General features: G+C 51.3%; 66 protein-coding genes, 1 tRNA gene and 1 riboswitch. Of the genes, 53 read left to right on the forward strand and 14 right to left on the reverse strand.

Translation table 11 applies throughout. The annotated features are described in order from the left end of the window. The first annotated feature begins 69 nt into the window (after positions 1–69). From rpsJ to PsW64_RS15070, 38 genes are all read left to right on the forward strand, one after another. The gene (gene rpsJ, locus PsW64_RS14885) at positions 70–378 is read left to right on the forward strand and encodes a 30S ribosomal protein S10 (protein WP_008547405.1); all 309 of its coding nucleotides are present in this window, start codon (positions 70–72) and stop codon (positions 376–378) included. Positions 379–399: 21 nt separating this feature from the next. Then, entirely contained in the window at positions 400–1,116 is a 717-nt protein-coding gene (gene rplC / locus PsW64_RS14890; protein ID WP_063304106.1) for a 50S ribosomal protein L3, read from the forward strand. Next, a complete protein-coding gene (gene rplD, locus PsW64_RS14895) occupies positions 1,116–1,733 on the forward strand; it encodes a 50S ribosomal protein L4 (protein WP_057463438.1) in 618 nt (205 codons plus the stop codon). The genes rplC and rplD overlap by 1 nt, the downstream gene beginning before the upstream one ends. After that, the gene (locus PsW64_RS14900; protein WP_057463437.1) at positions 1,733–2,026 is read left to right on the forward strand and encodes a 50S ribosomal protein L23; all 294 of its coding nucleotides are present in this window, start codon (positions 1,733–1,735) and stop codon (positions 2,024–2,026) included. The genes rplD and PsW64_RS14900 overlap by 1 nt, the downstream gene beginning before the upstream one ends. Positions 2,027–2,039: 13 nt before the next feature. Then, positions 2,040–2,873 (forward strand): 50S ribosomal protein L2, encoded by an 834-nt coding sequence (gene rplB / locus PsW64_RS14905; RefSeq protein ID WP_057463436.1) that lies wholly within the window; start codon positions 2,040–2,042, stop codon positions 2,871–2,873. A 12-nt stretch (positions 2,874–2,885) separates the two neighbouring features. Further along, the gene (rpsS, locus tag PsW64_RS14910) at positions 2,886–3,164 is read left to right on the forward strand and encodes a 30S ribosomal protein S19 (RefSeq protein WP_057463435.1); all 279 of its coding nucleotides are present in this window, start codon (positions 2,886–2,888) and stop codon (positions 3,162–3,164) included. Positions 3,165–3,166: 2 nt separating this feature from the next. Further along, entirely contained in the window at positions 3,167–3,547 is a 381-nt protein-coding gene (gene rplV / locus PsW64_RS14915) for a 50S ribosomal protein L22 (protein ID WP_057463434.1), read from the forward strand. Beyond that, positions 3,547–4,263, forward strand: coding sequence for a 30S ribosomal protein S3 (rpsC, locus tag PsW64_RS14920; RefSeq protein ID WP_057463433.1), 717 nt, complete (start codon positions 3,547–3,549; stop codon positions 4,261–4,263). Before rplV ends, rpsC begins: the two co-directional genes overlap by 1 nt. Positions 4,264–4,306: 43 nt before the next feature. Next, positions 4,307–4,720 carry a 50S ribosomal protein L16 gene (rplP, locus tag PsW64_RS14925; protein ID WP_057463432.1) on the forward strand — a complete coding sequence of 138 codons (414 nt, stop codon included), beginning with the start codon at positions 4,307–4,309 and terminating at the stop codon, positions 4,718–4,720. 23 nt (positions 4,721–4,743) lie between these two features. Continuing rightward, positions 4,744–4,944: a 50S ribosomal protein L29 gene (gene rpmC / locus PsW64_RS14930; RefSeq protein WP_063289479.1), complete on the forward strand. Its 201-nt coding sequence runs from the start codon at positions 4,744–4,746 to the stop codon at positions 4,942–4,944. Between the two features lie 10 nt (positions 4,945–4,954). Continuing rightward, positions 4,955–5,197 (forward strand): 30S ribosomal protein S17, encoded by a 243-nt coding sequence (gene rpsQ / locus PsW64_RS14935; protein WP_057463454.1) that lies wholly within the window; start codon positions 4,955–4,957, stop codon positions 5,195–5,197. A gap of 58 nt (positions 5,198–5,255) precedes the next feature. Then, positions 5,256–5,624 (forward strand): 50S ribosomal protein L14, encoded by a 369-nt coding sequence (gene rplN / locus PsW64_RS14940; RefSeq protein ID WP_057463430.1) that lies wholly within the window; start codon positions 5,256–5,258, stop codon positions 5,622–5,624. Beyond that, on the forward strand, positions 5,624–5,941 hold the full coding sequence (gene rplX / locus PsW64_RS14945; RefSeq protein ID WP_057463429.1) for a 50S ribosomal protein L24: 318 nt from the start codon (positions 5,624–5,626) through the stop codon (positions 5,939–5,941). The genes rplN and rplX overlap by 1 nt, the downstream gene beginning before the upstream one ends. Further along, a complete protein-coding gene (rplE, locus tag PsW64_RS14950; RefSeq protein ID WP_057463428.1) occupies positions 5,934–6,491 on the forward strand; it encodes a 50S ribosomal protein L5 in 558 nt (185 codons plus the stop codon). The genes rplX and rplE overlap by 8 nt, the downstream gene beginning before the upstream one ends. Before the next feature lie 33 nt (positions 6,492–6,524). Next, positions 6,525–6,830, forward strand: a complete 306-nt coding sequence (gene rpsN, locus PsW64_RS14955) for a 30S ribosomal protein S14 (RefSeq protein ID WP_057463427.1) — start codon at positions 6,525–6,527, stop codon at positions 6,828–6,830. A gap of 12 nt (positions 6,831–6,842) precedes the next feature. Further along, positions 6,843–7,241: a 30S ribosomal protein S8 gene (rpsH, locus tag PsW64_RS14960; protein WP_057463426.1), complete on the forward strand. Its 399-nt coding sequence runs from the start codon at positions 6,843–6,845 to the stop codon at positions 7,239–7,241. A 44-nt stretch (positions 7,242–7,285) separates the two neighbouring features. Further along, positions 7,286–7,819 (forward strand): 50S ribosomal protein L6, encoded by a 534-nt coding sequence (rplF, locus tag PsW64_RS14965; RefSeq protein ID WP_063289478.1) that lies wholly within the window; start codon positions 7,286–7,288, stop codon positions 7,817–7,819. 11 nt (positions 7,820–7,830) lie between these two features. After that, a complete protein-coding gene (gene rplR, locus PsW64_RS14970) occupies positions 7,831–8,184 on the forward strand; it encodes a 50S ribosomal protein L18 (RefSeq protein ID WP_057463424.1) in 354 nt (117 codons plus the stop codon). Between the two features lie 41 nt (positions 8,185–8,225). Next, positions 8,226–8,789: a 30S ribosomal protein S5 gene (gene rpsE, locus PsW64_RS14975; RefSeq protein ID WP_063292674.1), complete on the forward strand. Its 564-nt coding sequence runs from the start codon at positions 8,226–8,228 to the stop codon at positions 8,787–8,789. Positions 8,790–8,826: 37 nt separating this feature from the next. Further along, entirely contained in the window at positions 8,827–9,021 is a 195-nt protein-coding gene (gene rpmD, locus PsW64_RS14980) for a 50S ribosomal protein L30 (protein WP_057463423.1), read from the forward strand. Positions 9,022–9,040: 19 nt separating this feature from the next. Then, positions 9,041–9,508, forward strand: coding sequence for a 50S ribosomal protein L15 (gene rplO / locus PsW64_RS14985; protein ID WP_057463422.1), 468 nt, complete (start codon positions 9,041–9,043; stop codon positions 9,506–9,508). A gap of 47 nt (positions 9,509–9,555) precedes the next feature. After that, positions 9,556–10,896, forward strand: coding sequence for a preprotein translocase subunit SecY (gene secY / locus PsW64_RS14990; RefSeq protein WP_057463421.1), 1,341 nt, complete (start codon positions 9,556–9,558; stop codon positions 10,894–10,896). Then, positions 10,893–11,465, forward strand: a complete 573-nt coding sequence (locus PsW64_RS14995; protein ID WP_057463420.1) for an adenylate kinase — start codon at positions 10,893–10,895, stop codon at positions 11,463–11,465. Before secY ends, PsW64_RS14995 begins: the two co-directional genes overlap by 4 nt. A 221-nt stretch (positions 11,466–11,686) precedes the next feature. After that, positions 11,687–12,055: a 30S ribosomal protein S13 gene (gene rpsM, locus PsW64_RS15000; RefSeq protein ID WP_063289475.1), complete on the forward strand. Its 369-nt coding sequence runs from the start codon at positions 11,687–11,689 to the stop codon at positions 12,053–12,055. Positions 12,056–12,120: 65 nt separating this feature from the next. Then, a complete protein-coding gene (rpsK, locus tag PsW64_RS15005; RefSeq protein WP_054664941.1) occupies positions 12,121–12,510 on the forward strand; it encodes a 30S ribosomal protein S11 in 390 nt (129 codons plus the stop codon). Positions 12,511–12,584: 74 nt separating this feature from the next. Then, positions 12,585–13,613 (forward strand): DNA-directed RNA polymerase subunit alpha, encoded by a 1,029-nt coding sequence (locus PsW64_RS15010; RefSeq protein WP_057463419.1) that lies wholly within the window; start codon positions 12,585–12,587, stop codon positions 13,611–13,613. An 82-nt stretch (positions 13,614–13,695) separates the two neighbouring features. Then, positions 13,696–14,130, forward strand: a complete 435-nt coding sequence (rplQ, locus tag PsW64_RS15015) for a 50S ribosomal protein L17 (RefSeq protein WP_057463418.1) — start codon at positions 13,696–13,698, stop codon at positions 14,128–14,130. Between the two features lie 336 nt (positions 14,131–14,466). Next, positions 14,467–16,665, forward strand: a complete 2,199-nt coding sequence (locus PsW64_RS15020) for a methyl-accepting chemotaxis protein (protein WP_063304107.1) — start codon at positions 14,467–14,469, stop codon at positions 16,663–16,665. Positions 16,666–16,930: 265 nt separating this feature from the next. After that, complete coding sequence (locus tag PsW64_RS15025) at positions 16,931–18,376, forward strand: Do family serine endopeptidase (RefSeq protein ID WP_063292671.1); 1,446 nt, start codon at positions 16,931–16,933, stop codon at positions 18,374–18,376. A gap of 54 nt (positions 18,377–18,430) precedes the next feature. Then, positions 18,431–19,741 carry a replication-associated recombination protein A gene (locus PsW64_RS15030; protein ID WP_057463415.1) on the forward strand — a complete coding sequence of 437 codons (1,311 nt, stop codon included), beginning with the start codon at positions 18,431–18,433 and terminating at the stop codon, positions 19,739–19,741. Positions 19,742–19,974: 233 nt separating this feature from the next. After that, a complete protein-coding gene (locus tag PsW64_RS15035) occupies positions 19,975–22,371 on the forward strand; it encodes a patatin-like protein (protein ID WP_063292670.1) in 2,397 nt (798 codons plus the stop codon). 53 nt (positions 22,372–22,424) lie between these two features. Then, complete coding sequence (crcB, locus tag PsW64_RS15040) at positions 22,425–22,805, forward strand: fluoride efflux transporter CrcB (protein ID WP_063289470.1); 381 nt, start codon at positions 22,425–22,427, stop codon at positions 22,803–22,805. A 180-nt stretch (positions 22,806–22,985) separates the two neighbouring features. Then, entirely contained in the window at positions 22,986–24,035 is a 1,050-nt protein-coding gene (locus PsW64_RS15045) for an RluA family pseudouridine synthase (protein ID WP_063292669.1), read from the forward strand. Positions 24,036–24,063: 28 nt separating this feature from the next. Further along, entirely contained in the window at positions 24,064–24,744 is a 681-nt protein-coding gene (locus PsW64_RS15050) for an HAD-IA family hydrolase (RefSeq protein WP_057463411.1), read from the forward strand. Continuing rightward, the gene (locus PsW64_RS15055; RefSeq protein ID WP_063304108.1) at positions 24,744–25,538 is read left to right on the forward strand and encodes an ATP12 family chaperone protein; all 795 of its coding nucleotides are present in this window, start codon (positions 24,744–24,746) and stop codon (positions 25,536–25,538) included. The genes PsW64_RS15050 and PsW64_RS15055 overlap by 1 nt, the downstream gene beginning before the upstream one ends. Before the next feature lie 252 nt (positions 25,539–25,790). Continuing rightward, positions 25,791–26,276, forward strand: coding sequence for a bacterioferritin (gene bfr / locus PsW64_RS15060; protein ID WP_057463409.1), 486 nt, complete (start codon positions 25,791–25,793; stop codon positions 26,274–26,276). A gap of 235 nt (positions 26,277–26,511) precedes the next feature. Beyond that, positions 26,512–26,997: a bacterioferritin gene (bfr, locus tag PsW64_RS15065; RefSeq protein WP_063304109.1), complete on the forward strand. Its 486-nt coding sequence runs from the start codon at positions 26,512–26,514 to the stop codon at positions 26,995–26,997. Between the two features lie 174 nt (positions 26,998–27,171). Further along, the gene (locus PsW64_RS15070; protein ID WP_057463407.1) at positions 27,172–28,704 is read left to right on the forward strand and encodes an acyl-CoA carboxylase subunit beta; all 1,533 of its coding nucleotides are present in this window, start codon (positions 27,172–27,174) and stop codon (positions 28,702–28,704) included. Positions 28,705–28,803: 99 nt separating this feature from the next. Here PsW64_RS15070 and PsW64_RS15075 read toward each other — a convergent pair whose 3' ends face one another. The 6 genes from PsW64_RS15075 to folB all read right to left on the reverse strand — a co-directional run bounded on the left by PsW64_RS15075 (position 28,804) and on the right by folB (position 31,628). Next, entirely contained in the window at positions 28,804–29,103 is a 300-nt protein-coding gene (locus PsW64_RS15075; RefSeq protein WP_063292666.1) for a hypothetical protein, read from the reverse strand. Positions 29,104–29,224: 121 nt separating this feature from the next. Then, positions 29,225–29,515 carry a hypothetical protein gene (locus PsW64_RS15080; protein ID WP_057463405.1) on the reverse strand — a complete coding sequence of 97 codons (291 nt, stop codon included), beginning with the start codon at positions 29,513–29,515 and terminating at the stop codon, positions 29,225–29,227. 115 nt (positions 29,516–29,630) lie between these two features. Beyond that, positions 29,631–29,921, reverse strand: a complete 291-nt coding sequence (locus tag PsW64_RS15085) for a hypothetical protein (RefSeq protein ID WP_057463404.1) — start codon at positions 29,919–29,921, stop codon at positions 29,631–29,633. A 551-nt stretch (positions 29,922–30,472) separates the two neighbouring features. After that, on the reverse strand, positions 30,473–30,793 hold the full coding sequence (locus PsW64_RS15090) for a hypothetical protein (RefSeq protein ID WP_152986707.1): 321 nt from the start codon (positions 30,791–30,793) through the stop codon (positions 30,473–30,475). A 14-nt stretch (positions 30,794–30,807) separates the two neighbouring features. Then, positions 30,808–31,110 (reverse strand): hypothetical protein, encoded by a 303-nt coding sequence (locus PsW64_RS15095; protein ID WP_057463453.1) that lies wholly within the window; start codon positions 31,108–31,110, stop codon positions 30,808–30,810. Positions 31,111–31,247: 137 nt separating this feature from the next. Continuing rightward, on the reverse strand, positions 31,248–31,628 hold the full coding sequence (folB, locus tag PsW64_RS15100) for a dihydroneopterin aldolase (RefSeq protein ID WP_063304110.1): 381 nt from the start codon (positions 31,626–31,628) through the stop codon (positions 31,248–31,250). 248 nt (positions 31,629–31,876) lie between these two features. On the opposite strand from folB, the gene PsW64_RS15105 reads away from it, so the two are divergent. The 4 genes from PsW64_RS15105 (at position 31,877) to PsW64_RS15120 (ending at position 36,350) form a co-directional block, all read left to right on the forward strand. Further along, on the forward strand, positions 31,877–33,889 hold the full coding sequence (locus tag PsW64_RS15105; RefSeq protein ID WP_057463452.1) for an acetyl-CoA carboxylase biotin carboxylase subunit: 2,013 nt from the start codon (positions 31,877–31,879) through the stop codon (positions 33,887–33,889). A 41-nt stretch (positions 33,890–33,930) separates the two neighbouring features. Then, complete coding sequence (locus tag PsW64_RS15110; protein ID WP_063304111.1) at positions 33,931–34,587, forward strand: HAD hydrolase-like protein; 657 nt, start codon at positions 33,931–33,933, stop codon at positions 34,585–34,587. A 24-nt stretch (positions 34,588–34,611) separates the two neighbouring features. Then, positions 34,612–35,034 (forward strand): gamma-glutamylcyclotransferase family protein, encoded by a 423-nt coding sequence (locus PsW64_RS15115; protein ID WP_057463400.1) that lies wholly within the window; start codon positions 34,612–34,614, stop codon positions 35,032–35,034. A 133-nt stretch (positions 35,035–35,167) separates the two neighbouring features. Next, positions 35,168–35,317, forward strand: a riboswitch (FMN riboswitch). 133 nt (positions 35,318–35,450) lie between these two features. Continuing rightward, positions 35,451–36,350 carry a DMT family transporter gene (locus tag PsW64_RS15120; protein WP_063304112.1) on the forward strand — a complete coding sequence of 300 codons (900 nt, stop codon included), beginning with the start codon at positions 35,451–35,453 and terminating at the stop codon, positions 36,348–36,350. 46 nt (positions 36,351–36,396) lie between these two features. Here the strand turns inward: PsW64_RS15120 and PsW64_RS15125 are convergent, their stop codons facing one another. Further along, positions 36,397–37,662 carry a hypothetical protein gene (locus PsW64_RS15125; protein WP_063304113.1) on the reverse strand — a complete coding sequence of 422 codons (1,266 nt, stop codon included), beginning with the start codon at positions 37,660–37,662 and terminating at the stop codon, positions 36,397–36,399. 161 nt (positions 37,663–37,823) lie between these two features. Here PsW64_RS15125 and PsW64_RS15130 point away from each other — a divergent pair, with 161 nt between their 5' ends. Then, a complete protein-coding gene (locus PsW64_RS15130; RefSeq protein ID WP_057463397.1) occupies positions 37,824–38,093 on the forward strand; it encodes an acylphosphatase in 270 nt (89 codons plus the stop codon). An 18-nt stretch (positions 38,094–38,111) separates the two neighbouring features. Here PsW64_RS15130 and lipB read toward each other — a convergent pair whose 3' ends face one another. Beyond that, positions 38,112–38,831 carry a lipoyl(octanoyl) transferase LipB gene (lipB, locus tag PsW64_RS15135; RefSeq protein WP_063304114.1) on the reverse strand — a complete coding sequence of 240 codons (720 nt, stop codon included), beginning with the start codon at positions 38,829–38,831 and terminating at the stop codon, positions 38,112–38,114. Positions 38,832–38,974: 143 nt separating this feature from the next. On the opposite strand from lipB, the gene PsW64_RS15140 reads away from it, so the two are divergent. From PsW64_RS15140 to PsW64_RS15165, 6 genes are all read left to right on the forward strand, one after another. Beyond that, complete coding sequence (locus PsW64_RS15140) at positions 38,975–39,241, forward strand: FliM/FliN family flagellar motor switch protein (RefSeq protein ID WP_063289457.1); 267 nt, start codon at positions 38,975–38,977, stop codon at positions 39,239–39,241. A 180-nt stretch (positions 39,242–39,421) separates the two neighbouring features. Beyond that, a tRNA-Leu gene (locus tag PsW64_RS15145) sits at positions 39,422–39,508 on the forward strand. 488 nt (positions 39,509–39,996) lie between these two features. Continuing rightward, the gene (mgtE, locus tag PsW64_RS15150; protein WP_063291738.1) at positions 39,997–41,412 is read left to right on the forward strand and encodes a magnesium transporter; all 1,416 of its coding nucleotides are present in this window, start codon (positions 39,997–39,999) and stop codon (positions 41,410–41,412) included. A gap of 18 nt (positions 41,413–41,430) precedes the next feature. Then, positions 41,431–41,856 carry a VOC family protein gene (locus tag PsW64_RS15155; protein ID WP_057463394.1) on the forward strand — a complete coding sequence of 142 codons (426 nt, stop codon included), beginning with the start codon at positions 41,431–41,433 and terminating at the stop codon, positions 41,854–41,856. A gap of 87 nt (positions 41,857–41,943) precedes the next feature. Next, positions 41,944–42,663: a hypothetical protein gene (locus PsW64_RS15160; RefSeq protein WP_057463393.1), complete on the forward strand. Its 720-nt coding sequence runs from the start codon at positions 41,944–41,946 to the stop codon at positions 42,661–42,663. 129 nt (positions 42,664–42,792) lie between these two features. Then, positions 42,793–43,218: an ACT domain-containing protein gene (locus PsW64_RS15165; RefSeq protein WP_057463392.1), complete on the forward strand. Its 426-nt coding sequence runs from the start codon at positions 42,793–42,795 to the stop codon at positions 43,216–43,218. Here the strand turns inward: PsW64_RS15165 and PsW64_RS15170 are convergent. Beyond that, a complete protein-coding gene (locus tag PsW64_RS15170) occupies positions 43,210–45,291 on the reverse strand; it encodes a putative bifunctional diguanylate cyclase/phosphodiesterase (protein WP_208980804.1) in 2,082 nt (693 codons plus the stop codon). The two genes, PsW64_RS15165 and PsW64_RS15170, sit on opposite strands and share 9 nt — an antisense overlap. A gap of 366 nt (positions 45,292–45,657) precedes the next feature. Here PsW64_RS15170 and PsW64_RS15175 point away from each other — a divergent pair, with 366 nt between their 5' ends. Then, a complete protein-coding gene (locus PsW64_RS15175) occupies positions 45,658–46,272 on the forward strand; it encodes an ATP-dependent Clp protease proteolytic subunit (RefSeq protein WP_057463390.1) in 615 nt (204 codons plus the stop codon). 126 nt (positions 46,273–46,398) lie between these two features. On the opposite strand, the gene PsW64_RS15180 is transcribed toward PsW64_RS15175, so the two are convergent. Next, entirely contained in the window at positions 46,399–47,001 is a 603-nt protein-coding gene (locus PsW64_RS15180) for a thiamine phosphate synthase (RefSeq protein ID WP_063304116.1), read from the reverse strand. Positions 47,002–47,380: 379 nt separating this feature from the next. Between PsW64_RS15180 and PsW64_RS15185 the strand changes: the two genes are divergently transcribed. Then, positions 47,381–48,559, forward strand: a complete 1,179-nt coding sequence (locus tag PsW64_RS15185; RefSeq protein WP_063289451.1) for an adenylate/guanylate cyclase domain-containing protein — start codon at positions 47,381–47,383, stop codon at positions 48,557–48,559. Here the strand turns inward: PsW64_RS15185 and PsW64_RS15190 are convergent. The 3 genes from PsW64_RS15190 to PsW64_RS15205 form a co-directional block, all read right to left on the reverse strand. After that, positions 48,484–49,200, reverse strand: a complete 717-nt coding sequence (locus PsW64_RS15190; protein WP_063304118.1) for a DUF599 domain-containing protein — start codon at positions 49,198–49,200, stop codon at positions 48,484–48,486. The genes PsW64_RS15185 and PsW64_RS15190 overlap by 76 nt on opposite strands. A gap of 736 nt (positions 49,201–49,936) precedes the next feature. Continuing rightward, complete coding sequence (locus PsW64_RS15200; protein ID WP_063304156.1) at positions 49,937–51,025, reverse strand: alcohol dehydrogenase family protein; 1,089 nt, start codon at positions 51,023–51,025, stop codon at positions 49,937–49,939. Next, positions 51,025–51,549 (reverse strand): TetR/AcrR family transcriptional regulator, encoded by a 525-nt coding sequence (locus PsW64_RS15205; RefSeq protein WP_063304119.1) that lies wholly within the window; start codon positions 51,547–51,549, stop codon positions 51,025–51,027. The genes PsW64_RS15200 and PsW64_RS15205 overlap by 1 nt, the downstream gene beginning before the upstream one ends. Positions 51,550–51,695: 146 nt before the next feature. Between PsW64_RS15205 and PsW64_RS15210 the strand changes: the two genes are divergently transcribed. Next, positions 51,696–52,142 carry a DUF1489 family protein gene (locus PsW64_RS15210; RefSeq protein WP_057463384.1) on the forward strand — a complete coding sequence of 149 codons (447 nt, stop codon included), beginning with the start codon at positions 51,696–51,698 and terminating at the stop codon, positions 52,140–52,142. Between the two features lie 84 nt (positions 52,143–52,226). Further along, positions 52,227–52,598, forward strand: coding sequence for a hypothetical protein (locus PsW64_RS15215; RefSeq protein ID WP_153041350.1), 372 nt, complete (start codon positions 52,227–52,229; stop codon positions 52,596–52,598). 80 nt (positions 52,599–52,678) lie between these two features. On the opposite strand, the gene panC is transcribed toward PsW64_RS15215, so the two are convergent. Beyond that, complete coding sequence (panC, locus tag PsW64_RS15220) at positions 52,679–53,521, reverse strand: pantoate--beta-alanine ligase (protein ID WP_063291747.1); 843 nt, start codon at positions 53,519–53,521, stop codon at positions 52,679–52,681. Between the last annotated feature and the right edge of the window lie 270 nt (positions 53,522–53,791).

Below are 53,791 nucleotides of genomic sequence, written 5' to 3' on the forward strand. Positions count from 1 at the left end.
GAATTGAGTTCGAACTGCGGTTTGATCTTGTGTTAAACCGCAGTTGCCTTGCTCAGTTAAGGATTAGTCATGAACGGTCAGAATATACGGATCCGCCTGAAGGCGTTTGATCACCGTGTTCTTGACGCTTCCACTAAGGAAATCGTGAACACGGCGAAACGGACCGGCGCACAAGTGCGTGGACCAGTTCCGTTGCCGACGCGGATTGAGAAGTACACAGTACTTCGCGGACCGCATGTTGATAAAAAGAGCCGTGATCAGTTCGAAATGCGCACTCATAAGCGTCTTTTGGACATCGTCGACCCAACACCACAGACAGTAGATGCTTTGATGAAGCTCGACCTGGCTGCTGGCGTTGATGTCGAGATCAAGCTCTAAGTGCGGCAAGGGGACACAGTAATGCGTTCTGGAGTGATCGCACAGAAGGTGGGTATGACCCGTATCTATAACGCGGCAGGCGAACACGTGCCCGTTACAGTACTGCGTCTAGACAACTGTCAAGTTGTTGCTCACCGGACGGCAGACAAGAACGGCTACACTGCGCTTCAGTTGGGCGTAGGTGCGGCAAAAGTTAAGAACACGAACCGCGCGATGCGTGGCCACTTTGCAGTTGCAAAAGTTGAGCCTAAGCGCAAACTCGCTGAGTTCCGTGTTTCTGAAGAGAACTTGATCGAAGTTGGTGCTGAGCTTACAGCTGACCACTTCCTTAACGGTCAGTTTGTGGATGTAACCGGCACCTCTATCGGTAAGGGCTTTGCTGGTGCGATGAAGCGTCACAACTTCGGTGGTGGTCGCGCTTCTCATGGTGTGTCTGTTTCACACCGTGCGCACGGTTCTACCGGTCAGTGTCAGGATCCAGGTAAGGTGTTTAAAGGCAAGAAAATGGCCGGACACCTCGGTGCTGAACGCGTAACCACTCAGAACCTGAAAGTTGTACGTACTGACGTAGAACGTGGTCTGATCATGGTTGAAGGTTCTGTACCTGGCTCTAAAGGCGGTTGGATCCTGGTTCGTGATGCAATTAAGAAGGCTCTGCCAGTGAACGTTCCTGTACCAGGTGCATTCCGTCAGAACTCTGCTATTGCAGCGGCTGAAGCCGGGAAGGAAGGTGAGTGATGGAACTCGAGGTTAAAACCCTCGGCGGTAACGCAGCGGGTTCGATCACAGTGTCTGACGAGATCTTTGGTCTCGAGCCACGTATCGACCTAATCCAGCGTGTTGTTCGCTGGCAGCTTGCAAAGCGCCAGGCTGGTACACATAAAACTTTGGGTCGTTCCGAAGTTAATGGTACCACCAAAAAATTCGTACGCCAGAAAGGTTCTGGCGGCGCACGTCACGGTAACCGTAAAGCACCTCAGTTCCGTGGTGGTGGTAGGGCATTTGGTCCAGTTGTGCGTGAGCACGCTCATGAGCTTCCTAAAAAAGTTCGTGTTCTGGGTCTGAAGCATGCTCTGTCTGCAAAAGCAGCTTCTGGCAACCTTGTTGTTGTTGAAGATGCGAAATCAGCAGAAGCCAAAACCAAGGCTCTGAAGGACCAGCTCGGTTCTCTCGGATTGAACAGTGCGTTGTTCGTGGACGGTTCTGAAGTAGATGCAAACTTCGGTTTGGCTACTCGTAACATTCCACTCGTAGATGTACTGCCGGTACAGGGTATCAACGTTTACGACATTCTTCGTCGTGATACGCTGGTCCTGACCAAAGCGGCAGTTGCAGCTTTGGAGGAGCGCTTCTAATGAGCAAGCTCGTTCACTACGACAAAATCGTATCTCCGGTGATCACCGAGAAAGCTACTTTTGCCTCTGAAGAGAATAAGGTTGTTTTTAAGGTTGCTCTCACTGCAACAAAACCGGAAATCAAAGCAGCTGTTGAAGCTCTGTTCGGCGTAAAAGTCAAAGCAGTCAACACACTGGTTCGCAAGGGTAAAACCAAGCGCTTCAAAGGTGTTGTCGGCAAACAGAACGACTTCAAAAAAGCTGTGGTCACTCTGGAAGATGGTCAGTCCATCGACGTGACGACCGGTCTGTAAGGGGTAGGACAAAATGGCACTTAAGACATTTAATCCGACATCTCCTGGCCGTCGTCAGCTGGTCCAGGTAGACCGTTCTGATCTTTGGAAAGGCAAGCCAGTCAAGAAATTGACTGAAGGTCTGTCCAAGTCCGGTGGTCGTAACAACCACGGTCGTAAGACTGCGAACAACATTGGTGGTGGTCACAAACGTACCTACCGCCTGATCGACTTCAAGCGTCGTAAATTCGACGTTGTCGGTACTGTTGAGCGTCTGGAATACGATCCAAACCGCACCGCTTTCATCGCTCTCATCACTTATGATGATGGCGAGCAGGCATACATCCTTGCACCACAGCGTCTTGCTGCTGGCGATAAGGTTGTAGCTGGTGAAGCTGTGGATATTAAGCCAGGCAACGCTATGCCTCTGGCTTCTATTCCAGTGGGTACCATCATCCACAACATCGAGATGAAGCCAGGCAAAGGCGCGCAGATTGCTCGCTCAGCTGGTGCTTACGCTCAGATCGTTGGTCGTGATGCTGGTTACACAGTCATCCGTCTGCTTTCCGGTGAACAGCGTCGCGTTCTTGGCACCTGTATGGCTACCGTTGGTGCGGTATCCAACCAGGACCACGCGAACATCAACCTTGGTAAGGCTGGTCGTTCCCGTTGGCTGGGTCGTCGCCCACACGTTCGTGGTGTTGCGATGAACCCTGTCGATCACCCACATGGTGGTGGTGAAGGTCGCACCTCCGGTGGACGTCATCCGGTTACCCCTTGGGGCAAGCCGACCAAAGGCAAGCGCACACGCAGTAACAAGTCCAGCGATAAGTTTATCGTTCGGTCTCGTCACGCGCGTAAGAAGTAAGAGGAACGGATCGTGGCACGTTCGATCTGGAAAGGGCCGTTTATTGACGGTTACCTCCTGAAGAAAGCGGATAAGGTTCGTGAATCCGGCCGGAATGAGGTCATTAAGACCTGGAGCCGACGTTCTACCGTTCTGCCGCACTTTGTGGGGTTGACTTTTGGCGTCTATAACGGTCAAAAGCACATTCCTGTTTTGATCAGTGAAGACATGGTTGGGCACAAGTTGGGCGAATTCGCTCCTTCTCGTACCTACTACGGCCATGGCGCTGACAAAAAGTCAAAGAGGAAGTAGCGATGGGCAAGCAGAAGCATGAGCGGATGCTCCCAGACAACGAGGCAAAGGCGGTTTGCCGCATGCTGCGGGTTTCCCCGCAGAAGTTGAACCTCGTTGCTGCATCCATTCGCGGTAAGAAGGTTGGTACAGCACTTGCTGATCTGACTTTCTCCCGTAAGCGCATTTCAGGCGACGTCAAGAAGACCTTGATGTCTGCTATTGCTAATGCGGAAAACAACCATGATCTCGACGTCGACAATCTTGTCGTCGCCGAGGCTTATGTTGGCAAAGCGCTTGTCATGAAGCGTTTCCAGCCGCGAGCTCGTGGTCGTGTTGGACGGATCCTAAAGCCGTTTTCCAACCTGACTATCGTGGTTCGGGAAGTTGAGGAGACTGCCTGATGGGTCAGAAGATTAATCCAATCGGTTTTCGTCTTGGCATCAACCGTACCTGGGACTCTCGCTGGTTTGCTAGCAAGAACGAATACGGCGATCTTCTTCATGAAGATTTTCGCATCCGCGAATATCTGCTTAAAGAACTTAAGCAGGCTGCTGTATCCAAGGTCGTCATTGAACGTCCGCACAAAAAGTGCCGTGTAACTATTCACTCTGGTCGTCCAGGTGTTGTTATCGGTAAAAAAGGTGCAGACATCGAACGTCTTCGCAAGAAGCTGTCCGAGATGACAAATTCGGAAGTGCACCTCAACATCGTTGAAGTGCGCAAGCCGGAGACCGATGCAGCGCTTGTTGCAGCATCTATCGCTCAGCAGCTCGAGCGTCGTGTTGCTTTCCGCCGTGCCATGAAGCGTGCAGTTCAGTCTGCAATGCGTCTTGGCGCCCAGGGCATCCGTATTAACTGCGGTGGTCGTCTTGGTGGTGCGGAAATCGCACGTATCGAATGGTACCGTGAAGGTCGCGTGCCTCTGCACACTCTTCGTGCAGACATCGACTACGGCACTGCTACAGCACACACCGCTTACGGCGCGTGTGGCGTTAAAGTCTGGATCTTCAAGGGCGAAATCCTTGAGCATGACCCAATGGCTTCTGAACGTCGTGCGACTGAAGGTGGTGGCAAGAGCGAACGCCAAGGTGGCGGTCGGCGTGAGCGCGCTGCGTAAGCAGCGCCTTCACACGGCTTAACTATTAAAGCGAGAGAAAACGATGCTGCAACCAAAGCGTACTAAGTTCCGCAAGCAGCACAAGGGCCGCATCCATGGTAATGCCAAGGGTGGTACGGACCTCAATTTTGGTGCCTTTGGCCTGAAAGCCATGGAACCAGAGCGGATCACCGCTCGTCAGATTGAGGCTGCCCGTCGTGCAATGACCCGTTACATGAAGCGTGCGGGTCGCGTGTGGATCAGAATCTTCCCGGACGTTCCTGTGTCCTCCAAGCCGGCTGAAGTCCGCATGGGTAAGGGTAAAGGTTCTCCTGAGTACTGGGCGTGCCGGGTGAAACCTGGTCGCATCATGTTCGAAATGGACGGTGTGTCTGAAGATATTGCTCGTGAAGCAATGCGTCTGGCCGCTGCTAAACTCCCAATCAAGTGCCGGTTCGTCCAGCGCATTGGTGAGTAATCGGACATCGAAAGGAAAAGGCCATGAAGGCTAGCGACGTAAGAGCTAAGACCTCAGATGAGCTCAAGGCAAACCTGGAAGAACTGAAAAAAGAACAGTTCAACCTGCGTTTCCAGAGAGCAACTGGTCAGCTCGAAAACACCGCTCGTGTCCGTCAGGTTCGCCGGGACATTGCGCGGATCCAGACAGTCTTGCGCGACAAGCGCGTGTCTGACAACGCATAAGGAGCTAATGATGCCAAAGCGTATTTTGCAGGGTGTCGTTGTTAGCGATGCGAACGAAAAGACAGTAACGGTGAAGGTAGAGCGTCGCTTTACCCACCCTTTGCTGAAAAAAGTTGTGCGCCGTACGAAGAAGTATCGTGCACATGACGAAAATAATTCTTACAAGGTTGGCGACACCGTTCAAATTGAAGAGTGTGCTCCAATCTCTAAGAATAAGAAATGGACCGTTGTTTCTACGGAAGCAGCGAGCTAGTGAACGCATCCAGCATTTCTAACTTTTAGAGTGCTGAGAAAGAACAAGGCGACGAGTCATGATTCAGATGCAAACTAACCTCGACGTAGCCGATAATTCCGGCGCACGTCGTGTCATGTGCATCAAAGTGCTCGGCGGCTCCAAACGGAAGTATGCTGGCGTTGGCGACATCATTGTTGTCTCCGTCAAAGAAGCAATTCCTCGGGGTCGTGTAAAGAAGGGCGACGTGATGAAAGCGGTCGTCGTACGCACGGCTAAAGACATCCGTCGTGCTGACGGCAGTGTGATCCGGTTCGACAGCAATGCTGCCGTCCTGATCAACAACAACAAAGAACCGATCGGAACACGTATTTTTGGCCCAGTTCCTCGTGAACTGCGTGGCAAGAATCACATGAAGATCATTTCGCTTGCGCCGGAGGTGCTCTGATGCCCGCGAAGATCAAAAAGGGCGACAAAGTCGTCGTAATTGCCGGTCGTGACAAAGGAAAGACTGGGGAAGTTCTCCAGATGATTCCATCTGACAACCGCGCTGTCGTGCGTGGCGTTAACTTGGTGAAACGTCACCAGCGCCAGACCCAACAGAGCGAAGGTGGTATCATCACAAAGGAAGCTCCTATTCAGCTTTCCAATATTGCCATTGCTGATCCTAAGGATGGCAAGCCGACCCGCGTCGGTTTCACGACTAATGATGCAGGCGCCACTGTTCGTGTCGCTAAGCGTTCAGGAGACGTGATTGATGGCTGACGCTACTTACACTCCACGGCTCAAGGCGCACTACAATGATGTAGTGCGTGGTGAGCTTCAGGAGAAGTTTAACTACACCAACCCAATGATGATCCCTTCGGTCGAAAAGATCGTTTTGAACATGGGTGTTGGTGAAGCTGTTGGTGACAGCAAGAAGGCTCGTATCGCTGCTGAAGATCTTAGCTTGATTGCTGGTCAAAAGGCGGTTATTACCCGTGCTAGAAAATCTATCGCGACCTTCAAGGTTCGTGAAGATATGCCGCTGGGTACTAAAGTTACACTTCGTCGTAACCAGATGTTCGAATTCATGGATCGTTTGATCACAATCGCGCTTCCGCGTGTACGTGACTTTCGTGGCTTGAATCCGAAAAGCTTCGACGGACGTGGCAACTACGCTATGGGACTTAAAGAACACATTGTTTTCCCTGAAATTGACTACGATAAAGTAGATCAAATGTGGGGTATGGACATTGTTGTTTGTACCAATGCTAAAACCGATGACGAAGCGCGTGAACTGCTGCGCGCGTTCAACTTCCCGTTCCGCAAATAAAAGCGGTATACGGGAAAGGAACGAGGACAGACGATGGCGAAGAAAAGCGCGGTCGAGAAAAACAAGCGGCGCGTAGCTCTTGTTAGTAAATATGCTGACAAGCGTGCTGCCCTGAAGGCCATGGCCAAGGACGAGAGCTTGTCCCTGGAGGAGCGTTTCAATGCACGGCTGAAGCTTTCAAAGCTGCCGCGCAATTCCGCGCCTACACGGGTACGCAACCGGTGTGAAGTCACAGGTCGCCCACGCGGTTACTACCGCAAACTTAAGATGTCGCGTATTGCGCTTCGTGAGTTGGGTTCCCTGGGCAAGATCCCGGGTCTCGTGAAGTCGAGCTGGTAAGGAGTTACTGCTATGTCGATTTCCGATCCAGTCGGGGATATGATCACGCGCATCCGTAATGCGCAGATGCGTCGCAAATCTAAAGTAAGCACACCTGCTTCTAAGTTGCGCGCACACATCTTGGACGTTCTGATTTCTGAAGGTTACATCCGCGGTTATACCGCTGTTGACTTCGGTGCAGGCAAGTCTGAGCTTGAAATTGAGTTGAAGTATTTCGACGGTGAACCAGTGATTCGCACGATTGAGCGCGTATCTAAGCCTGGTCGTCGCGTATATTCTTCGGTCAAGAACATCCCACACGTTGCAAACGGCTTGGGTGTATCTATTCTGTCTACTCCTCAGGGCGTAATGGCAGACCACGATGCACGTGAGAAAAATGTGGGTGGTGAAGTACTTTGTCGCGTCTTCTGACGCGGCATTGCACGATTAACTAAAATAACAGACAGGTTGATCTTATGTCTCGAATTGGCAAGAAGCCAGTCCCCGTGCCAAGCGGGGTAACGGCAACGATCAACGGCCAGAATGTTATCGTTAAAGGCCCGAAGGGGGAACTCTCCTTCGTGGTCAACGATCTCGTTTCGGTCGATATGGCGGATGATGGTATCCGTCTTGATCCGCGCAACCAGTCAAAGACTGCGCGTTCTATGTGGGGTATGTCCCGCACCATGGTCGCTAACCTTATCACAGGTGTGACTTCCGGCTTCGAAAAGCAGCTGGCGATTACCGGTGTTGGTTACCGTGCACAGGTTCAAGGTAAGACCCTTAATCTTGCTCTTGGTTTCTCTCATGATGTCAAGTTTGACATTCCTGAGGGTGTAGAAATCAAATGTCCGAAGCCGACAGAAATTGTCATCAACGGCATTGACAAGCAGCAGATAGGGCAGGTTGCCGCGAACATTCGTGAATATCGCCCACCTGAGCCATACAAAGGCAAAGGTATTCGTTATGCGGACGAGTTCATCGTTCGTAAAGAAGGCAAGAAGAAGTAACGGTACGGACCATGGCGAATGGAAATTCTTTCGAACGTCGTCGCGCCCGTGTGCGCCGTTCGATCAAAAAGGTAGCGAACGGTCGTCCTCGGCTGTCCGTTTTCCGCTCATCCAAGCAGATTTACGCTCAGATCATCGACGATACCAAGGGTGTAACCCTTGCGTCCGCGTCTACCATTGAGAAAGACGTAAAAGTAGAAAACGGCGGCAATAAAGATGCTGCTGCTGCTGTAGGCAAGCTTATTGCTGAACGCGCTATTGCTGCTGGTATCAAAGAAGTCGTGTTTGATCGTGGTGGTTATATCTATCATGGCCGTGTTCAGGCCTTGGCAGATGCAGCACGTGATAGCGGTCTGAGCTTCTGATCAGCGCCTTTTGGTGCTCCTAGAGAACGGGAAACATTATTATGGCGAGACAGGATAACCGGGATCGTGACGAGCGCGACAGCGAATTTGTCGATAAGCTCGTTCACATCAACCGCGTCGCTAAAGTTGTAAAGGGTGGTCGTCGTTTCGGCTTCGCCGCTCTTGTAGTAGTTGGTGATCAGAAAGGCCGCGTTGGCTTTGGTCACGGTAAGGCTCGTGAAGTGCCAGAGGCCATCCGCAAAGCAACAGAAGCTGCTAAGCGTACTATGGTTCGTGTGCCACTTCGTGAAGGTCGTACTCTTCACCACGATGTTGAAGGCCGTCACGGCGCAGGTAAAGTTGTACTTCGTGCAGCACCTGCCGGTACCGGTATCATCGCTGGTGGTCCAATGCGTGCTGTGTTTGAGACACTTGGTGTCCAGGACGTTGTTGCGAAGTCCCTTGGTACTTCCAACCCGTACAACATGGTTCGTGCGACTTTCGATGCACTGAAAAAAGAAGACAGCCCGCGTTCTGTTGCAGCACGTCGTGGTCTCAAGGTATCTTCCTTGCAGGCTCGTCGTCGTGACAACGATGATGCGGCGCCAGTAAAGGCTGAGGCATAAGCCTCGCTTTTGCTGACTGAGAACAAGGGTTAGTGTCATGGCTAATACTGAAAAGACTGTAACAGTCGAACAGATCGGTAGCCCGCTTCGCCGTCCTGCTAGTCAACGTGCTACGTTGATTGGTCTGGGCTTGAACAAGATGCACCGTCGTCGTACTCTGAAGGATACTCCAGAAGTACGCGGCATGATCCGTAAGGTTCAGCATCTGGTTCGCGTTTTAGACGAAGCATAAGCGGACCGGGAGAACTATCATGAAGCTCAACGAACTCCGGGATAACCCGGGTGCTGTTTCGGACCGAACCCGCGTAGGACGCGGTATCGGTTCCGGTAAGGGCAAGACTGGCGGCCGTGGTGTCAAAGGTCAGAAGTCCCGTTCGGGTGTTGCTATCAAGGGCTTTGAAGGCGGGCAGATGCCATTGCATCGTCGTCTTCCAAAGCGCGGCTTCACCAATATCTTTGCTAAGGACCTGAACATTGTGTCCTTGGGTCGTGTTCAGACAGCAATCGACGCTGGTAAGCTTGACGCTTCCGCGACGGTGACTGTTGAAGCACTTGTTGCAGCAGGCGTTGTTCGCCGCGTTCTAGATGGCGTACGCCTTCTGTCCGACGGTGAGCTGAAAACAGCTGTAACTTTCGAAATTGCTGGTGCTTCCAAAACTGCTGTTGCAGCAGTTGAAAAAGCAGGCGGCAAGGTCGTAATCAAGGAAGGCAAGGCTTAACAGCCTTGTCTTTTTTCGGGGTGTATCCAAACTGACCGGAGCGCGGAATGGCTTCTGCTGCCGAGCAACTTGCTTCAAACCTTAACTTTTCTGCCTTTGCTAAAGCCGAGGAACTGAAGAAGCGGATCTGGTTCACGCTAGGCGCGCTTTTGGTTTATCGATTCGGAACCTATATCCCTCTGCCTGGAATTAATCCTGACGCGCTCGCACAGGCCTTCGGAAACGTACAAACTGGCATTGTTGGCCTGTTTAACATGTTCTCCGGTGGTGCTGTCGAGCGTATGGCTATTTTTGCCCTCGGCATCATGCCTTACATTTCTGCGTCGATTATCATCCAGCTTATGACTTCTGTTGTTCCTAGTTTGGAACAGCTGAAGAAAGAGGGTGAGCAAGGCCGGAAAAAAATTAACCAGTACACACGTTTTGGTACAGTGATTCTGGCAACCTTCCAGGCCTACGGTATTTCCGTTGGTCTTGAGGCTGGCGCGAACATTGTTATCGATCCGGGCTGGTTCTTCCGTATTGCAACAGTTCTTACCCTTGTTGGTGGTACTATGTTCTTGATGTGGCTGGGTGAGCAAATCACCTCTCGCGGCATTGGTAACGGCATTTCTTTGATCATTTTCTCCGGTATTGTTGCCGGGCTTCCTTCTGCGATTGCTTCCACTTTGGAACTTGGTCGTCAGGGCGCGCTCGCAACTCCAATCATTCTGGCAGTTATCATACTGTCTGTTGTGGTTATCGGCGTTATCGTCTTCATGGAACGTGCACAGCGACGGTTGCTGATTCAGTATCCACGTCGCCAACAGGGCAATAAGATGTTTGAGGGGAACACTTCGTTCCTGCCACTCAAACTCAATACGGCTGGTGTTATTCCACCGATTTTTGCGAGCTCCTTGTTGCTGGTACCAGCGACTGTAGCCAGTTTCCAAACCGGTGATTCCACTGGTTCGATGGCGTGGTTGACAACAATCACTGCGCTGCTGGGACACGGTCAACCAGCCTACATGGCTCTTTATGCAGCATTAATCATCTTTTTCTGCTTCTTCTACACCGCGATTGTTTTCAATCCGTCGGAGACAGCAGACAACCTCAAGAAGCATGGTGGCTTCATTCCAGGAATTCGTCCAGGCGAACGTACTGCGCAGTACATTGACCATGTGCTAACTCGCATTACGGTTGTCGGTGCAATATACATTACTCTCATTTGTTTGTTGCCAGAGTTCCTGATCTCAGCAACGGGTGTGCCGTTCTACTTCGGTGGTACGTCTCTGCTCATTGTTGTTAGCGTCACCATGGATACCGTTTCTCAGATCCAGGGACACCTTCTTGCTCATCAGTACGAGGGCTTGGTGAAGAAAACGAAGTTGAGGGGGAAACGTAGATGAGATTGATTCTTCTTGGCCCTCCTGGTGCTGGTAAAGGCACTCAGGCAGGTCGACTTGTTGCGGTGCATGGTATTGTCCAGCTTTCTACTGGTGACATGCTTCGTGCAGCTGTTGCAGCTGAAACCGAAGTCGGCTTGAAGGTTAAAGATGTTCTGACACGTGGTGACCTGGTTTCTGATGACCTGATTTGTTCCATCATTTCTGATCGTATTGATCAGGCTGATTGTGCAAAAGGCTTCATTCTGGACGGTTTCCCACGCACCATTGCTCAGGCAGACGCTCTTGGCGAACTGCTTGAGAAGAAGGATCAGAGACTTGATGCTGTTGTGCAGCTAAAGGTCGATGAAGGTATCCTTCTTGAGCGTATCGAAACACGTGCTCGTGAAAGCGCGGAAGCTCGATCCGATGACAATGCAGAGTCTTTGAAGAAGCGTCTTGCAGTTTACAACGAGCAGACAGCCCCGCTTATCAAGTACTATGGTGAGCGGAACATGCTGATGAGCGTTGATGGCATGAAGTCCGTTGACGAGGTTGCTTCAGAGATCGATACGATTTTGAGCACGGTTTAATCCGTGCTTTTTGAAGGCAGGCGCTTGCGCTTGCCTTTATAATAAAGTATAGCCGGCGCACATCGACACCATAATCGATTGGCGCCGGTTTTCCTTGGGAAACCGAGGCTGATCTTTTTGCTGTGTGATGGTGCGCCCTCAACCTGCCTGGTTGTAGGTGTGTTATCGGCAAAAAAATGGGAGAGGGAACAAACGTACCCTCGTAATTGGAGAAAACAAACGTGGCACGTATTGCTGGCGTCAACCTTCCGACGAATAAGCGCGTAGTTATCGCGCTGCAGTACATTCATGGCATTGGTGCGAAGTTCGCGCAGGAAATCACCGAGAAAGTCGGTATTGCTGCAGAGCGTCGCGTCAACGAACTTTCTGATGCAGAAGTTCTGAAAGTCCGTGAAGCAATCGACGCTGAATACACCGTTGAAGGTGATCTTCGTCGTGAAACTGCAATGAACATTAAGCGTCTCATGGACCTTGGCTGTTACCGTGGCCTGCGCCACCGTCGTGGTCTGCCTGTCCGTGGTCAGCGCACTCATACCAACGCTCGCACCCGTAAGGGCCCTGCTAAAGCGATCGCTGGTAAGAAGAAATAACTAGCCGGTTATCCGGTGGAGCCGCCGGCTATACGGCGGTGTAGATATCGAAGTTAGGAAATATAATGGCTAAAGAATCGACGCGCGTGCGTCGTCGCGAACGGAAGAACATTTCTTCAGGTGTCGCGCATGTGAACTCTACGTTCAACAACACCATGATCACCATCACCGATGCTCAGGGCAATGCGATCTCTTGGTCGTCTGCCGGCGCGCTTGGCTTTAAGGGTTCTCGTAAGTCTACCCCTTATGCTGCACAGGTCGCTGCCGAAGACGCTGGTCGTAAGGCTGCTGAACACGGCATGCGTACTCTCGAAGTAGAAGTACGTGGTCCAGGTTCTGGACGTGAATCCGCTCTGCGTGCGCTTCAGGCTGCAGGTTTCGTTATTACATCTATCCGTGATGTAACTCCGATCCCGCACAATGGTTGCCGCCCACGCAAGCGTCGCCGCGTCTAACAGTTCGTTAGGCTAGTTTTCCACCCAGGCAAGGATTAGTTGACTTTCAGGTCAACGGGAAAGCCAGAGGGTTTATGAACGTGACTATTCAAAAAAATTGGCAAGAGCTTATCAAGCCAACTAAACTCGACATTCGTGCTGGCGATGACGCGCGCTTTAAGGCTTCTGTGATTGCAGAACCTCTTGAGCGTGGCTACGGCCTGACTCTTGGTAACGCACTGCGCCGCGTTCTGCTTAGCTCCCTTCAGGGTGCTGCAGTGACTGCGGTTCAGATTGATGGCGTTCTCCATGAGTTCTCGTCTATTCCTGGCGTTCGTGAAGATGTGACTGACATCATCCTGAACATCAAGGAAATCGCGCTTCGCATGGAAGGCGAGGGACCAAAGCGTATGGTTCTGCGTAAGCAGGGTCCAGGTGCGGTCTACGCTGGCGATATTGAAACTGTAGGTGACGTTGAGGTTCTTAACCCAGGTCTGCTGCTGTGTAACCTTGATGAAGGTGCGGAAGTTCGCATCGAATTCACTGTAAACACTGGCAAGGGTTATGTTCCAGCTGCCGCTAACCGCCCAGAAGACGCTCCAATCGGTCTGATTCCGGTTGACAGCCTGTATTCTCCGGTTAAGAAGGTTTCTTATAAGGTTGAGAACACCCGTGAAGGTCAGGTTCTTGATTATGATAAGTTGACTTTGACTGTTGAAACTGACGGATCTGTGATCCCTGAAGATGCAGTAGCATTTGCTGCTCGTATCCTGCAGGATCAGCTGTCTATCTTCGTGAACTTCGAAGAGCCACAGCGTGAAGTTCAGGAAGACACAGTCGCGGAACTTGCGTTCAACCCAGCACTGCTGAAGAAGGTTGATGAGCTTGAGTTGTCTGTACGTTCGGCAAACTGCCTGAAGAACGACAATATCGTATATATTGGCGATCTCATTCAGAAGACAGAAGCAGAAATGCTTCGTACACCGAACTTCGGTCGTAAGTCTCTCAACGAGATCAAAGAAGTTCTGGCGCAAATGGGCCTGCATCTCGGTATGGAAGTGGCAAACTGGCCGCCTGAAAATATCGATGAGCTCGCTAAGCGCTACGAAGACCACCAATATTAAAGGAACAGGAACCGAGCGCGCTGCGTGAGGTTCCGGCGATCTGATGTACTAGATCGTAATTGACTTAACAAAGGAGAGGGCCATGCGCCACGGTAATTCCGGCCGCAAGCTCAATCGGACGTCAAGCCACCGTAAAGCGATGTTCGCTAACATGGCAGCTTCGCTCATCCAGCATGAGCAGATTGTTACGACGCTTCCGAAAGCAAAAGAGATGCGTCCAATCATCGAGAAGCTCATCACTCTGGGCAAGCGCGGCGACCTGCATGCACGTCGTCAAGCAATTTCCCAGATCCGTGACACTGCAATGGTAGCAAAACTGTTTGATACCCTTGCAGAGCGTTATGCGGACCGTCAGGGTGGTTATTCTCGCGTGCTGAAAGCTGGTTTCCGTCATGGTGATAATGCACCAATGGCTGTTATCGAGCTGGTTGAGCGCGACGTAGAAGCTAAAGGCGCTGCAGATCGTGCACGCGCTGCTGCTGAAGAAGCTGCTGAGACAGCTGAAGCTGCTGCATAAGCTTTTCGCATAAGCGATTTGAAAAAGGGTGCCTTCGGGTGCCCTTTTTTGTTGCCTGAATGAAATTCACTCAAGAGCTCTCATTTTTTGCAGAACGAATCTGATGAAATAGTTTGCGTTGCGTGAGTTTTAACAGGTGGAACTGGATTGCTCGGGTCAGGTTGGTACTGCAACTTATGATAGTACAGCGTGCTTCGAGTTTTGTGAGAAAACACAGCTAAATCATATCGGTATTTCAATTTTTCTTCGATTTGAAAAGCATTTTAAATATTTGTTTTAAGCGGAGATTAACACTATAGCCCGACTATGCTCCCAACGTATTACTCGGGGGCAAATATGCGTTCTAAATCTGATGAGAGCGGCTCTGTATCCTCACCTAGAGTCAAAAATTATTTTAATCGTATTGCTGTTCGTCTTCCATTCATTATGGTTGGGCTTGCAATTATTGCGAGTGCCGTTGTGGCATTCCTTGGGTATACGCGTGCTGAGAGCGCGCTGACTGAAGCGAGCAAGACACAGCTCGTACTCGTGGCACAGGCTCGTCGGGATACTCTCGATGAAAAGCTGGAGCGCGTTGATAGCGATATCAAGCGTCTGGTCAAGAGTAGCGCCATGCGCGTCACCATGACTGACCTGCTGGCCTCTATGGATTCTCTGAGTGCAGATAAGGATGACATCCTTAGCTACTTCCAAAAGAGTGGCTCTTCTGTTGCTGATCGTCTGCAGCTGACTGGGAATGGTAACAAGACGCTTTATTCCTGGCGTCATGCTGTTGTTCATCCAGACTTTGTGGCGAGTGTAACCGGTGGAGGTTATGCGGACATCCTGATCATGGATGCAAACGGTTTGGTGATTTACTCTGCGACCAAGTCCTCTGAGTTTCTTGAGAGCGTGAAGGATGGCAAGCTATCCGGTACATTGCTCAGTCAGGAATTCAATAAGGCGGCGAAAGCTACAGAAGGCGACGTGGTCTATTCTGAGATCGCTCAATATGCGCCTGATGGAAATTCTGCATCTCTTTTGATTTCGGCTCCTGTGTTTGTTGAAGACTTCAATCAGGTCACATTTAAGGGTGTGATCGCCATTCGTCTCGGCTCTGAGTTCTTCGATAGCGTTTTGCAAAATCGTGAGAATATGGGTGAGACTGGTCAGACCTATCTGGCACGCATTGATGGCACCATCCTTTCCAATCAGGTTCTGTCTGATGTGCCGACAGCGCTGGTGAAGAAAGATGATCCAGAGGTTGTTGCCAAAGTTGTCGAAGACCTGCAGGCGAACCTGGAAAGCAATGTTGGTTTTGCGGAAGTGAAGGAACAGTTTGTTCTGGCCCTGCCACTTGGTTTTGAAAATCTCCCAACCGTTATTGTTGCAAAGACTGATGTAAGCGAAGCGCTGGCTGTGGTTCATGCCCTCGCTAAAGAGATCATCATTAGCGGATTAATCGTGTTGGCAGTTGTTGCTGCAATTGGCATCTTCATGGCACGTAGTCTGTCTACTCCGCTTAATCGACTGTCAGCCAATCTTAATAAGATTGCGAACGGCAATCTGGATGTGGAGATTATCTCTGCTCAGCGTAAGGATGAGATTGGCGATATTGGCCGAGCTGTTCAGTCTTTCCAAGTTGGTCTTGTCCGTGCAAGAGAGCTGGATGAGAAGCAGGTGCGTGAGCAACATGAACAGGAAGAGCGTGTGAAGCGCGTGGATGCTTTGAACGAGAACTTTGATGTTGGCGTTCGAGACATCCTGACCACTGTGACTGATGCAGGCGGTAATCTGGAAACCACCGCGAAGAGTATGGCAAGCATCTCTGAGCAGACCAACACTGAAGCGCAGACGGTGTCTTCTGCTTCTGAACAGTCCTTGATGAACCTTCAGGCTGTTGCGGGTGCTGCTGAAGAACTTTCTGCGACTGTTGGTGAGATTGACCGTGAGGTTCGTCGTTCTGCTGATGTTTCCAAGCAAGCGGCTGAGAAGGCTGCTGCGGCTGAGGTGTCTGTAAACGGTCTTATGGAAGCTGCACAGCGCATTGGTGAAGTTGTATCTCTCATCAATGATATTGCAGATCAGACCAACTTGTTGGCACTGAATGCGACGATTGAGGCTGCTCGTGCTGGCGAAGCTGGTAAGGGCTTTGCAGTTGTTGCATCCGAAGTTAAAGGCCTTGCGAACCAGACTGGTCAGGCAACTGGCGAGATCAGTGTTCAGATTCAGTCTGTTCAGGCTGAGACCGAGAAGGCTGTTGCGGCTATCAAGGAAATCAGCACAGTTATTGGTGACGTGAATGAAGCGGCCACTGCGATTGCAGGTGCTGTTCAGGAGCAGGCCGTAACCGCAACAGATATTTCCAGCAATATTCAGCAGGTGACTTCTGGTAGTTCCGAGGTTGCTCAGGCCATTACCCGTGTGAGCATGATCGCAAGTGACGCTGGTCATGAAGCAGAGAATGTTCTTGGCGCTGCAAACCAGCTGACACACCAGTCAGAAGAGCTGAAGAACATGGTTGAACAATACCTTGAGAACATCCGGGCAGCCTAAATTCTGTCAGGTTTTATCGAGACGAGTGAGGCGCCGGGGAGACCCGGCGTTTTGCGTTTTGAGCAGGTGTGATCTTTTTTAGTGCACTCAAACTGTTACTAGTTTGAAATCCACATGCAGTTTTCGGGGATACGAGCTCGCTGCTTAAAACCGACAGATTGGCCTTTTCATTTCCATATTGCAGACTTATCTGTAACCTGCTGCTCCCAAATTTTTTGAAAGAAAATCATTGTGAACTGGGGGCTCTTGCCGAAGGGATTTAAGAATGGGTCAAATCAGGAAGTCAGCTGCTCACCTGCTTTTTTGTGCAGTTCTTGGGACTACTGGCGTTGTTGCAATGCAAAGCACTGGTGCACTGGCCAGTGAAAAGACTGTTCCAACATCTCAAGCCGAGATTTCACTTTCCTTCGCTCCTATTGTGAAGAAGGTCGCGCCAGCGGTGGTGAATGTGTACGCAAGTCGTACCGTGCAAGAGCGCCGCAGAGTTTCTCCATTCTTTGATGATCCGTTCTTCCGTCGTTTCTTTGGTGAGCAATCCGATCGGTTCGCACCTCGTTCGCGCAGCCGCGTTCAAAGCTCCCTGGGCTCTGGTGTGATCGTTTCTGCTGATGGCACGATTATTACCAACCATCACGTTATCGCGGGCGCTGATGAGGTGCGTGTGGCACTTTCTGATCGGCGTGAGTTTGATGCTGATATCATCTTGATGGATGAGCGCACAGATCTTGCCGTTTTGAAGGTGCGCAATGCAGAAGGGGCGTTCCCTGTTGTGCCGTTTGCCAACTCTGATGAACTTGAAGTGGGCGATCTGGTGCTGGCGATTGGGAACCCGTTTGGTGTTGGGCAGACAGTGACGCAGGGAATTGTCTCTGCTGTTGCGCGAAATCAGGTGGGCGTCTCGGACTATCAGTTCTTCATTCAGACAGATGCCGCCATCAATCCGGGTAACTCGGGTGGGGCGCTGGTTGATCTAAACGGTCATCTTGTTGGTGTGAACACTGCGATCTTCTCGCGTTCCGGTGGCTCCAACGGTATTGGTTTTGCAATCCCTGCCAATATGGTGGAAGTGGTTGCTTCAGCTGCTGATGACGGCGGTATCGTGCGCCGCCCGTGGGTTGGCACCAGTGTGCAGCCAGTCAGCTCTGATATTGCTGCCAGCCTTGGGCTGGAGCGTCCTAGCGGGGTTCTGGTGACACGTATTCAGGAAGGAAGCCCAGCTGACCGTGCTGGTATTCGTGTCGGCGACCTGATCATGTCTGTTGGAGGCACTCAGGTGGATGATCCAGATGCTTATGGTTACCGTTTGGCTACGAAGAAAGTTGGTGGTGTTACGCGTTTTGAGATGTTGCGCGGTGGTGAGGCCTTTGCTGTTGAGATCAGCCTTGAGCGTGCGCCGGAAACTGTGGCTAGAGATGAAAGAGAGATCAAAGGGAACTCGCCATTTACTGGTGTACGGGTTATGAATCTTTCTCCTGCTGTGGCTGAAGAGTTGCGCATGTACAACGAGTTTTCAGGCGTTGTAATTGCTGATATTAAAGCTCGTAGTACTGCTGCCTATGTCGGCTTTAAACCCGGTGATATCGTGGTTGAGATTAATGGCGCTGAAGTTCAAAGCACCAAAGACCTTTCCAAGCTGACCGGCACAAAGCAGCGCACCTGGAACATCACTTTCAAACGTGATGGTCAGCTACGACAGGTAAGTTTGCGATAATGCTGTTTTGAGAGTTTTACCCTCCAAAACAGTTTAGAGGAATGTTGAGAGACCATGAGTGATCTATTTTCCGCCAATGGGATGGATCAGCTGGAAGACAGGCCGCTTGCAGACCGCATGCGGCCTCGTGTTCTGGAGGATGTTGTCGGACAAGGCCACCTTTTGGGTGATGCTGGTATTTTAAGCCGCATGCTGCGGTCCGGCTCTCTGGGGTCTCTCATCTTCTGGGGGCCTCCGGGTACCGGTAAGACCACGGTTGCCCGTTTGCTTGCAGATGCTACGGAACTGGAATTTGAGCAGATCTCTGCCATTTTCTCCGGTGTTGCTGATCTCAAAAAGTGCTTTGAGCGGGCTAGAGGACGTCAGATTTCCGGCAAACGGACTTTGCTGTTTGTTGACGAGATCCATCGCTTCAACCGCGCTCAGCTGGATAGTTTCTTGCCCGTGATGGAAGATGGCACCATCACTCTGGTCGGTGCGACGACTGAGAACCCGAGCTTTGAGCTGAATGCGGCGCTGCTGTCCCGTTCGCATGTGTTGACGTTCCATTCACTCGATGAAGATGCGCTGATTGATTTGCTCAAACGCGCGGAAGAGGTGATGGGGCGTGACTTGCCGCTGGATGAGGATGCGCGTTTATCTCTCGTGCGTATGGCAGATGGTGATGGCCGGTCTGCATTGACTTTGGCGGAAGACGTTTGGCGTACGGCTGGCGATGACGAGATTTTCGACACGGAACGCCTTGCGGAAGTGGTGCAGCGACGTGCGCCGATCTACGACAAGACCAAGGACGGGCATTACAATCTCATCTCTGCGCTTCATAAGTCTATTCGCGGGTCGGACCCGGATGCGGCGCTCTACTGGATGTGCCGGATGCTAGAGGGCGGAGAAGATCCGCTATACATCATCCGCCGTTTGACAGTGATGGCTTCTGAAGACATTGGCATGGCTGATCCCAATGCGCTGGTGCAGGTGAATGCTGCACGTCATGCGTTTCAGCTGGTTGGTTCACCAGAAGGGGAGTATGCACTGGCTCAAGCCGCAGTCTATCTGGCTACAGCTCCCAAGTCCAATGCGTCCTATCTGGCTTATAAAGCTGCTCGCATGGATGCGCGGGAACATGGATCTCTTGTGCCGCCAAAGCACATCCTGAACGCACCAACCACGCTTATGAAGAAGATGGGGTATGGTGAGAGTTATCGTTACGATCATGATGAGCCAGATGCGTTTTCTGGTCAGGATTACTTCCCTGAGAAGATGGGCCGGCAAAAATATTATGAGCCGAATGCCCGTGGCTTTGAGCGTGATGTTCAAAAACGACTGAGCTATTGGGATCGCTTGAGAAAAGAGCGCGGCACTGCCTAGAGCTGTCTGTCTGGGTTCTCGTTGGGACGTTGCGACAGAATTCGTTGTTTCGCCTTTTCTGAAAACTGGCGGTCACTTTTCAAGACTACACATAAACTACACGTAACTTTGTTTGGGTTTCCCGATTGCATTCGGGCATCCTAATTCGCACACTGACATATGAGCTTGTTGCGTTCATTTATATCTGCGCATCATACTCTGACTTCTTTATTTAAGCGAATTCTGGTGCATGCATGAGGCAACTTGAGCTGAGATTGGGACTGGTGCTGTATGGCGGGGTTTCACTCGCCATCTACATGCACGGTGTCACCCGTGAACTCCTAAATCTTCAGCGTGCTTCCCATGCGTTGCATCAGTTGCGGCGGGACCGTGAGCGCGGTGTTGAGAGTGATGTCACTCTCGAAGGCTCAGCGAAATCCTACTTCGACCTTCTTGAAAGTTTTGGGCCACAGCTGGACCTGCGGGTTGTGATTGATGCAATCTCTGGCGCGTCTGCCGGAGGTGTGAATGCGATCATGCTGGCGCGGGCACTGGCGCATGATCTGCCGCTCAAGCACCATAGCGATTTATGGCTGTCGCTTGCTGATGTTGACAAGCTGGCCAATGAAACATCCGGGGTCAGCAAACATGCCAAGCGGGTGCTTGCGCCCATTCTGGATAAGCTGCTGGTTTTCCTTGGGACTGACGTTCCCCAAAACAAGGAAACACGCACCAAGCTGCGAGATTTTATCAGTTCACGATGGTTTACGCCGCCGTTCTCAGGTGAGCGCTACTCAGGATGGCTGGTGGATGCTTGCCGCGCGATGGATGAAGAGGATCGCGGGGAGACGCTGATCCCTTATGGACAGCGGTTGGAGCTGTTCGTGACACTCACGGATTTTCACGGTGTGTTGCGGCGTATTGCGTTGCATGATCCCGAGTTTATTGAGGAGTTGGATCATCGACGTATTGTAAAGTTCAATGCCATTCATCGGGTGTCCAGCGGTTTGCATAGCCAGATGAGTGCGGAGTGTATTCCTGATCTGGTCTTTGCTGCGAGAGCGACTTCTAGTTTCCCTGGAGCCTTTCCGCCTATGAGTGCTGAGGAGATGGATGGCGTTCTTGAACGTCAGGGTCTTGAGTGGAGCGGGCGTGAAGCGTTCCTAACCAACGTGCTTCATGCCAATTGCGATGAAGAAGGGGAGCGTATCTTCATTGATGGATCGTTGGTGATGAACAAGCCCTTCGAACCGCTTATTGGTTCCATTGCACAACGACCTGCAGCTCGCGAAGTGGTGCGTCGTTTACTATATCTGGATCCGTTGCCCTTCTCGCACCGTGATGTGCCAGCTGAGCCAGAGCCTCCGGGCTTCTTCAAAAGCATTTTCGCATCGTTAGCTCACATTCCGCGTAATGAACCGATTGGTGATGAACTGCAGGAGATTGAGCAAATCAACATGAAGGTGCGGCGGATTCAGGAAGTGGCTGAAGCTGCATTGCCGATGGTCCGCCATGAAGTGCAGCTGTTGCTTGAAAAGCATGGCAGCCTGCCAGAGACCGAGGGTGACTTTTCAGTTGTGCGGCAAGGGTCTGAGCTGGCAGCGATGGAGCAATCTGGTTTTGCCAATGCCGGTTATCTTCAGCTTCGTTTGGGGCATCTGGCCCACCGGGTTGTCTTGTTGATTTCCGAACTTTCCGGCACGCAGCAAGAGGGGTGCGTTGAAAAGGGCGAGGAGGTTGCTCTCTGGTCCTGGGAAAGCGTGGAAGAAGTGGTGGTGAATGCGCTAACCTTCTCCAAAGAAGAGGAGGGGGAAGCGCAGCGGGATCAGGCTAAGATACTTCGTGAGCTGAAGAGCCTTGATGTTGACTATCGCATTCGGCAGTTGCGGTTTTTGATCGAGCAGATCAACAAGTTCTATCACCATGAAGAGATTGCTGGGTCTGTTGAGTTTGCGCGCCATCTGGATGTGTTTAAGCGTGAACTTTATGGGCAGATTGCCAACTTGCGGAGCCGTTGGTCCGAGGAGTTTTATGGCACAGAGACCATCTACCTTGCGACGCTGCTGAAGGAAGTATCGCCGCAATTGGAGACAGTGCGCAAAGTGCTTGGGGTTCTCAGCCTTCGTATGGGGCTTGCCGACCTTGATAAACTGACAGATTCCATTGTGTTTGAGGGAGTTGGCAAGCTGGGTGATCTGAAGGCGGCGCAAGGTATTCTTGAAGGCTATATCGGCTTTCCGTTCTTCGACACCAGTATGTTTCCGGTTCAGCAGGCGCTTGATGCTTTTGAACTTCGTAAGATTGAGGTGGGGCGCATCAGTCCAAAAGATGCGCAATTGCTTTGTCCCGGTGGCGTTGATTTGAAAGGCGCGCAATTGCAGATGTTTGGTGCCTTCTTCAACCGCGGATGGCGCGAGCATGATTATCTGTGGGGACGGCTCAACGCTGCAGAGCGGCTGGTGCGGTTACTGCGGGATGTTTATCATCAGTGCCACGGGTCGGCACAGCGGATTGCTCCTGGTGATGATATGAACCTGCGCGCGATATTCCTTGACATTCTGGATGAGGAAGAAGCGCATCTGGAAGATCATGAAGAGTTGGTGGAAGCTTGTCGTGAGAAGGTTGATGAGGTCTTCTCTAAGGGATGTTAGTTACTGTGCAATTTGTGCAAGACATGCCATTCAAAATCCGATAGGGAGAATGCATGAAAAATCTCATCCTGATAGCACTTGGTGGAGGGGCAGGAGCGGTTTGTCGACATCTGGTTTCAATGGCCGGACTTCGTCTTCTAGGCCCTTCATTTCCGTGGGGCACTGTCACCGTAAACATTCTTGGTTCATTGCTGATGGGGATCTTTGTTGAGGTTCTTGCTCAGCGACTGAATGCTTCTTCTGAGCTGCGTTATCTGATCGCGACGGGTTTTCTTGGCGGTTTCACTACCTTCTCAACCTTCTCGCTGGATGTCGCTGTGTTGTGGGAACGCGGAGAACCTATTGCAACCGCCGCTTATGTGTTGGTCTCGCTTGTTCTTTCCGTTTCAGCCTTGTTTGCAGGTCTTTATCTCACACGGCAGGTTCTCGCCTAATTTGCAAGTTGCCCGCAAAAACTCATAGAAACTTGATGGTTTTTCGTTTTTAGGGGCTGAATCTGCGTGAAAGACTTGCATGTTTTGCCTTCAGCTGCCAAATGAGCGCCAACGGATTTATTAGGAACGGCTGGCGCACCCTTCGTGCTGCCGCCGCGTTAGAAGTCAGGACCTTCACCCATGAGTGGCTCCCAGAACAAAGCAGCGCCGCAAAACAACGGTGGCAGCCCAGTTAAAATTGAGATGCGCCGCGTTGATGCCGACGAAGCAGGCATGCGTCTTGATCGCTGGTTTAAAGAAAACTTCCCGGAACTTGGCTTTGGCCGTTTGCAGAAACTGCTGCGCACTAAGCAGGTTCGAGTTGATGGCAAACGTGCCGAAAGCTCTACCCGATTGGAAAAGGGGCAAGAAGTCCGCATTCCACCGCTCGGTGTTGAGCTGGCTGCTGATGACCGCAAGAATGCCAGACCTCGTCCGCGCAAGTTGGTTGACAGTGACCGTGAAGCCATTGAGCAGATGATGCTCTTTGAAGATGCGCATGTGATGGTACTGAATAAACCTGCTGGCCTTGCTGTGCAGGGTGGCTCAGGTTTGACGCGTCACGTGGATGGTATGCTTGACGCCTTCACCAACCAGAAGGGTGATAAGCCGCGTCTGGTGCACCGTCTTGACCGTGAGACCTCCGGTATTTTGCTGGTTGCGAAGACCCGCCGTGCAGCTCAGGAGCTGACAAAGGCATTTCGTCATCGCAACACGCGTAAAATCTACTGGGCGATGGTTGCTGGCGTACCAAAGCCGCGTCAGGGTCGTATCTCGACCTATCTGGCGCGTGATGAAGGTGAAGAGCGCATGCGTGTTGCCCGTCATGGTGATGATGAAGCACAGCACGCAGTCAGCCTTTACAATGTGGTTGAACAGTCCGGTCAGAAGCTTTCCTGGGTATCACTGAAGCCTGTAACAGGCCGTACGCACCAGCTGCGTGCCCATGCCGCGCATATTGGTTGCCCTATCGTCGGTGATCCAAAGTACTTCAATATCAAGAACTGGGAGCTGCCCGGTGGCATCCAGAACAAGCTGCACTTGCTAGCTCGTCGGATTATGATTCCGCATCCGTCAGGTAATGGTGTGATTGATGTTTCTGCTCCGCTGCCATCGCATATGCAGCAAACCTGGAACTTGCTTGGTATGGATGTGAAGGACTATGATCCGGATATCAATGAACCAGAATAAGTAATAGCAAAGTTACGGGCTGATCTTCATGTATCTCATTGTGTTTGATTGCGACGGCACGCTTGCGGATAGCCAAGACAATATCATGATTGGTTTTACTGCAGCGTATCGGTTTGTCGATCTGCCTATGCCATCGCGAGATGAAATTCTTGCAACGGTTGGTCTGACACTGGATGTGGCGTTTGAGCAATTGCTGGGGCGGAATGACCCGGACTTGATTGAGCAGATGGTCAAGGGATACCAGCAGATCGTTTGGGAAATGCGTTCCAAAGGGCGTGATTATGATCCTCTTTATGAGGGGGCGATTGACGCTTTGCGAGAGTTGGATAGCCGGGAGGATGTGCTTCTTGGTATCGCAACAGGCAAGCATTCCCGCGGTATGAAACACCTGATCAGCTTGCATGAGCTGGAAGGGCTTTTTACCACCATGCAGACAGCAGATGTTGCACCCTCCAAGCCGAATCCAGGTATGATTTTTCAGGCGATGAGCGAAACTGGTGTTGATCTGGAAAACACGATTATGATTGGTGACACGACTTTTGATATGCACATGGCGCGCAATGCAGGTGTGAAATCTGTCGGAGTTACATGGGGTTATCACAGCGCTGAAGATGTGAAGAGCGCTGGAGCCACCTATGTTATCAATCAGTTTAAGGAACTCATTCCGGTGCTTAGTGAGCACTTCAAATGGAATAAGGAAGTTGCATAATGCGTGACATTTTTGAGCAGATTGCAGATGACATTGCAAAAGGGCCTGTTGATGCTGTTCAGGCTGCACGTGAGCACACCAAACGGAACTTGCCGAAACGCTTTTACGAGCGCGTGAGCGTTGAGCTGAAAGATGACGTCTTCGCTGTTCTGTTGGATGGACGCTCCATTAAAACACCCGGTCGCAATGCGCTGGTGTTTAAGGATGAAGTGATTGCTGAAGGCGTGGCTGCCGAATGGGAGCTGCAGGAAGAAGAGATTGATCCGGCGACGATGCCGCTGACGCGCATTGCCCATTCTGCGATTGATGCCGTTGAAGACAAGTTTGCGGAAGTTGCAGACGAGATCACACGGTATGCCGGAAATGATCATTTGTGTTACCGCGCAGCTTCCCCTGCAGAACTGGTCACACGTCAGAAAAATCAGTGGGACCCAGTCTTGGATTGGGCTGAGACGTTGTTTGCTGGTCGCTTCAAACTCGTTGAAGGGATTATGCATGTCGCGCAAGATGAGGCGGTGACAACAGCCTATCGCGCGCAATTGAGCAAGTATGATGCGCTTCAGTTGACTGCGATCCATACTGTGACGTCCATTAGCGGTTCTGCTTTGCTGGCGCTTGCGCTGGCTGAAAAAGCCTTTGAGGCGGATGTTGTCTGGTCTGCAGCTCATGTTGATGAAGATTGGAACATTGAGCAGTGGGGGCAGGATGAAGAGGCTGCTCGTATTCGTCGTTTCAAAAACGACGAGTTCAACGCAGCAGTGCTTATTCTCGTTGGAGCACCAGAAGAAAGCTAAGGCTTATTCTTTGCGAAGTTGTCTTAAGGCGCGGCTTTTGGCTGCGCTTTTTTGTTGGTGTTGTGGCTTCTCCTGATATCGTAGAAAGAAATCAATAGTTTGTAGTATGTGGGCAAGTGAATTTCATTTGCCGTGTTACCATCGAATCTGTTGAACTATGCACTCTTGCTGCACATATGAGTTCAGGGCTTTCGTAATAATGAAAACATCGCCAAATACTGCCCTAATCAAGAATATTGAGGAATTCCGCCGATGAAACATAATGAGAAAGTTATTGAGCGGCTTAACGAAGCTCTGAAACTGGAGCTTGGTGCCGTCAACCAGTACTGGTTGCATTACCGCCTGCTGGATGACTGGGGTTTTGGAAAGTTGGCGCAGAAAGAGCGCGAAGAATCCGTTGAAGAGATGCAACATGCCGACAAGCTGATTGAGCGCATTCTCTTCCTTGGTGGTCATCCAAACTTGCAGACTGTTGGCGCTTTGAAGATCGGCACCAATCTTAAGGAAGTTTTGGAAGCGGATCTTGCTGGTGAACATGAAGCTCGCACCTCTTATAAGAAGAGTCGTGAGATTTGTGATGCTGAAGGTGATTACGTCACCATGAAGCTGTTTGATGATCTACTGGCTGATGAAGAAGGTCACATTGACTTCCTTGAAACTCAGCTGGATCTCCTCGAGAAGATTGGTGAACAGCACTACGGCGCGTTGAATGCAAACTCGGCTGATACTGGCGAATAAGTTCGCCTAACCGTTTGTTTTGATTAGAAAGAGCTGTCCTCTTGGGTAGCTCTTTTTTGTTGGGTTAAAGTTGTTTGTTTCAGACTAGCGCTTCATTAGGAACGATAGGGGATTTGGGTTGGCGGTGGATTAGGCTGATCTATGTTTACTGGATCAAAGCTCGTTTTAGGGTCGGTTCAAAACGAGTTGTGTTTCACCTGCATTCCCTAAGGAGCAGTGCTTGCACTGAGAACTCATGAGAGCAAAAGACGGTGTCATTGAACGTTTGAACAAAGCCATTTCCATGGAACTTGGAGCTGTCAATCAATACTGGGTGCATTTCAGACTTCTTGAAGATTGGGGTTATACCAAACTCGCAAAGAAAGAGCGGGCTGAATCGATTGAAGAAATGCATCATGCGGATCGGTTGGTGGAAAGAGTTGTCTTTTTGGAAGGGCATCCAAACCTGCAGCATATCGCGCCCTTACGTATCGGTTCCTCAGTGAAGGAAGTGCTGGAAGCTGATCTGGCAGGGGAGCGTGAAGCAATTGCGTATTACAGCGAATCTCGTGTGTTCTGTGAGCAGCAAGGTGACTTCGTGACAATGGCTCTTTTTGACAGTTTACTGGCAGATGAAGAAGGCCATTGTGATTTCCTTGAGACTCAATTGGAGCTTCTTGAGAAAATAGGCGAAGAAAAATATGGATTGCTCAATGCTGGCAGTGCTGATGAGGCAGAGTGAGTTTTAGCTGTCAAAGCATCAAATAATGCTTGGTTTCCCAAGGGTTATTGGTTGTTGGGTTGAGGTAGTAATCAGTTGCATTGCATGAGGCTTCTCAATCCAACGGCTTACTAGTTTTTGTGCGTAGGGGCGTGCTAGGAGATAACTCAGTTAGATTGGGAGCTGAGATATCTGATGAAGGAAGTTCTAGCTGAATTAGAAAAAAGACGTGATGAAGCGCGGCTTGGTGGGGGACAGCGCCGAATTGATGCGCAGCACAAACGCGGAAAACTCACCGCACGAGAGCGCATTGAAATTCTGCTAGATGAAGGTTCCTTCGAAGAATTCGATATGTTCAAGCAGCACCGCTGTACCGAGTTTGGTATGGAGGAAACGCACTTCCCGGGGGATGGTGTTGTCGCTGGTTGGGGAACCATCAACGGCCGTACCGTTTACCTCTTCTCGAAAGACTTCACTGTGTTTGGCGGATCGCTGTCTGAGACACACGCCGAGAAGATCATGAAGATCCAGGATATGGCGCTGCAGAATCGTGCACCGATCATCGGGATCTTTGATGCAGGTGGTGCTCGTATTCAGGAAGGTGTTGCTGCGCTCGGTGGATACGGTGAAGTGTTCTGGCGTAACATTCAGGCATCTGGTGTTATTCCGCAGATTTCTGTGATTATGGGTCCATGTGCTGGTGGTGATGTGTATTCACCTGCCATGACCGACTTCATCTTTATGGTGCGCGATACCTCCTACATGTTTGTCACTGGTCCTGATGTTGTGAAAACAGTGACCAATGAGACTGTGACGGCTGAGGAACTGGGCGGCGCGAGCATTCACACGACCAAATCTTCCATCGCCGATGGTGCGTTTGACAATGATGTGGAAGCGTTGCTACAGATTCGTCGTTTGGTGGATTACCTGCCGATGAACAATCAGGCTCCGCTACCTGAACTTTCCGTTTATGATGATCCATCTCGTTTGGATGAGAGCCTCAATACGCTGGTTCCGGATAATCCGAACAAACCGTATGATATGCGGGAACTGATCCTGAAGACTGTCGATGAGCAGGACTTCTTTGAGATTCAGGAAAGCTTTGCCGGAAACATTATCACTGGCTTTGGCCGAGTCGAAGGGCGCACAGTTGGTATTGTCGCCAACCAGCCAATGGTTCTTGCGGGTGTTCTGGACAGTGATGCAAGCCGGAAGGCTGCGCGTTTTGTTCGTTTCTGTGACTGCTTCAACATTCCGCTGGTAACCTTCGTGGATGTTCCGGGCTTTTTGCCAGGGACTGCGCAGGAATATGGTGGGTTGATCAAGCATGGCGCAAAGCTGCTGTTTGCTTATGGTGAAGCGACTGTTCCGAAAATCACAGTGATCACGCGTAAAGCTTATGGCGGCGCGTATGATGTGATGAGCTCCAAGCATATTCGTGGTGATATGAATTATGCATGGCCATCTGCTGAGATTGCTGTGATGGGTGCAAAGGGTGCTGTTGAGATCCTCTATCGCAACGAGCTGGGTGATTCCGAGAAGATTGCTGAGCGCACCAAGGATTATGAAGATCGGTTTGCGAACCCATTTGTTGCCGCGGAGCGTGGCTACATTGATGAGGTGATCATGCCGCAGTCTACACGGATGCGCATTTCGAGAGCACTTGCGATGTTGCGGACCAAGAACCAGCAGATGCCTTGGCGCAAACACGACAACATCCCGCTCTAAGAATTGTTGTCTGATCGAACGAAACATAAAAAAACCCGGCTTTCACACGAAGGCCGGGTTTTTTGATGGGAAGGGGACTAACTTGGGGCGAGTTAGGTCTTATCTTTCGTCGTTTTCGACCACGCAGGTGTAACCAATGAGGGAGTGGTTGGAGTCTTTTGTCACAACGTAGGCGCGCTGTGTTTCTTCGCTTGGGCTACAGTAAGAGCCATTTGCTACGTAACGGTCATAAAGGCCAGGACCTGTGGAGAGAACGATCGCACCTTTTTCTTGCACCAGAGACTTTACCTGAGACCCTGTGAGGTCAGTTGTATTGGTGCGTGGAGCGTTCATAGCCTGAGCAACAGAAGCAACAGAGACAAGGCTGAGGACGGAAAGGGTCAGAGCGATCTTTTTCATTTGTTTAGCTTTCGGTTTCTTAATTCTTATGGGAAATGGGGGAGGGAAAGACTAGGAGGCAAAGCCTTTCCCTGGGACGTGATGATGGGGGACGTGCGTCTAACTTGGGGCGAGTTAGATTTTAGTTGTTTTTGTTGTCAACCACGCAGGTGTAACCAATAAGGGAATGGTTGGAGTCTTTGGTCACGACATAGGCGCGCTCTGTTTCTTCATGTGTTGCGCAGTAGGAAGCGTTTGCAACGTAGCGGTCGTAAAGACCTGGGCCGGTTGCGAGAACGATTGCACCTTTGTCCTGTACGAGTGATTTTGCCTGAGAGGCAGTCAGGTCACCGGTATTCACCAGAGCAGCCTGAGCGATGGAAGCAGCAGATACGAGGCCGAGTACGGATAGGGTCAGAGCGATCTTTTTCATTGGTCTTACTTTCAATTTTAATTTGTATCATTTGGGGAGGGAAAGGCTGGGGAGGAACAGTCTTTCCCTAAGAGGTTGATGGGGGAAGCTCTCTAACTTGAGGCGGATTAGAGGCTTAGTTATCTCTGTTTTCGACGACGCAGGTGTAACCGATGAGGGAGCTATTGGAGTCTTTGGTTACGACGTAAGCGCGCTGAGTTTCTTCGTGTGAAGCACAGTAAGAAGCGTTTGCAACGTAGCGGTCGTAAAGACCTGGGCCAGTTGCGAGAACAATTGCACCTTTGTCCTGTACAAGTGATTTTGCCTGGGAGGCAGTCAGGTCACCGGTGTTTACCAGAGCAGCCTGAGCGATAGAAGCAGCAGATACGAGGCCAAGTACGGATAGGGTCAGAGCGATCTTTTTCATTTGTTTTACTTTCAGTTCTAGTCATTTTCAGAGCGAAAGACCGGGAGGAGCAGTCTTTCTGATGGGGTTTTGCCGATGTTGGTTGTTACTTCGGCGTGTCTTTTCAATTTAGACTGATACAAGGCAACTCCGTGCCGCCTTATATCTTGTGTTTTGTAGTTATCTTGTTTTTCTTCAAGCTTATTTTTGTTGTATGATTTGTTTTTTGATGTTTGTGGTTTGTTGTTGTTCGTTGATGATTGTATGTTTACTGGAAATTTTTGAGTAAGATGTGTTTTGGAACACAAAATTTTCTTTTCGCAACTTTGAATTTAAGCCGGTAACGAACTCGTGTCTTCGTGTTCTTGGGGATTACTTGCCTGTCTGTGATCAAGCTCACACTTTTGCTTGATGGTGGTGCAGAAAGGAGTTCTCAACCGCCTGTCGGTCATGCCGAACGGGCAAGGTGAGTTTCGCAGGATGTGGATGAAGGATTCGAATGTGGGTAACTGCAGCTGCGTTTTATGGTGCAACTGCAGTGTATTTGCGTGAAACGTGGATCTTCAAAGGGCTCAGTCGAAGATATCGGAGCCGAATGGTCCTTCGCCGCTGTTGTAACCCGGCTCACATGAATAGCCGATGAAGCAGCGCTTCTGGTCTTTTGTGGGGACCCAGCGGCTCATCAAGCGTTCGTAAGGCTGGCAGAACTGAAGGCCCGCGACGAAACGGTCGTAGGTACGAACGCCAGTGCTTAATACAATGCCGCCAGCACGCTGTACGACGGAGCGGGCTTCAAGACAGGACATTTGTCGTGTATCAGGACGTGCGTGCGCCGCGGTGGAAACTATGAGAGGCAGAGTGCTCGAAAGAACGAGTAATGTTGATATCCGCATAGTCTCCTCCCTTATTACTGGTTCTGCCGTGTGCGTGGTGAGCAGCGATAACCGATCTGGCAGGAGTTGTTGTCTTTGGTCTGGGTCCACTCTCTGCGAAGCACTTCGTTGTGCAGGCAATACCTGATGTTACTCACAAAGCGCTCATAGGTTCGCGGGCCTGTGGTCAGGACGACGCCTCCACGACTGTCGACCAGTTGCTTTGCCTGCTCGCATGTCAGGGCCCTTGCATCTGGACGTGCCTGAGCATTGGCTGAGGCTACCCACAACAGAGTTATGAGACTACTGGCAATAATGGTGGTGGAGGCACTACGCATGGGATCAGTTGCCTTACAATGCAGATGTTGATGCTGGCGTGAACGCCGCAGTTCCACATGTTTTGAAGGCAATAGCTCAAAAGTGCGAGTATCAAGGTGAGCGGTGGTTAGCCGGTTCTAAAGAAGATGCCGTTGATTTAACTTTTTGCTGCAGGGCGTGCACGTGTGACTTCTACGCCAAACCCGCCTGTATGAACCGGCACCGGGGCAGAGGGTTTATTCACTTTCACAGTGATCTGGGAGATTCGCTGATCCATCGCGAAAACGGCCTCACAAATAGCTCCGGCAAGACGTTCCAGCAGGTTGAAGCGGGAGTTGGTCACAACATCCTCGACAGTTTTTGCAAGGGTTCCGTAGCAGATGGTGTCTTCGTAATCATCTGAAACAGTTGCCTTTTCAAAATCGGCCCAACAGGTCAGATCAATTATAAAGCGTTGACCCAATTTGGCTTCTTCATCATGGAGACCATGGAATGCATAGAAAGACAGGCCTTCCAGAAAAATCTTGTTTTCATTCATTGTTTGGCTCCTGAGGACTTTCCGACTGTTGGAAAACTGTGTTGCCAGAGGTGAGAGAGAAACTCAACGCATTTTAAGAGATAATGCTCTGTATTTGGGTGAAACTCCGTCAAAACTTAGATGCTTTGTGCATCCATTGCCCCTACGAAAGTGCGATGGTTCTTCGCCCAATTGTGAGGTTGCGGAAGTGCGTAGAGATGCCTACAACCCTGCACTGTAAATAAAGAAGGTGTGTATGTGGGATGGGCATGTTTTCAAAGATTCTGATCGCAAACCGTGGGGAAATCGCTTGCCGTGTTATCAAAACGGCAAAAACGATGGGGATCAAAACGGTTGCTGTTTACTCCGATGCGGACCGAGATGCGCTTCATGTGGAGATGGCTGATGAGGCCGTTCACATTGGTGAACCGGCTGCAGCGAAATCATACCTTGTGATCGACAAGATTATTGAAGCATGTAAGCAGACCGGTGCTGAGGCTGTGCATCCAGGTTATGGCTTTCTTTCCGAACGCGCAGAATTCTGTGAGCGTTTGAAGCAGGAAGGCATTGTCTTTATCGGCCCTAATCCAAAAGCGATTGAGGTGATGGGAGATAAGATCACCTCCAAGCGATTTGCGGCTGAAGCTGATGTTTCCACTGTACCTGGATATATGGGGCTGATTGAAAGCCCTGAAGATGCCAAGCGGATTGCCTCTGAGGTTGGTTATCCCGTGATGATTAAAGCCTCCGCTGGTGGCGGCGGTAAAGGCATGCGTATTGCCTGGAATGATGAAGAGGCCATGGATGGCTTCGAGCGCGCAAAGTCTGAAGCTATCAGCTCCTTTGGCGATGATCGTATCTTCATCGAGAAGTTTATTGAGAACCCGCGCCATATTGAAATTCAGGTGCTGGGCGATAAACACGGCAATGCAGTTTATCTGGGTGAGCGCGAATGTTCCATTCAGCGTCGTAACCAGAAGGTGATTGAAGAAGCGCCGTCTCCTTTGCTGGACGAAGAAACTCGCCGCAAGATGGGCGAGCAGGCAGTCGCGCTTGCCAAGGCTGTTGACTATGACAGCGCGGGTACTGTTGAGTTTGTTGCTGGACAGGACAAGAGCTTCTTCTTTCTTGAGATGAATACCCGTCTTCAGGTGGAGCATCCAGTGACTGAACTGATCACTGGTGTGGATCTAGTTGAGCAGATGATCCGTGTTGCAGCTGGTGAAGAGCTTTCTTTGAAGCAGGATGAGGTCAAGCTGAATGGCTGGTCTGTTGAAAGCCGAATCTATGCTGAAGATCCGTACCGCAACTTCCTGCCATCCATTGGCCGCCTGACGCGCTATCGTCCACCTGTAGAAGGTGATCACGGTGCTTATGTGGTGCGTAATGATACTGGCGTGGTGGAAGGCTCTGAAATCTCCATGTTCTACGATCCGATGATCGCAAAGCTGGTGACTTATGCGCCGACCCGCGCTGAAGCGATTGAAGGCATGAGCACTGCGCTGGATGAGTTCCAGGTGGATGGCATCCAGCACAACGTGCCGTTTCTTGCATCTCTCATGAAGCATCCGCGCTGGCGGTCTGGTCAGTTGGCAACTGGCTTTATTGCTGATGAGTATCCTGATGGGTTTGAGCCAGCTACGCCTGATGCAGAGGCCCGTAATGTGTTGGCGTCTGTTGCGCTTTCCATGCACCTGATTGAGCGTGAGCGTTTGGATCACTTGCCGGGTCGCCTGCGTCCGCATCATGGCGGTGTACGCCGTGAGTGGGGTGTTTTGATCAATGGTGAGAAGCTGGATGCTGAGTTGATTGAAGGCATGGCGGCAACACCACTTGATATTGATGTGTGTGTTGAGGGTGGTGCCCGCGAACGCGTTGCGTCCTCCTGGGTTCCGGGCGATATGCTTTGGAAAGGTCACGTTGGTGATCGTGCTGTAAGTGCCCAAGTGCGGTCTGTTGAGAATGGCTACCAGCTGGACTGGCAAGGCTATTCTGTTGTTGCCAAGGTGATGACGCCTCGCAATGCTGAACTTGCAGCACTGATGCCTGAGAAGGTTGCACCTGATACATCCAACCTGTTGCTTTGCCCAATGCCGGGCCTTGTTGTTTCTCTTCATGTAGAAGAGGGGCAGGAAGTGAAAGCTGGAGAGCAGCTGGCCATTGTTGAAGCCATGAAAATGGAAAATGTGCTTCGGGCCGAACGCGATTGTGTGGTAAGCGCTATCAAGGCTGCACCGGGTGACAGTCTGGCAGTTGATGCTGTTATCATGGAATTTGAATAAGGAGTTGGTGCGAAGCCAATTCCTATGTTGAGGATTTGGCTTTGCGCACTCTGCTTTTTGATCTGGATGGAACGCTGACAGACCCTTTTGTCGGCATTGTAACGAGCGTTCAATACGCGCTTGAAAAGCTTGGCCGCGACGTTCCTCCTGCTGAAGATCTTGCCTTTGTCATCGGGCCGCCTCTCACAGAAACCTATCGCCAACTTCTGAATACGGAAGATGAAGAGCTGATCCTTGAGGGGATTCGTCTTTATCGCGAGCGCTTCACCACTGTTGGGCTTTATGAAAACGTGCGTTACGATGGGATCATTGAGCTGCTGCAGGCTGCTAAGGATCGCGGAGATCGCTTGTTTGTTTGCACATCCAAACCTTGGGTTTATGCGGAAAAGATTGTCGCGCACTTTGAGATGGATGGTTTTTTTGAGAAAACCTATGGCTGCGAGTTGGACATGACCCGTGGCAACAAGGTGGACCTTTTGGCCTATCTGTTGGAACAAGAAAATCTGGACGCCTCTCAGTGTCTTATGATTGGTGATCGCAAGCACGACATTATCGCAGCGAAGGAAAATGGCGTCCGCTCCGTTGGTGTGCTTTGGGGCTATGGCTCTGAAAGTGAGCTTGCAGATTGCGGAGCTGATATAGTGGTTGCTTCGCGTGAAGAGCTTGCCGCTCACCTTGCTGACAGTCTTGTCGCCTGACCTTCTTTGTAATGAGTTGAATTGATGCCGATTTATTTCGCTTATGGCCGCTTGATGAACCCGAAGACCATGGCAAGCCGTTGCCCGCAAGCCAAAGCGCTGGGGCCAGCTTCCATGGATGGCTATCGCTTTATTGTGACGTCTGAAGGCGTTCCTTCCATGGTGAAAGCGCCGGGGAAGCGTGTTCACGGTGTTCTGTGGGATTGCCGCATCGGGGAAGTTACAATTGTGGATGGCGCAGAGGCGCTTTTCCGCAAGGGTCTGGACAAGGTCTTTCTTCCGGTTCGAAGCGGTGGGCAGAATAAGTCTGCCATTATGTATATGAGCCGCACTGTGCGGACAGGGAAACCTCACGTAAAGGCGTGGGAAGGTGTTTTAGAAGCTGCAGAACACTGGGATTTCCCCGAGACATACCGTGAGGAACTGCGCCAGTGGGATCTGCGATAGCAGCTCTCCTGGCATCAAGTTGTGAGGCAGTATTGGGGTGACAGTCCGTTCACAAACGCGTTTTCAGTTAGACTGAAAGACAACTCGCAATTTCCTGAGAATCTGTTAGAAATCAGGTCTCCCTATGATGGGAGATAATTCTCAGGGCGGGGTGTAATTCCCTACCGGTGGTGATGGGCCTTCGAGCCATAAGTCCGCGAGCGCCTTCCATATTCAGGAAGGGTCAGCAGATCCGGTGAGAACCCGGAACCGACGGTTATAGTCCGGATGAAAGAGAATGTAGGTGAGGGGTGCTTTGAAGAGCACTGTTGGCTTGCGCGTCCTGATTCAATGAAACGTGGCTGTTGTTGGCCCTTTGGATCAGAAAGATTTCTTATGTTTATTCCGTTTTTATCTCGTGAATTTGAGGTGCGTGCATGAGCTCAACACGCAGTTCTACTCGTGCGTCCGCAGCTGTTGTGGGCGCAAGCTGGATGATTTTTGCTGGTGCTGCTTTTGCTATCACCAATTCTGCCATGCAGTATCTGACGATGGTGCAGGGATTGAGTTCTACCAGTGCAACCTTCTGGCAATACCTGATCTCGCTTATTGCGATGCTGCCAGTGATCTGGCGCATTGGTGTTGATGGATTGCATACCGAACAACTGGCGCTGCATATCTTCCGTGTCTTTCTGGCGGCGCTGGGCGTTCAGTTCTGGGTAGCCGGTTTGGCGAATGGTGTGCCAATCTGGCAGGCGATTGCGCTTTTGATGACGTCTCCGTTCTTCGTGACCATTGGAGCGGCGTTGTTCTTGCGTGAGACTGCAAGCAGGCAGCGCTGGGCGGCGACAGCTGTCGGCTTTGTGGGTGGCATGATTATTCTGAGTCCTTGGGATGATGCCTTTCAGCTGGTTGCTTTCCTGCCGATTTTCGCAGCTCTGCTGTGGGGTTCTTCTATTCTTTGTATGAAGAAGCTGGAAGAACGTGAGAGCCCGCAATCTGTTACGCTCTATCTTCTTCTACTGCTGACACCAGTTAATTTCGTCCTGGCTTTCCTGGCTCCAGGTGGTTTGGCAATGCCAGTTGGCATGAACATGTGGTGGTTGATTATTCTGGCGGGGCTTTTGGGGGCGATTGCGCAAGGCTCTTTGGCTATGGCCTATGAGAAGGTCGATGCAGCTTATCTGCAGCCGTTTGATCACCTCAAGCTGCCGCTTAATGTGCTTTGTGGATTTCTTATTTTCGGCTGGGTACCACCGGGCAACTTGTGGCTTGGAGCTGCGCTGATCATTGGCGCATCGCTCTATACTGTGCATGTAGAGCGCAAACAGAACTAATTGAAAAGCCTGGTCTAATTGCCGGGCTTTTTATTTAGGGGAACAGTTAGTTGAACCAGACCGCAAATGAACCGAAGTTTCGGCCCATTGGGCGCGTTATGGTGCGCATGAAATCTCCTTCCCAAACAGGGCCTTGTTCCACATAGTCAACGGAGTTTGGTCCGGTGATGAAGAGCACAAGGTCGAAGGTCTTTGCGGTCTCGAAGAAGGTCTTCATGTTGATCCCGCCGTCAAATACCATGGATGGAATCAGGAGCTTGCCGTTCAATACCAGTTCGGAGGCTTTGACGGCTTCCAGCCAACTGTCGATGGTCTCTTGCGTGACAGGGAGGGCTTGAAAGGGGCTGGTCTGATTGGGATTTGGCAACCATTCGTTGTCGTTATCCGTTTCTTTTTGAACCAGATCCCATGTCTCGTAGTTCAGCTGCATCACCTTCAAAAGGTTCTGGCGCGTTGCTTTTAGGCGATCAGGGTTCTCTACAGTCCAATTGATGGAATGCAGGAAGTTGATTGGAGTGGCAAAGGAACCAAAACCGCGCCCGTTGTCTGCTTTTCCCACGTCTTCTAACTGCTGACCATAGGTGGTTACAGATGCGCCGAAGACACTATGGAAGGTGAGGTCATAGGTGTTCTCATAGTCAAAGGTGAGTAGGAAATTGCCCATCGACATGAGTAGGTTAGAGTACCCCTGTAGCCACTTTGCGTCCGCCCGATCGAAGGTAATAGGAAACGTTGTTGTATCAACCTCAAGCTGAAACGGGCTTCTTCTGGAAAGGCCTGAGAGAATTGTGGCGAGGTTTTCGTGGGGTTCCACGGTTCCGCTGTTGTCTGCATCTAAGTTGATCTTCAAAAGGTCTACCGTGAGCTTTACTGATTGCTCTGATATCCCATTCAAAGTTTCATTTGCCTGTTCCAGCTGAGACACGAAGTTCTCCAGCATTTCCCTTGTCTTGTTGTAGGTAACGGGTTCTGGCGTTGGGTTTGGGGCAACCGGGATTCTGAAGACGGGGAGGATCGACCTCAGGCTTCTGTTTGGGGATGTGTTTCCAGCGCCATATTTGTATAGGTCCTGTTGAATGCCTTGGAGGGCATTGAGAAACTGCAGGGCGCCCAATGCGAGCTTTGCCTGATTGTTTGCCGGGTTCTGCTTAGTGTTGCTTACAAAAGATGCGATGCCGGTTTCATAATCAGCCGTTTCTATGATCTCGTTGAACTGACTGGTGAAATCGGTCTGAGCAAAGCTTTGGGCTGGTAGAAAAATCATGACTGCGGAGAATGAAAGAGCAGTCAGGCGGGATTTGAGAAAATTCATAAAGTCTCTCCTAAAGGGCTATCTATTAGATATAGGAGTTGATGTTTTTTTTATGGCTTGCAATCTAAGGCTGTGGCGAGGCTGGGCTGTGTTGCCAATTTCGTCCTCTGAATCGAGAAAAGTTTTATCTGTGAAGCCTTTAAGTGCATCGGGAGATACCAATGAAAACCAAACACTTTTCCATTACGGGATTGGTGCAGGGTGTTGGATATCGTGCGTGGCTTTATAAAAAGGCCGGAATGCTCGGTGTTTCCGGCTGGTGCAAGAACAATGCTGATGGATCGGTAGAGGCAGTTGTCACCGGTGATCCGGAGAAAGTGGATGCCCTGTTGATGGCTGTTCAGCAGGGGCCCGTCGGGGCACAAGTTGAAGCGGTGACACTGCTGGCGGATGCCCCTGACGAGAAGGGGTCTTTCCGCATTGAATACTAGTTATCCACTCTCAGGCTTTTAAACGAGGCCGGACGGACCAAAGGTTTCTGTGGCTCCGAAGATCTCTTCGAATTGCTCTCGCAAGATGATATCCACCTCTGGCATTGTGAGTGGAAGACCGAGATCCACAAAGCTGGTGACACCATGTTTTTGCACGCCGCAGGGGACAATGCCGGTGAAGTGCTCCAGGTCCGGGTCTACATTCAGTGAGATACCGTGGAAGGTTACCCACTTGCGCAGGCGAATGCCGATGGCGGCAATCTTATCCTCGCCGTCTTTGCCTTTTTCGGGACGCTGAACCCAGACGCCAACACGATCTTCCCGTCGTTCTCCGCGGACGTGATGCTGCCACAGGGTGTCGATGAGCCATTTTTCCAGCGCTGCGACGAAGGCGCGAACGTCTTGCTGGCGGCGCTTCAAATCGAGCATAACATAAGCAACACGTTGTCCCGGACCGTGATAAGTATACTGCCCTCCGCGGCCTGTTTCATAAACCGGGAAGCGGTCTTTGGCGATCAGGTCGACTGGATCAGCGCTTGTGCCTGCTGTGTAGAGGGGCGGGTGTTCCAAAAGCCAGACGCGTTCATTCGCTTCGCCAGCTGCGATTGCGGCAACGCGGTCTTCCATTTCCTTCTGGGCAACTTCGTAAGGTACAAGATCATCGTCGATCACCCACTCAACAGGGGGAGATCCCTCTAAGGGGAAGAAGTCTGTTTTAAGGGTTTGACGATCGGCCATGTTGTTATCCCAAAATGATCTGCGGATTTCGGTTAGTTGGTTTGCCCTAATGAGATGTAAGCGTCTACACTAAAAATAACAGGGCACCAACTCACAGAGACGAGACAGGTGCATTTTATTCCCTCAGATGGAGGCAGACAGAGATGAACAGGTTTGATGATATCTCCGTCGACATATCAGTGGTGCTGGGCAAATCTGAAATGCCAGTGCACCAGTTGTTGCGCATGGGACGAGGTGCGGTGATTGAGCTGGACACCCATGAAGCTGATGATGTTACGATTTTGGCAAACAGTACACCAGTTGCTGAAGGGCAGGTGACTGTGGTTGGCGATAAAGTTGGCATTGTCATCACAAAGGTATTGCAGCGTGCTGTGGATATGCGACCTGTAAACATGGAAGATCGCATCTGAAATATCTCGTGCAGTGGATAAGTGCCCGTCTAAAAGAGGTTTTTTCGATTTTTTTCCTCTGCGCTGTGAATTTTTGAAAAAGGGTACTTGCGCAGGTTCGAGGGGTTGGCTATATCACCGCTCACCAGCCGACGGGGCGAGGCCAGCGAGCCAAACAAACCGGAGGCAAGCCAAGGTTTTGCGGCCGTGGCGGAATTGGTAGACGCGCAGCGTTGAGGTCGCTGTGGGGTAACACCCGTGGAAGTTCGAGTCTTCTCGGCCGCACCAAAAGCCCCGAGCTCTTTATGAGCCGGGGTTTTTTGCTATCTAAGCCTCTGTTTTTTCTCAGCATAAAATTTGCATATGCCATTCCCTGAAAAGGGGAGTGTCGCTGTTTTGCGTTGCTTTGTGATTTTTTGCGCGAATTTGCGTTATTTACGTTTTTGATGCGTTCGTTGGTTGAGCGTGCGTTCTCATCTTGAGTGCGGTTGCTCAAACAGAATGCGTTTTGATGTAAATCGTGAATTCTTCGTAAAAGGATTGCACGGTCTGCGTAGGTCGCTATAAACACAAAACTGTGCATAGGGATGATGGTTCCACGTGCATTTCAATTTTCAGCAATCTCGAAGGACGATGCTCACGCCAAGCATTTGACTCTGGAACGCGTCGCGGTCATTTACATTCACGCACCGCATTCTAGCATCTTTGGTGGAGCAAATTCTTGTCGTTTGATTAAATCCAATCAAACGGAACGCGCTCTAACGTGTGGAGGTCACATGACCCAATCGGAAAATCCCGGTGCGCTTCATGCCGCGCCCCCTCCACCACATGTCAGAGATGCAAGCGGACACCTTGATACCGACTTTGTTGCACACGTTGAAGCAGCCCTTGATACGCGGGATGCGGCTGTTGTGCGTGAGCTGGCGGGTAATCTGCATGACGCGGATATGGGTGACCTGCTGGAGATGCTGCGCGAGGATGATCGCGTTCTCCTGATTCAGCTGCTGGGTGAAGAATTCGACTTTGCCGCTTTGACCGAAACTGAAGAGTCTGTGCGTGCGCAGGTTCTGGATGCTTTGCCGGATGGGGATGTTGCTGAGGGGATTGGCGAGCTTGAATCCGATGATGCTGTTTATCTGCTTGAGGACATGGAGCAGGAAGAGCAGGAGAAGATCCTTGCTCAGTTGCCCAATGTGGATCAGGTCCAGATTAAACGTGCGCTGGAGTTTCCTGAGGATACTGCTGGACGTATTGTTCAGACTGATTTTATTGCCGTGCCACCGTTCTGGACTGTGGGGCAGGTGATTGACCATCTGCGCAGTTCCCAAGATCTGCCGGACAGTTTCTATGAGCTTTACGTGGTTGACCCCGGTTTCCATCTTTTGGGTGCTGTGGCGCTGGACCGGTTGTTGCGCACGAAACGATCCAAAAAGATCTCCAAAATCATGGAGGAGACCCGTCATTCTGTTCTGGTCACGGATGATCAGGAAGATGTGGCGCGTTTGTTTGAGCGTTATAACCTTGTTTCTGTCGCGGTGACTGACGTCTCAGAACGTCTGGTCGGTATTGTGACCGTTGATGACATTGTTGACGTCATTCAGGAAGAGGCTGAGGAAGACATGCTGGCGATGGCTGGTGTGGGGGATGAGGAGATCTCAGACAGTGTGCTTGAGATTGCCAAGTCCCGTTTCTCCTGGTTGTCGGTGAATGTGTTTACCGCAATCTTTGCCGCTTTTGTCATATCGCTCTTCACGGCCACGATTGAGCGCATGGTGGCTTTGGCTGTGTTGATGCCGATTGTGGCGTCCATGGGCGGAAACTCCGGTACGCAGACCATGGCGGTGACGGTGCGCGCAATTGCGACCCAGGAATTGAACCGGCGTAACATTCTACGCGTTTTGCGACGTGAGCTGTTGGTGGGCCTTATCAACGGTGTCGGCCTCGGATTCCTGATTGGTGCTATCGCGGGGGGATGGTTCCTCAACCCAGAACTTGGGGTGGTTATTGGCAGCGCAATTCTGATTAACTCAATCTGCGCTGGTCTGTTTGGATTGCTGGTTCCTATGGGCTTAGAGAAAATTGGAGCGGATCCTGCCATTGCTTCTTCAGTTTTTGTGACCACCATAACGGACGTTGTTGGCTTCTTTACATTTTTGTTCCTGGCTGCGTGGTGGTTCGGTCTGCCATACTAGCCAATCAGGAGGTTAGGAATGGACGCCCCAGGTATTAATGGAATTGTCGAAACTGCCGTTTACGTTGATGATTTTGCCAGTGCACATGATTTTTATGGTGAGTTTTTGGGGTTGAGGCGGGTTGTTGAAGGCGAGCGCATGCATGGGTATGACGTTGGCCCCAATCAGATGCTTCTGGTCTTCAGGCGCGGTGTGTGCCGTGAGGATGTTGAAAGCCCATATGGTATGGTACCGGGGCACAGCACTGACGGCCCTTCTCATTTTGCATTTGCGATCTCCAGAAGTGCATTGATCGAGTGGCGTGAATACCTTGAAGAGAAAAAAGTTGCGATCAGCAGTGAGGTGCGATGGCCTCAAGGCGGTGTGAGCCTGTTTTTCCATGACCCGTTTGGCAATGTGGTGGAACTGGCAACACCGGGACTGTGGCCCAACTATCAGGATTAGAACGCGTCTCGCGTTTTGCGGTGTAATCTCCTTTTGCAGTTCCAGTCTTAGGATTGGCAGATGACTTTTTGTCGAAAGGCGGGAGTTATGGTTCAGGAGTGCAAGATCATAATCAGAAACCGGTCAGATCAGGCCTGTGGTTTCTATCTCTTTCAGTTGCAGCCCTCCTATGTGGTTCAGCGTGGCGTGCCTCCCGTTGTGCAGTCCTGCTGTGTTTGTTCTGGAAATATCGCGCCTTACAACGCTTCGGGACCTCAGCTTGAGTTCGCGTTTCGTGAACATGTTTTGGCTGGTGCTGTGCGTGAGAAAAGGCCGGCTGCTGGCGGTTGTCTCTATGTTTCTACGACGGGGCAGGATGAGACAGATGCCTTGGAGTTCGTCTCACAGCGCATGGTGGGGACACAAAGTTCCGCTGATCGTGTTTCTCTCAACGGCACTCATTTAACCACAAAGCCGCTGGGTTTATCCCCCTCTGCCAATGAGGCTGGTGTGACCCTCCGCAGTTTCAGGATAACGATCCCATCTGTGTCTGATGATGATTTGCTTGGGGTTTGCTGCGGGAATGCCATTCAGCATTCGGATGGGCGGGTGGTGCTTTCCAGCTTTGTACTGCCTGTTGCTGACACTCAGATTGATTGCGCGCCGCTGTTTGCTTTTTGGCTGAGTACCGGATTTTACGATGAGGGTGAAGTTGTGCCTTACAATCTCGCTGGTTCGGCGCCTGTGCTGATTGAGTTTGCTGTTGATGGGCCACAAATCGTTGTTGTTGACTACAATGCTGATGGCACGTTCTCTCCGGGAGAATAGGGTGCATTGTTGTCCGGGAACTGGAACCGCTTTCCGTGAATGTGCTTTCTTGTTCCCCTATATGTTCTTTGGGATATGCTAGGCCTTATTGAGAGATGTTTTGAGTGTTGTGAGAGGGAGCCATTGGGTATGACATCGCGCGGCGGACTGGATTTGCAAGAACTTCTCGCTTCCATGGAAGCCTCTCTTTCTGAAGAGAGCTTTGTGTTTTGCTGCTTTCCCAATGGCAGTGTTGAGGGTTTGGCTGAGCACTCACCGCTCGGGTTGTTCTGGGAGAACGAGGGCCTGACAGCCATTCTATCTATTGAAAATGCAGGCAAGGCTGGCGTTGAAACTGAGCCGTGCTTCCGGCGGATTTCGCTTGCGGTTCACAGTTCGCTTGAAGCGGTGGGTCTTACGGCAGCTCTTTCCAGCGCGCTGGCAGATGTGGGCATCTCTGCCAATGTTGTAGCCGCGTATTATCACGACCACATCTTTGTACCGGAAGAAAAGGCTGAGGAGGCACTGGCCGCTTTGATGGAGCTAAGCCGCTCTGCAAAAACTGCGTTACGCTAAGGCGCCAACTGTTGGCGGGGAGGTGACGGTGTGCTGTCCTTTAAGAAGGCACTCAAAGGTGTGGGGGGAGACGGCAGGAGAATACAGGTATCCCTGATACTCATGGCACTGCAGTTTCTGGATTTGGCGAAGCTGCTCTCGTGTCTCAATGCCTTCTGCCACCAGTGTCAGGTTCAGCAGGCGGCCCATCTGCACAATCATTTGCACAATTGGCCAGCGTTTGGTGTCAGCGATGAAGGAACGGTCGATCTTGAGTGCTGTGACTGGATACCGCTGGAGATAGCCCAGGTTTGAGTAACCGGTTCCAAAATCATCAATTTCCAGCGTAAAGCCCAGATCACGGAGTGCGTTGAGTTCCTTCAGTGTTTCATTGGCATCACTGAGAAGAGCGCTTTCGGTGATCTCAAGGCGAATTGAGCTGGCTGAGGCGCCTGTCTCAAGAAGTATGCGGTGCAGGCGCTGGGATATGCGTCCGCGCCGGAACTGAGCCGGAGACAGGTTGATTGAGATGGCGATGTTGTGACCGGCCAGCGCCCATTGTTTTTGCTGAAGCATGGCTTCGCGGGCGACCCAGTCTCCGATCTCATCAATCATGCCTGCTTCTTCAGCGATCTCAATGAAACTTGCGGCAGAGACGAGGCCGCGTGTTGGATGATGCCAGCGCAGCAGGCCTTCTGCTCCAACAATGCGGTTGGTCGCAATGCAGACTCGCGGTTGGTAATGGACGGCGAGCTCGTGATTGCGCAGGGCCTGACGCAGGGCGGTTTCCAGACTGACCCGCTCTTCCGCTTCGCGGGACATGGATACATCAAAGAAGCAGATGCGGTCGCGGCCCAGATCCTTTGCCTTATACATGGCAAGGTCGGCTTTACGCATGAGCGTGTCCAGATCAACGCCGTGTTCGGGATAGGTGCACACGCCAATGGATGGGGTCACCTGCAGCATATGTCCGCGCACTTTGCAGGGCTTGGACAGGGCGGTTCTGATTTCGCGGCTGATGTCGTCGAGCAGGTCGTAATCTGCGAAGTTGGCAATGAGGACCACGAACTCATCCCCTCCGAGACGCGCTACAAAACCTATGCCTTCGACAACCTCTTTGAGGCGCTTGGCGATGACGACGAGCAGGTCGTCGCCGACCAGATGGCCGAGGGTGTCGTTGATTGTTTTAAAGCGGTCAAGATCAATGAAGATGAGTGCACCCGGATTGCCGGTGATGCGGGTTTCATCCAGATAGCGTTCTGCTTCAATCTCAAGAAAGGATCTGTTGGCCAATCCTGTCAGGGTGTCGTGGTGAGCCAGATAGCGGACTTCATGTTCTGCTTTCAGGCGTTTGGTGACATCTGTGGCGCTGAGCAGGATGGCCCGGGAGCCGGAATAAGGATCGTATCCACTGCGGGCGTTGAGGTCGAACCAGCGTTCTCCCTGAGAGGAGTGCATGAGTGCGACGAGATTCGCTCGGCCCGTTTTGCGCAGTTCATCCAGCAGCGCATCAAAATCGCGGCGATTGCACATGCGGTTGATCAGGTCTTCGCAGCCATCTGGGCGGTTGAGGCGGCTTGCGGGGTTTTCAAAGATGAGTTTGCCGTTCTCATCAAACATGCTGATCATGGACGTGGTGTAAAGCAGCACCTGTGCGCTGCGGACTTGCTCAGGCTCGTTGCCAACCTCTGAAATGACCTGCACCAAAAGCGCTGGGTTTCCTGTGATCAATGGTTGCGGGGAGATGGAGCAATACACAGAGACCGGCTGGGAGTTTGGAATTACGGTGATGCACTCTGTAATGCGGCCTTCTTCCGTGACCCGGCTCAGATAGGAATGAAGCTGGCGCTGATAGGAGAGGTCATCGAACGGCGCAGGCAGGTCCATTCGGAAGGTTCCGGAGGCGTCTATACAATCGCGCAGGCTGAGGCCCAGGAAGGACAAGCCCGCAGAATTTGCCCAGACAAGCTTGGTCTGGCTGACATCAACAATGTACATGGGAACGTCCACGCGCGCAAAAGCCCGTTGGTCTTCCGCCGGGACAGGCGAATGATATTGGACGTTGGAATCCAGCGTTTCAGTATAAACAGTCAAACCCGAAAATCCCTTTGTGCTGTGTCCAAGGACTAGACACCATCCCCTGCATGTCTATATCAGCTATAGGTAGATCGTTATTTTTACCGATTATGTGAGTTGCAAGGTTATTAAAACGTTATTCCTTTGCCTTTAAGTTGGAACAAAGGAACTGAAAATGTGCATAATGCATTGATTTTAAGTGGAGAAACGGCGGCTTTCCGAAAAGCCTATCAAAAGTGAGGGGAGAACGCCCTCTTTTTCCTAGGGAATTTCTGTTAGGCTATGACTTTGCGTGTTTGCGGTCTGCCGCAGTATCTTTTAGTTATGTTTGATCACAGTCTGCCGCGTGGGGCGGTAGCTAATATAAGGGAGCATGTCATTCGCATGACGGACATTTGTGCTTCGACGTCAGTTCGCCTCGAAGGTGATGAAGACGCGCCAAAGAATCCTGACAAGTCCATCCCGGTGGACAAGCATCTTTTTGATGCGCGTACAGTGCTGATTACAGGACCTGTGACTCAAGAGATGGCCCAGGAAGTCTGTTCCCGTCTGCTTGCGCTTTCCCAGGTTAGCAGCGACCCGATTACCGTTATTGTTTCTTCTCCGGGTGGACACGTTGAGTCCGGTGATATGATCCATGACATGATCAGGTTCATTCAGCCGGAAGTTCGTATTCTCGGTATGGGCTGGGTCGCGAGCGCTGGTGCTCTGATTTATGTGTCAGTGCCTAAAGAACGTCGTTCCTGCACTCAGAACACACGCTTCCTGCTTCACCAACCATCTGGTGGTGCCGGCGGTATGGCAACTGACATCGAAATTCAGGCCAAAGAAATTTTGAAGATGCGTGATCGCTTGAACCAGATCTTTGCAGATGCAACTGGTCAGCCGATTGAGCGCATTGAAAAAGACACTGACCGTGATTACTGGATGAGCCCGGAAGAGGGCATCGAGTACGGTCTTGTTGGTAAAGTCATCAACAACGTCTCCGAGCTTGGTTAGTACCTTGCTTGCTGGAATTTGAAAAAGGCAGCCGTTTGGCTGCCTTTTTTGCTGCCTGAGTCAGGATGAGTGACGAGCAAGTTCGCTCTCCTTATATAAAGAGGCGATGCGTTATGGGATGCGCTTCTACTGCCGCCAGTTTTGGGAGGCCTGGAGCCATTGGGTGGTGCGGTGTTCCGGGTTGGGGGCGTTGATGACGTCGGAGATGGTGGCGATGGAATCGGCGCCGCTTTCGAAGACTTCGGCAGCGCGGTCTAGTGTGATGCCGCCGATGGCGACCAGATGTTTACTTGTGCGTGTCCGCGATCTTTTGAGTGTTTCGAGACCCTGAGGTTGCCAGTGCATTTCTTTTGTTGCGCTATTGTAAATTGGACCAAGGGCCACATATTCAGGATCTAGTGCCAGAGCTGTGTCCAGCTCGGCTTCATCATGGGTGGAAACACCGTAGTAGATTCCTGCGGAACGGAGTGCGCGGAAATCGGCGATTTTCAGGTCTTCCTGTCCTAAATGCACATAGCCCACGTTTGCGTCGTAGGCGGCTTGCCAGTGATCGTTGACGATAAGCACTGCGCCGGCTTTGTCGCAAAGCTGTTTTGCTTCCCGGACCTGCGATCGGATTTCATCCTCTGATTTATCTTTGATGCGGAGCTGGAGACATTTGACGCCAAGAGGAAGGATACGTGGCAGCCACTGGGTGCCATCGATGATCAGATAAAAGCGATCTAACATTGCTGGGTTTCTCGGTTAAGGGCGCTGTGATTGGATGGACAATCACCAGATGCGTGCTGCGTTCATATTTTTGGGCAAAAATAGGAGTTGATCAGGTTGTTGGCTACAAATTTCTAAAATTTGAAGCATTTACACGTTGTGCGTGTGTTGAATTGTGGAGAAAGTCTAGCAAAAAAGGCGAGAGTTTCTTGAAGGGATTCCTGTAAATGTCTGAGTTGAAAAGTAAATGATAAGAAATATTGGAACTTTTGCCGTGTTTGCTTGCGAGTGTGGTGATTTTACGTGGTCTTCTTCTCCGCTCGTCTCTGGGGTGTAAATGTCTAGTAGTGAGTCTTTTTCCCTCTGCGATTTAATGGAATGGCTGTCCAAGGACGCAAAAATGTTGGGGCGTCCCTGTCGTATCTTCGCGGCATTGGGCGAACACTTGCAGAATATTGGTGTGGAGGTGGACCGGATCTCTACGGGTATCGCTATTCTGGATCCGAACTATCATGGTGAGGGGCTTATCTGGGAGCGGGGCGTTGGTCCGCGTGTGCGATATTTCCAGCACACACCTGAGATGAGTGAGTCCTACAATCAAAGCCTATGGAAACGGTCCACTGAAGCCGGGCATATGATCCGACATAAGTTTGGGCATCATGATGAGTATGACCGGCTCAAGGTTATTCAGGAGCTTAAAGAGCAAGGGTACACGGATTACGTTGCCCTCCCCATGGTGTTCTCGGACGGTGAGGTCCATGGGCTGGCTTTTGCTTCGCGGGCGGCTGATGGTTTCAAGGATGAGTATATCAGTGTGTTTGAGCAGATCACTGCTCCCCTCGCGCTGATTTGTGAGCTGTTTAATTCCCGGCAGGCCTCTGAGAACATTCTCAATACCTATCTTGGAACACGTGCCGGACGGCGGGTGATGAATGGTGAGATCCGTCGGGGAGATGGAGAGCATATCAACGCGATCGTGGCGTTTTGCGATATTCGCAACTTCACCGGATTTTCAAATTACTTGCCAGACAAAGCCTTGTTGCAGCTGCTTAACGAGTATTTCGGCATTGTTACGTCGCGGGTTGAGCAGCATGGCGGCGAGATCCTGAAGTTTATCGGTGATGAAGTTCTGGCGGTGTTTCCCTATACGGATGATCAAAGCGCCAGAATAGCGGCGTTTGAAGCCATGTCGGCACTGCGCGAAAGCATGGCGGACCTGACGATTGCGAATGCGCGCGGGTTTCCTGATTTGCCTGCCATCCATGTTGGTATGGGCGTGCATTCAGGTCGCGTGTTCTTTGGCAATGTTGGTGGGCAGCGGCGACTGGACTTTACGGTTGTTGGACCTGTGGTGAATGAGGCCGCACGGATTGCTGACCTTTCAAAACGCCTCAATCAGGAAATGCTGATTTCGCAGTCAGTTGCAGAAGTTCTCAGCTGTTGTGAGGATACTTATGTGGGGACATACCCACTCAAGGGCTTCCCCACACCGGTGAAGGTTTATCAAGCGCCGGAATTAACAAGGTCTTGTGTGTTTGGACCCGGCAATACGGCTTTTCTCGCTTTTGAGAAGAACTGACGGCGCAGCAGCACCAATGTCACCATCAGGGTCGTTCCGATGAACACGAACGGCCCTGCATACCATCCCAGATAACCTACCGCGAAGAAGAGCGCTTGCTGGCCGCTGCTGAAATGGCGGCCTGCAAGGGTTGCCAGCCGTGCTGCGCGCAGGGATGCTTCAACAGCCTCTTCATTGTCTTCATGGCAATCATCCGGGATAGAGCCCATGACGATGGTTGTGTAGTTGAACAAGCGGTAAGCCCAGCCGAATTTAAAAAACGCGTACGCTAGAATGATCATCAAACCGAAGGTCTTGGCTTCATTTTGTATTGGGTCATCCAAAAATGGCAGATTGAGCGTGCGGGCGAGGGCGGTGACCTCATCCATAGCGCTGAGCAGGGTGACCGTGCCGCCGATGGCCAGAAGGGAGGCTGAGGCGAAAAATGCGGTGCCTTGCTGCAGGCCGGACGCGATGTTGGTGTCAGCAATGCGGACTTCTCTTTTGAGCATCGCGCGCATCCAGCGGTAACGGTGCGTGTCCATGGCGTGAGAGAGCGTGTTTTTGGACCAGGGGCTTCGATAGGCCAACCAGCTGTACAAGCCCCATGAGGAGACGAAGACGAGGATGGCAATGAAGTTGGAAAACGGGATCTGAAGCATTGGTCTTTCTGTTTTTAAGCCTGAGTCCGGACATGAGCCCGTCTTGATGCAAACGGGCAGTCTTATGTTTGGCATGATTTGCGGAGAGGGGCTAGAGGGCGCGCATGATATGCGGCTGTGTGAGCCCGGCAAAATTGCGAGAAAACAGACTCAGGATGGTCAAAAAATGGAGTTTGAGTTGTCCTATAGGGTAGCCAATTCTCAATTAAGTCGAGTTTTGAACGAATTTTTGCATAAATATTTTCAGTGAATTTTTTTATGGTTATCGATAATTTTATCAATTCTAAAGAACCCTAACTCTTTGGAGCTATGAGTTTTTATGGGGTAGGTATATCTGACTGATGAATGAGTAGTGATTTGTACGTAGTGAGGTGCGGCAGTCTGCCAAGCCAAATTTTGCCGTTTTGCTGTTGCGCTTTGATCACGGAAGGGATATTCCGTGCGCCCTGTGCTGACGGGGTCTCCTCGGCGCACGTGTATCAACCATTAAACGGTGTTTTATGGATCACGAAATTCAGAAGTCCTGCTGGGGGTTCACTGTGTGGACTGTCGCAACCCTCGGCGGCGTTATGGCGCTGCTTTATGTATTTGCAGGTGCCAGCAGTTAATCCCAAGATAACTGCTTAAACGCGGATTTTGGTAGGGATGCAGATGTGACGTCTGCATCCCTTTTTCTTTGAGCTGGTTCTAGCGTATCTTCAAAATCGATAATGTGCTTTTTGTCACGCAATGGACGCTAGGGCAGATTGCGTGCGGTTTTCTCGCCAGAGCAATTGTCTGCAACTGCCAGCACAATCTTTCCCAGATGCTTCTTTTGCTCAAAAACCTCTTGCGCTTTGCCAATTTCAGCAAGCGGGAAGGTTTGCGCGACCAGAGGCTGTATGCTGCCTGATTCAATGTGAGCAACAAGATTCCCGAAGACTTCGGGTTCCAACACAGTGCAGCCGAAGAAGCTCAGGTCTTTCAAGTAGAGTGTACGCACATCCAGTTCCACGATAGGGCCAGCCATCGCTCCGGCGACTGCATAGCGTCCCCCAGGCTTGAGGATGGTGAGGAGGTCTGGCCATTGCGGACCGGCGACCAGGTCAACCACCACATCAATGCTGTTGGGGCCGAGGCTCTCAACCAGATCATCACTGCGATCCAGCACACGGCTTGCTCCGAGCTCCTGAAGCATCTGAGCCTTTGAGGCGGAGGAGATGGCGATGACGTTTGCGCCGCGTGCGCGTGCCAGCTGGAGGGCTGCTGAGCCAACACCTCCTGAGGCTCCTGTCACCAGAACGGTCTCTCCGGCTTTCAGGTTGGCGCGGGTCAGCATGTTCTCCGCGGTTGAGTAGGAGCAGGGGAAGGATGCCAGCTCCAGATCGCTCAGTTGGCTTTGGATCGGGTAGACGTGGCGGTGATCGATTGAAACAAATTCAGCAAAGCCGCCATCGCATTCTGAGCCCATGAACCACGGTGACGTCAGTTTTTTGCCATTGGCATATTGCAGGCATGGCTCTACCAGCACGCGCTTGCCCAGAAGGGCCTGATCGACCTTAGCGCCTGCCGTGACGACCCGTCCGCACACGTCTATGCCCTGAATGCGGGGGAACTGGAGCGGCTGGCCGGACCATGTGGCATCCTCTGCCTGATTGTCGTGGCGCGAGTACCATGCTTTTCGTGTGTTGATGTCTGTATTGTTGACGCCTGCCGCCAGAACTTCAATCAGCACATCCTCAGGGCCGATGGCAGGCAAGGGCAGGTCGGTGTGCAGCTCCAACATGTCCGGTCCACCGTGCCCGGTGAGTGTTACTGCAGTCATTGTGGTGGGGAGGTTGCTCATCATGTTGCTTTCTGAGTGAGTGATTGAATTGCGGACTTGGCCCAAGTGAAGACCGTGGATCCGTGCAGGGGATAGGTTGAGACAACGCCTTCGTGGATCATGAAGAGCTCTCCGGCATTGTTCTCAAGGCTGAGAAGGGCTGCCAGCTGGTCTTTGGTTTGCTGCTTGTGGCGTGTGACGCATTCTCTGACGAGTGCGCTGTCGGGATAGGCCGCAAGGGCCGCCTGATCCATGCAGCCGTGCGGTGCGTTGTTTGCCATCCAATGTTCGATGGTGTGGAGAATGCCCTCCAGAGGATCATCAGAGGACTGGGTTGCTGCCTCATTCAGGAAGGACAGGTAACGCTGATTGCGAACTTCCAGCGCGCCGATGATCATATGTTCTTTGGAGGGGAAGTACTTGTAGAGCGTGCGCAGGCTTACATTGGCGCCGCGCTTGAGCTCTGCAACGCCGGGGGCGGTGAAGCCGCGTGCTGCGAATACGCCTTCCAGGCCTGTGCAGATGGAGTGTTCAAGATCAGTCATGATTAATTGGTAGAGTGATCATTCTACCGAGTCAAATTGAAAAATGGAGAGCGCAGTTGTGCGATCACCGATATGTTTGTGCAATGCGTTAGCTATGGAGGCTGCTATGACTGGCAAAAGCCAAAGCTTCCTGCTATTTGAGCGCTATGACGTTACATCTGGTGAAACTCTGTGTTGGCGTGGAAAGCGTTGACCAGCTGCGGAATTACATTGAACAGCGACAGATTCTGGCGCTGTCACACGGTTTGAGTGACGAGCAGATCCATACCACTCGTATGGTGCCGACTCGCATTGACGAGCTGCTGGATGGTGGTTCGCTGTACTGGGTGATCAAAGGCAATGTTCAGGTTCGCCAGAAACTGATTGATATCCGCGTGCACAAGGATGATTCCGGCAAGAAGCGCTGTGACCTTGTGATGGAGCCTTTCCTCCACCAGACACAACTGCAGCCGCGCCGTGCCTTTCAGGGCTGGCGGTATCTGAAAGTGTCAGATGCACCGCCGGATGTGAGCGGGCCAATGCTGGATGGGGATCAACTTGCCGAAATGCCAGAGGGTATGCGCCGCGAGTTGCAGGAGCTTTGCCTGATTTAAGCGGTCTCTCTTTTGCGGATTGCATCTGTGTAAGCTGGATGAGATAAACGTGGCATGTGGCTGTCTGTTCGGGAGAACCATGCTGTGACCGAGCTTATCGCATCGATTGCCGGGCCGTATCTTTTCGTGACAGGCCTTGGATTCTTTATTTCCAGCAGTTTTTACCAGCGGATGATTGCTGCCCAATCAGATGCGAATCCGATCTTGCTCAATCTGTCTGGTGCTGTGCATTTTGTGGTTGGTATGGTTGTGCTTGCCAACCATTTCAAAGTGTCCAGCATGGCCGGCGCTCTCGTAACACTGGTTGGGGCAGCTGCTGTGTTGAAGGGGGCAAGCCTTATTGTCATTCCGGATTACATGACAAAGTCACAGCAAATGGGGAAGAGGGGCGTGCTTGCTACGGGCACTGCTTTTACCGTAGTTGGTACTTATCTGAGCTATGTCGGGTATTTTTAGAGGGCATATGCCGAGCAGTGTGAAATCCTGAGACGCGGTAGGGTTCCGGGCAAATGCGTTCATCTGCCCGGAGAGTCGTTTTATACTTCGATATTGTCGATCAGGCGGGTATCGCCGACTTTGGCAGCGACGAGAATGCGTGCGCCTTTGGCATCGATGGGTGTGCCCAGATGCTTGCCGTGGCGCAGCTCAAAGTAATCTGTCGCAAATCCTGAGAGCTTGAGGACAACAAGCGCTTTCTTGCGTACTTCAATCCAGTTTTCACCGTTATGGAGTGCATTGCGCGCAGTCTGCAGTGTTTCAGAAATTGTTCTGGCTGTCGTGCGTTCCTTATCATCCAGATACTCATTGCGGGAAGACATGGCGAGGCCATCCTCTTCGCGCACGGTTGGAGCGCCGATGACTTTGGTTGGTAGGTGCAGGTCTCTGGCCAGTTGCTTGATGACGCGTAGCTGCTGGTAATCTTTTTCGCCGAACACAGCGACATCTGGCAGAACGGCCAGCAACAGTTTTGCCACCACTGTGGCTACGCCGTTGAAAAAGTGTGGTCTGTGATCTGTTTCCAGACCAAGGGCCGGGCCTTCGATCTGAATAGATGTGGCAAAGCCGTTCGGGTACATTTCCCGTGCATTTGGAGCAAAGACGCCAAACACGTCGTAGCCCGCCAGCTTTTGCAGGTCGGTCTCTTCCGTTCTTGGGTAGCTCTCGAAATCTTCGCCCGGCGCGAACTGCTTTGGATTCACAAAGATTGAAACAATCACGATGTCCGCATGTTCCCGGGCCTTTTCGACCAGAGACAGGTGGCCTGCGTGCAGTGCCCCCATGGTTGGAACCAGAGCGATTGTTTTGCCTTCTCGTCTCAGAGGTAATAGTGCAGCCCGCAGGTCGTCTACACCACGGTATACGTCTGGGAGATTTCTCATAGGCGTCTCCATGTGGGACCTCATCCCTTAATTTCTTTGCTTTGCAGCGTTTTTATCTGTTGTTGGTAATGGGTTTGCCCAGAAACTGTTGAACCCAATTGCAAGCAGAAACTGATATAACTGATTTTAGCAGATTTTGTGATTATTCTCATTGCACCAATAGTGGGTATTGGTCTTTAGCGAGCGAAATAACCAATCTGTCCCAATAATTGTTAAGTTGTTGGAATAAAATGCCTTCGTAATCTTTAGTGACGTGAACACAGGTACGCC

This window comes from Pseudovibrio sp. W64 (genome assembly GCF_001623145.1).
In the GTDB taxonomy this organism is placed as follows: Bacteria; Pseudomonadota; Alphaproteobacteria; order Rhizobiales; family Stappiaceae; genus Pseudovibrio.

Bases quoted from the DNA above. Each gene is read 5' to 3' on its own strand.
- rpsJ (WP_008547405.1), top strand. From the start codon at position 70: ATGAACGGTCAGAATATACGGATCCGCCTGAAGGCGTTTGATCACCGT.
- rplC (WP_063304106.1), top strand. From the start codon at position 400: ATGCGTTCTGGAGTGATCGCACAGAAGGTGGGTATGACCCGTATCTAT.
- rplD (WP_057463438.1), top strand. From the start codon at position 1,116: ATGGAACTCGAGGTTAAAACCCTCGGCGGTAACGCAGCGGGTTCGATC.
- PsW64_RS14900 (WP_057463437.1), top strand. From the start codon at position 1,733: ATGAGCAAGCTCGTTCACTACGACAAAATCGTATCTCCGGTGATCACC.
- rplB (WP_057463436.1), top strand. From the start codon at position 2,040: ATGGCACTTAAGACATTTAATCCGACATCTCCTGGCCGTCGTCAGCTG.
- rplV (WP_057463434.1), top strand. From the start codon at position 3,167: ATGGGCAAGCAGAAGCATGAGCGGATGCTCCCAGACAACGAGGCAAAG.
- rpsC (WP_057463433.1), top strand. From the start codon at position 3,547: ATGGGTCAGAAGATTAATCCAATCGGTTTTCGTCTTGGCATCAACCGT.
- rplP (WP_057463432.1), top strand. From the start codon at position 4,307: ATGCTGCAACCAAAGCGTACTAAGTTCCGCAAGCAGCACAAGGGCCGC.
- rpmC (WP_063289479.1), top strand. From the start codon at position 4,744: ATGAAGGCTAGCGACGTAAGAGCTAAGACCTCAGATGAGCTCAAGGCA.
- rpsQ (WP_057463454.1), top strand. From the start codon at position 4,955: ATGCCAAAGCGTATTTTGCAGGGTGTCGTTGTTAGCGATGCGAACGAA.
- rplN (WP_057463430.1), top strand. From the start codon at position 5,256: ATGATTCAGATGCAAACTAACCTCGACGTAGCCGATAATTCCGGCGCA.
- rplX (WP_057463429.1), top strand. From the start codon at position 5,624: ATGCCCGCGAAGATCAAAAAGGGCGACAAAGTCGTCGTAATTGCCGGT.
- rplE (WP_057463428.1), top strand. From the start codon at position 5,934: ATGGCTGACGCTACTTACACTCCACGGCTCAAGGCGCACTACAATGAT.
- rpsN (WP_057463427.1), top strand. From the start codon at position 6,525: ATGGCGAAGAAAAGCGCGGTCGAGAAAAACAAGCGGCGCGTAGCTCTT.
- rpsH (WP_057463426.1), top strand. From the start codon at position 6,843: ATGTCGATTTCCGATCCAGTCGGGGATATGATCACGCGCATCCGTAAT.
- rplF (WP_063289478.1), top strand. From the start codon at position 7,286: ATGTCTCGAATTGGCAAGAAGCCAGTCCCCGTGCCAAGCGGGGTAACG.
- rplR (WP_057463424.1), top strand. From the start codon at position 7,831: ATGGCGAATGGAAATTCTTTCGAACGTCGTCGCGCCCGTGTGCGCCGT.
- rpsE (WP_063292674.1), top strand. From the start codon at position 8,226: ATGGCGAGACAGGATAACCGGGATCGTGACGAGCGCGACAGCGAATTT.
- rpmD (WP_057463423.1), top strand. From the start codon at position 8,827: ATGGCTAATACTGAAAAGACTGTAACAGTCGAACAGATCGGTAGCCCG.
- rplO (WP_057463422.1), top strand. From the start codon at position 9,041: ATGAAGCTCAACGAACTCCGGGATAACCCGGGTGCTGTTTCGGACCGA.
- secY (WP_057463421.1), top strand. From the start codon at position 9,556: ATGGCTTCTGCTGCCGAGCAACTTGCTTCAAACCTTAACTTTTCTGCC.
- PsW64_RS14995 (WP_057463420.1), top strand. From the start codon at position 10,893: ATGAGATTGATTCTTCTTGGCCCTCCTGGTGCTGGTAAAGGCACTCAG.
- rpsK (WP_054664941.1), top strand. From the start codon at position 12,121: ATGGCTAAAGAATCGACGCGCGTGCGTCGTCGCGAACGGAAGAACATT.
- PsW64_RS15010 (WP_057463419.1), top strand. From the start codon at position 12,585: ATGAACGTGACTATTCAAAAAAATTGGCAAGAGCTTATCAAGCCAACT.
- rplQ (WP_057463418.1), top strand. From the start codon at position 13,696: ATGCGCCACGGTAATTCCGGCCGCAAGCTCAATCGGACGTCAAGCCAC.
- PsW64_RS15020 (WP_063304107.1), top strand. From the start codon at position 14,467: ATGCGTTCTAAATCTGATGAGAGCGGCTCTGTATCCTCACCTAGAGTC.
- PsW64_RS15025 (WP_063292671.1), top strand. From the start codon at position 16,931: ATGGGTCAAATCAGGAAGTCAGCTGCTCACCTGCTTTTTTGTGCAGTT.
- PsW64_RS15030 (WP_057463415.1), top strand. From the start codon at position 18,431: ATGAGTGATCTATTTTCCGCCAATGGGATGGATCAGCTGGAAGACAGG.
- PsW64_RS15035 (WP_063292670.1), top strand. From the start codon at position 19,975: ATGAGGCAACTTGAGCTGAGATTGGGACTGGTGCTGTATGGCGGGGTT.
- crcB (WP_063289470.1), top strand. From the start codon at position 22,425: ATGAAAAATCTCATCCTGATAGCACTTGGTGGAGGGGCAGGAGCGGTT.
- PsW64_RS15045 (WP_063292669.1), top strand. From the start codon at position 22,986: ATGAGTGGCTCCCAGAACAAAGCAGCGCCGCAAAACAACGGTGGCAGC.
- PsW64_RS15050 (WP_057463411.1), top strand. From the start codon at position 24,064: ATGTATCTCATTGTGTTTGATTGCGACGGCACGCTTGCGGATAGCCAA.
- PsW64_RS15055 (WP_063304108.1), top strand. From the start codon at position 24,744: ATGCGTGACATTTTTGAGCAGATTGCAGATGACATTGCAAAAGGGCCT.
- bfr (WP_057463409.1), top strand. From the start codon at position 25,791: ATGAAACATAATGAGAAAGTTATTGAGCGGCTTAACGAAGCTCTGAAA.
- bfr (WP_063304109.1), top strand. From the start codon at position 26,512: ATGAGAGCAAAAGACGGTGTCATTGAACGTTTGAACAAAGCCATTTCC.
- PsW64_RS15070 (WP_057463407.1), top strand. From the start codon at position 27,172: ATGAAGGAAGTTCTAGCTGAATTAGAAAAAAGACGTGATGAAGCGCGG.
- PsW64_RS15075 (WP_063292666.1), bottom strand. From the start codon at position 29,103: ATGAAAAAGATCGCTCTGACCCTTTCCGTCCTCAGCCTTGTCTCTGTT.
- PsW64_RS15080 (WP_057463405.1), bottom strand. From the start codon at position 29,515: ATGAAAAAGATCGCTCTGACCCTATCCGTACTCGGCCTCGTATCTGCT.
- PsW64_RS15085 (WP_057463404.1), bottom strand. From the start codon at position 29,921: ATGAAAAAGATCGCTCTGACCCTATCCGTACTTGGCCTCGTATCTGCT.
- PsW64_RS15090 (WP_152986707.1), bottom strand. From the start codon at position 30,793: ATGCGGATATCAACATTACTCGTTCTTTCGAGCACTCTGCCTCTCATA.
- PsW64_RS15095 (WP_057463453.1), bottom strand. From the start codon at position 31,110: ATGCGTAGTGCCTCCACCACCATTATTGCCAGTAGTCTCATAACTCTG.
- folB (WP_063304110.1), bottom strand. From the start codon at position 31,628: ATGAATGAAAACAAGATTTTTCTGGAAGGCCTGTCTTTCTATGCATTC.
- PsW64_RS15105 (WP_057463452.1), top strand. From the start codon at position 31,877: ATGTTTTCAAAGATTCTGATCGCAAACCGTGGGGAAATCGCTTGCCGT.
- PsW64_RS15115 (WP_057463400.1), top strand. From the start codon at position 34,612: ATGCCGATTTATTTCGCTTATGGCCGCTTGATGAACCCGAAGACCATG.
- PsW64_RS15120 (WP_063304112.1), top strand. From the start codon at position 35,451: ATGAGCTCAACACGCAGTTCTACTCGTGCGTCCGCAGCTGTTGTGGGC.
- PsW64_RS15125 (WP_063304113.1), bottom strand. From the start codon at position 37,662: ATGAATTTTCTCAAATCCCGCCTGACTGCTCTTTCATTCTCCGCAGTC.
- PsW64_RS15130 (WP_057463397.1), top strand. From the start codon at position 37,824: ATGAAAACCAAACACTTTTCCATTACGGGATTGGTGCAGGGTGTTGGA.
- lipB (WP_063304114.1), bottom strand. From the start codon at position 38,831: ATGGCCGATCGTCAAACCCTTAAAACAGACTTCTTCCCCTTAGAGGGA.
- PsW64_RS15140 (WP_063289457.1), top strand. From the start codon at position 38,975: ATGAACAGGTTTGATGATATCTCCGTCGACATATCAGTGGTGCTGGGC.
- mgtE (WP_063291738.1), top strand. From the start codon at position 39,997: ATGACCCAATCGGAAAATCCCGGTGCGCTTCATGCCGCGCCCCCTCCA.
- PsW64_RS15155 (WP_057463394.1), top strand. From the start codon at position 41,431: ATGGACGCCCCAGGTATTAATGGAATTGTCGAAACTGCCGTTTACGTT.
- PsW64_RS15160 (WP_057463393.1), top strand. From the start codon at position 41,944: ATGGTTCAGGAGTGCAAGATCATAATCAGAAACCGGTCAGATCAGGCC.
- PsW64_RS15165 (WP_057463392.1), top strand. From the start codon at position 42,793: ATGACATCGCGCGGCGGACTGGATTTGCAAGAACTTCTCGCTTCCATG.
- PsW64_RS15175 (WP_057463390.1), top strand. From the start codon at position 45,658: ATGACGGACATTTGTGCTTCGACGTCAGTTCGCCTCGAAGGTGATGAA.
- PsW64_RS15180 (WP_063304116.1), bottom strand. From the start codon at position 47,001: ATGTTAGATCGCTTTTATCTGATCATCGATGGCACCCAGTGGCTGCCA.
- PsW64_RS15185 (WP_063289451.1), top strand. From the start codon at position 47,381: ATGTTGGGGCGTCCCTGTCGTATCTTCGCGGCATTGGGCGAACACTTG.
- PsW64_RS15190 (WP_063304118.1), bottom strand. From the start codon at position 49,200: ATGCTTCAGATCCCGTTTTCCAACTTCATTGCCATCCTCGTCTTCGTC.
- PsW64_RS15200 (WP_063304156.1), bottom strand. From the start codon at position 51,025: ATGAGCAACCTCCCCACCACAATGACTGCAGTAACACTCACCGGGCAC.
- PsW64_RS15205 (WP_063304119.1), bottom strand. From the start codon at position 51,549: ATGACTGATCTTGAACACTCCATCTGCACAGGCCTGGAAGGCGTATTC.
- PsW64_RS15210 (WP_057463384.1), top strand. From the start codon at position 51,696: ATGACGTTACATCTGGTGAAACTCTGTGTTGGCGTGGAAAGCGTTGAC.
- panC (WP_063291747.1), bottom strand. From the start codon at position 53,521: ATGAGAAATCTCCCAGACGTATACCGTGGTGTAGACGACCTGCGGGCT.